58 protein-coding genes, 1 pseudogene and 1 riboswitch (2 of these 60 running past the window's edge) are annotated in these 57,671 nt (G+C 44.9%); of the genes and pseudogenes, 11 read left to right on the top strand and 48 right to left on the bottom strand.

Features of this window, described 5'->3' with window-relative positions:
* From KH180_RS03005 to KH180_RS03040, 8 genes are all read right to left on the bottom strand, one after another.
* Nucleotides 1–69, bottom strand: partial view of an ATP synthase subunit C gene (locus KH180_RS03005; protein ID WP_290756228.1) — the 5' portion only. 357 nt of this gene lie to the left of the window's left edge; only the first 69 of its 426 coding nucleotides appear in the window; its start codon is at nt 67–69; its stop codon lies beyond the left edge, outside the window.
* Nucleotides 66–2,027: a V-type ATP synthase subunit I gene (locus KH180_RS03010; RefSeq protein WP_290756230.1), complete on the bottom strand. Its 1,962-nt coding sequence runs from the start codon at nt 2,025–2,027 to the stop codon at nt 66–68. The genes KH180_RS03005 and KH180_RS03010 overlap by 4 nt, the downstream gene beginning before the upstream one ends.
* Nucleotides 2,024–3,073 carry a V0D/AC39 family V-type ATPase subunit gene (locus tag KH180_RS03015; protein WP_290756231.1) on the bottom strand — a complete coding sequence of 350 codons (1,050 nt, stop codon included), beginning with the start codon at nt 3,071–3,073 and terminating at the stop codon, nt 2,024–2,026. Before KH180_RS03015 ends, KH180_RS03010 begins: the two co-directional genes overlap by 4 nt.
* A 3-nt stretch (nt 3,074–3,076) precedes the next feature.
* Nucleotides 3,077–3,388: a hypothetical protein gene (locus KH180_RS03020; RefSeq protein ID WP_290756233.1), complete on the bottom strand. Its 312-nt coding sequence runs from the start codon at nt 3,386–3,388 to the stop codon at nt 3,077–3,079.
* A gap of 111 nt (nt 3,389–3,499) precedes the next feature.
* A complete protein-coding gene (locus KH180_RS03025) occupies nt 3,500–4,162 on the bottom strand; it encodes an HAD family hydrolase (RefSeq protein ID WP_290756235.1) in 663 nt (220 codons plus the stop codon).
* 23 nt (nt 4,163–4,185) lie between these two features.
* A complete protein-coding gene (locus KH180_RS03030) occupies nt 4,186–4,830 on the bottom strand; it encodes a ribonuclease H family protein (protein ID WP_290756237.1) in 645 nt (214 codons plus the stop codon).
* A gap of 112 nt (nt 4,831–4,942) precedes the next feature.
* The gene (locus KH180_RS03035; protein WP_290756239.1) at nt 4,943–5,197 is read right to left on the bottom strand and encodes a hypothetical protein; all 255 of its coding nucleotides are present in this window, start codon (nt 5,195–5,197) and stop codon (nt 4,943–4,945) included.
* A gap of 110 nt (nt 5,198–5,307) precedes the next feature.
* Nucleotides 5,308–5,646, bottom strand: a complete 339-nt coding sequence (locus tag KH180_RS03040) for a helix-turn-helix domain-containing protein (protein ID WP_290756241.1) — start codon at nt 5,644–5,646, stop codon at nt 5,308–5,310.
* A gap of 258 nt (nt 5,647–5,904) precedes the next feature.
* On the opposite strand from KH180_RS03040, the gene KH180_RS03045 reads away from it, so the two are divergent.
* Nucleotides 5,905–6,573: a DUF305 domain-containing protein gene (locus KH180_RS03045; protein WP_290756243.1), complete on the top strand. Its 669-nt coding sequence runs from the start codon at nt 5,905–5,907 to the stop codon at nt 6,571–6,573.
* Here KH180_RS03045 and KH180_RS03050 read toward each other — a convergent pair.
* Both KH180_RS03050 and cobA read right to left on the bottom strand, forming a co-directional pair.
* Entirely contained in the window at nt 6,567–6,842 is a 276-nt protein-coding gene (locus KH180_RS03050; RefSeq protein ID WP_290756245.1) for a cysteine-rich small domain-containing protein, read from the bottom strand. The two genes, KH180_RS03045 and KH180_RS03050, sit on opposite strands and share 7 nt — an antisense overlap.
* Nucleotides 6,835–8,352, bottom strand: coding sequence for a uroporphyrinogen-III C-methyltransferase (gene cobA, locus KH180_RS03055; protein WP_290756247.1), 1,518 nt, complete (start codon nt 8,350–8,352; stop codon nt 6,835–6,837). The genes KH180_RS03050 and cobA overlap by 8 nt, the downstream gene beginning before the upstream one ends.
* Nucleotides 8,353–8,418: 66 nt before the next feature.
* A riboswitch (cobalamin riboswitch) is annotated at nt 8,419–8,602 on the top strand.
* Between the two features lie 231 nt (nt 8,603–8,833).
* On the opposite strand from cobA, the gene KH180_RS03060 reads away from it, so the two are divergent.
* Genes KH180_RS03060 through KH180_RS03080 form a run of 5 tightly spaced genes read left to right on the top strand, consistent with a single transcriptional unit; the run spans nt 8,834 to nt 12,341 of the window.
* On the top strand, nt 8,834–9,595 hold the full coding sequence (locus KH180_RS03060) for an energy-coupling factor ABC transporter permease (RefSeq protein WP_290756249.1): 762 nt from the start codon (nt 8,834–8,836) through the stop codon (nt 9,593–9,595).
* Nucleotides 9,585–9,917, top strand: a complete 333-nt coding sequence (locus KH180_RS03065) for an energy-coupling factor ABC transporter substrate-binding protein (protein WP_290756251.1) — start codon at nt 9,585–9,587, stop codon at nt 9,915–9,917. Before KH180_RS03060 ends, KH180_RS03065 begins: the two co-directional genes overlap by 11 nt.
* Complete coding sequence (gene cbiQ / locus KH180_RS03070) at nt 9,907–10,668, top strand: cobalt ECF transporter T component CbiQ (RefSeq protein ID WP_290756253.1); 762 nt, start codon at nt 9,907–9,909, stop codon at nt 10,666–10,668. The genes KH180_RS03065 and cbiQ overlap by 11 nt, the downstream gene beginning before the upstream one ends.
* Nucleotides 10,669–10,684: 16 nt before the next feature.
* Nucleotides 10,685–11,530 carry an energy-coupling factor ABC transporter ATP-binding protein gene (locus KH180_RS03075; RefSeq protein ID WP_290756255.1) on the top strand — a complete coding sequence of 282 codons (846 nt, stop codon included), beginning with the start codon at nt 10,685–10,687 and terminating at the stop codon, nt 11,528–11,530.
* A gap of 22 nt (nt 11,531–11,552) precedes the next feature.
* Complete coding sequence (locus tag KH180_RS03080) at nt 11,553–12,341, top strand: sirohydrochlorin cobaltochelatase (RefSeq protein ID WP_290756257.1); 789 nt, start codon at nt 11,553–11,555, stop codon at nt 12,339–12,341.
* Nucleotides 12,342–12,405: 64 nt separating this feature from the next.
* Here KH180_RS03080 and KH180_RS03085 read toward each other — a convergent pair whose 3' ends face one another.
* The 8 genes and pseudogenes from KH180_RS03085 to KH180_RS03120 all read right to left on the bottom strand — a co-directional run bounded on the left by KH180_RS03085 (nt 12,406) and on the right by KH180_RS03120 (nt 22,882).
* Entirely contained in the window at nt 12,406–14,664 is a 2,259-nt protein-coding gene (locus tag KH180_RS03085) for an ABC transporter permease (RefSeq protein ID WP_290756260.1), read from the bottom strand.
* A complete protein-coding gene (locus KH180_RS03090; protein ID WP_290756262.1) occupies nt 14,664–15,365 on the bottom strand; it encodes an ABC transporter ATP-binding protein in 702 nt (233 codons plus the stop codon). Before KH180_RS03090 ends, KH180_RS03085 begins: the two co-directional genes overlap by 1 nt.
* Entirely contained in the window at nt 15,362–15,964 is a 603-nt protein-coding gene (locus tag KH180_RS03095) for a TetR/AcrR family transcriptional regulator (protein ID WP_290756264.1), read from the bottom strand. The genes KH180_RS03090 and KH180_RS03095 overlap by 4 nt, the downstream gene beginning before the upstream one ends.
* Before the next feature lie 214 nt (nt 15,965–16,178).
* Nucleotides 16,179–18,542, bottom strand: a complete 2,364-nt coding sequence (locus KH180_RS03100) for an ABC transporter permease (RefSeq protein ID WP_290756266.1) — start codon at nt 18,540–18,542, stop codon at nt 16,179–16,181.
* A gap of 1 nt (nt 18,543) precedes the next feature.
* Nucleotides 18,544–19,302: an ABC transporter ATP-binding protein gene (locus tag KH180_RS03105; protein ID WP_290756268.1), complete on the bottom strand. Its 759-nt coding sequence runs from the start codon at nt 19,300–19,302 to the stop codon at nt 18,544–18,546.
* 52 nt (nt 19,303–19,354) lie between these two features.
* On the bottom strand, nt 19,355–20,482 hold the full coding sequence (locus KH180_RS03110; protein WP_290756270.1) for a sensor histidine kinase: 1,128 nt from the start codon (nt 20,480–20,482) through the stop codon (nt 19,355–19,357).
* Nucleotides 20,483–20,485: 3 nt separating this feature from the next.
* The gene (locus KH180_RS03115) at nt 20,486–21,166 is read right to left on the bottom strand and encodes a response regulator transcription factor (RefSeq protein ID WP_290756272.1); all 681 of its coding nucleotides are present in this window, start codon (nt 21,164–21,166) and stop codon (nt 20,486–20,488) included.
* A 60-nt stretch (nt 21,167–21,226) separates the two neighbouring features.
* Nucleotides 21,227–22,882, bottom strand: a pseudogene (locus KH180_RS03120) (DUF2075 domain-containing protein).
* A 390-nt stretch (nt 22,883–23,272) separates the two neighbouring features.
* Here KH180_RS03120 and KH180_RS03125 point away from each other — a divergent pair.
* The 3 genes from KH180_RS03125 (at nt 23,273) to KH180_RS03135 (ending at nt 25,803) form a co-directional block, all read left to right on the top strand.
* Nucleotides 23,273–23,860 carry an HD domain-containing protein gene (locus KH180_RS03125; protein WP_290756274.1) on the top strand — a complete coding sequence of 196 codons (588 nt, stop codon included), beginning with the start codon at nt 23,273–23,275 and terminating at the stop codon, nt 23,858–23,860.
* Nucleotides 23,861–24,023: 163 nt separating this feature from the next.
* Nucleotides 24,024–24,287, top strand: coding sequence for a CD3324 family protein (locus tag KH180_RS03130; protein WP_290756276.1), 264 nt, complete (start codon nt 24,024–24,026; stop codon nt 24,285–24,287).
* Nucleotides 24,288–24,474: 187 nt separating this feature from the next.
* The gene (locus tag KH180_RS03135) at nt 24,475–25,803 is read left to right on the top strand and encodes a hypothetical protein (protein ID WP_290756278.1); all 1,329 of its coding nucleotides are present in this window, start codon (nt 24,475–24,477) and stop codon (nt 25,801–25,803) included.
* 15 nt (nt 25,804–25,818) lie between these two features.
* Here KH180_RS03135 and KH180_RS03140 read toward each other — a convergent pair whose 3' ends face one another.
* The 5 genes from KH180_RS03140 to KH180_RS03160 all read right to left on the bottom strand — a co-directional run bounded on the left by KH180_RS03140 (nt 25,819) and on the right by KH180_RS03160 (nt 31,527).
* The gene (locus KH180_RS03140) at nt 25,819–27,933 is read right to left on the bottom strand and encodes a sensor domain-containing phosphodiesterase (protein ID WP_290756280.1); all 2,115 of its coding nucleotides are present in this window, start codon (nt 27,931–27,933) and stop codon (nt 25,819–25,821) included.
* 106 nt (nt 27,934–28,039) lie between these two features.
* On the bottom strand, nt 28,040–29,413 hold the full coding sequence (locus tag KH180_RS03145; protein WP_290756282.1) for an MATE family efflux transporter: 1,374 nt from the start codon (nt 29,411–29,413) through the stop codon (nt 28,040–28,042).
* 109 nt (nt 29,414–29,522) lie between these two features.
* Nucleotides 29,523–30,083, bottom strand: coding sequence for a TetR/AcrR family transcriptional regulator (locus tag KH180_RS03150; protein ID WP_290756284.1), 561 nt, complete (start codon nt 30,081–30,083; stop codon nt 29,523–29,525).
* A gap of 59 nt (nt 30,084–30,142) precedes the next feature.
* A complete protein-coding gene (locus tag KH180_RS03155; RefSeq protein WP_290756286.1) occupies nt 30,143–30,886 on the bottom strand; it encodes an SDR family NAD(P)-dependent oxidoreductase in 744 nt (247 codons plus the stop codon).
* 50 nt (nt 30,887–30,936) lie between these two features.
* On the bottom strand, nt 30,937–31,527 hold the full coding sequence (locus KH180_RS03160) for a Crp/Fnr family transcriptional regulator (protein ID WP_290756288.1): 591 nt from the start codon (nt 31,525–31,527) through the stop codon (nt 30,937–30,939).
* 123 nt (nt 31,528–31,650) lie between these two features.
* Between KH180_RS03160 and KH180_RS03165 the strand changes: the two genes are divergently transcribed.
* Both KH180_RS03165 and KH180_RS03170 read left to right on the top strand, forming a co-directional pair.
* A complete protein-coding gene (locus KH180_RS03165; RefSeq protein WP_290756290.1) occupies nt 31,651–32,097 on the top strand; it encodes a MarR family winged helix-turn-helix transcriptional regulator in 447 nt (148 codons plus the stop codon).
* 10 nt (nt 32,098–32,107) lie between these two features.
* A complete protein-coding gene (locus KH180_RS03170; protein ID WP_290756291.1) occupies nt 32,108–32,875 on the top strand; it encodes a sulfite exporter TauE/SafE family protein in 768 nt (255 codons plus the stop codon).
* 69 nt (nt 32,876–32,944) lie between these two features.
* Here KH180_RS03170 and KH180_RS03175 read toward each other — a convergent pair whose 3' ends face one another.
* From KH180_RS03175 to KH180_RS03295, 25 genes are all read right to left on the bottom strand, one after another.
* Nucleotides 32,945–34,309, bottom strand: a complete 1,365-nt coding sequence (locus KH180_RS03175) for an MATE family efflux transporter (protein ID WP_330624378.1) — start codon at nt 34,307–34,309, stop codon at nt 32,945–32,947.
* Nucleotides 34,281–34,484, bottom strand: coding sequence for a hypothetical protein (locus KH180_RS03180; RefSeq protein WP_290756293.1), 204 nt, complete (start codon nt 34,482–34,484; stop codon nt 34,281–34,283). Before KH180_RS03180 ends, KH180_RS03175 begins: the two co-directional genes overlap by 29 nt.
* A gap of 1,150 nt (nt 34,485–35,634) precedes the next feature.
* Nucleotides 35,635–36,306, bottom strand: coding sequence for an NPCBM/NEW2 domain-containing protein (locus KH180_RS03185; RefSeq protein WP_290756295.1), 672 nt, complete (start codon nt 36,304–36,306; stop codon nt 35,635–35,637).
* A 500-nt stretch (nt 36,307–36,806) separates the two neighbouring features.
* Nucleotides 36,807–37,439, bottom strand: a complete 633-nt coding sequence (locus KH180_RS03190; RefSeq protein ID WP_290756296.1) for a precorrin-8X methylmutase — start codon at nt 37,437–37,439, stop codon at nt 36,807–36,809.
* A complete protein-coding gene (locus KH180_RS03195; protein ID WP_290756298.1) occupies nt 37,439–38,953 on the bottom strand; it encodes a cobyric acid synthase in 1,515 nt (504 codons plus the stop codon). Before KH180_RS03195 ends, KH180_RS03190 begins: the two co-directional genes overlap by 1 nt.
* Complete coding sequence (locus KH180_RS03200; RefSeq protein ID WP_290756299.1) at nt 38,938–40,002, bottom strand: pyridoxal phosphate-dependent aminotransferase; 1,065 nt, start codon at nt 40,000–40,002, stop codon at nt 38,938–38,940. Before KH180_RS03200 ends, KH180_RS03195 begins: the two co-directional genes overlap by 16 nt.
* Before the next feature lie 17 nt (nt 40,003–40,019).
* Nucleotides 40,020–40,988: an adenosylcobinamide-phosphate synthase CbiB gene (gene cbiB, locus KH180_RS03205; RefSeq protein ID WP_290756301.1), complete on the bottom strand. Its 969-nt coding sequence runs from the start codon at nt 40,986–40,988 to the stop codon at nt 40,020–40,022.
* Entirely contained in the window at nt 40,979–41,614 is a 636-nt protein-coding gene (locus tag KH180_RS03210) for a histidine phosphatase family protein (protein WP_290756303.1), read from the bottom strand. The genes cbiB and KH180_RS03210 overlap by 10 nt, the downstream gene beginning before the upstream one ends.
* The gene (locus tag KH180_RS03215) at nt 41,584–41,967 is read right to left on the bottom strand and encodes a bifunctional adenosylcobinamide kinase/adenosylcobinamide-phosphate guanylyltransferase (protein ID WP_290756305.1); all 384 of its coding nucleotides are present in this window, start codon (nt 41,965–41,967) and stop codon (nt 41,584–41,586) included. The genes KH180_RS03210 and KH180_RS03215 overlap by 31 nt, the downstream gene beginning before the upstream one ends.
* Before the next feature lie 11 nt (nt 41,968–41,978).
* Entirely contained in the window at nt 41,979–42,743 is a 765-nt protein-coding gene (locus KH180_RS03220) for an adenosylcobinamide-GDP ribazoletransferase (protein WP_290756307.1), read from the bottom strand.
* A gap of 6 nt (nt 42,744–42,749) precedes the next feature.
* Nucleotides 42,750–43,262: a bifunctional adenosylcobinamide kinase/adenosylcobinamide-phosphate guanylyltransferase gene (locus tag KH180_RS03225; protein ID WP_290756309.1), complete on the bottom strand. Its 513-nt coding sequence runs from the start codon at nt 43,260–43,262 to the stop codon at nt 42,750–42,752.
* Between the two features lie 12 nt (nt 43,263–43,274).
* Nucleotides 43,275–44,324: a nicotinate-nucleotide--dimethylbenzimidazole phosphoribosyltransferase gene (gene cobT, locus KH180_RS03230; protein ID WP_290756311.1), complete on the bottom strand. Its 1,050-nt coding sequence runs from the start codon at nt 44,322–44,324 to the stop codon at nt 43,275–43,277.
* Nucleotides 44,299–45,714, bottom strand: coding sequence for a cobyrinate a,c-diamide synthase (locus KH180_RS03235; RefSeq protein WP_290756313.1), 1,416 nt, complete (start codon nt 45,712–45,714; stop codon nt 44,299–44,301). The genes cobT and KH180_RS03235 overlap by 26 nt, the downstream gene beginning before the upstream one ends.
* Nucleotides 45,704–47,716 (bottom strand): precorrin-6A reductase, encoded by a 2,013-nt coding sequence (cobK, locus tag KH180_RS03240; RefSeq protein ID WP_290756315.1) that lies wholly within the window; start codon nt 47,714–47,716, stop codon nt 45,704–45,706. Before cobK ends, KH180_RS03235 begins: the two co-directional genes overlap by 11 nt.
* Nucleotides 47,709–48,443 (bottom strand): precorrin-3B C(17)-methyltransferase, encoded by a 735-nt coding sequence (gene cobJ, locus KH180_RS03245; RefSeq protein ID WP_290756317.1) that lies wholly within the window; start codon nt 48,441–48,443, stop codon nt 47,709–47,711. Before cobJ ends, cobK begins: the two co-directional genes overlap by 8 nt.
* Nucleotides 48,433–49,479 carry a cobalt-precorrin 5A hydrolase gene (locus tag KH180_RS03250; RefSeq protein ID WP_290756319.1) on the bottom strand — a complete coding sequence of 349 codons (1,047 nt, stop codon included), beginning with the start codon at nt 49,477–49,479 and terminating at the stop codon, nt 48,433–48,435. Before KH180_RS03250 ends, cobJ begins: the two co-directional genes overlap by 11 nt.
* Nucleotides 49,476–50,237, bottom strand: coding sequence for a precorrin-4 C(11)-methyltransferase (gene cobM, locus KH180_RS03255; RefSeq protein WP_290756321.1), 762 nt, complete (start codon nt 50,235–50,237; stop codon nt 49,476–49,478). The genes KH180_RS03250 and cobM overlap by 4 nt, the downstream gene beginning before the upstream one ends.
* On the bottom strand, nt 50,234–50,929 hold the full coding sequence (cobI, locus tag KH180_RS03260) for a precorrin-2 C(20)-methyltransferase (RefSeq protein ID WP_290756323.1): 696 nt from the start codon (nt 50,927–50,929) through the stop codon (nt 50,234–50,236). Before cobI ends, cobM begins: the two co-directional genes overlap by 4 nt.
* Nucleotides 50,926–52,074, bottom strand: coding sequence for a cobalt-precorrin-5B (C(1))-methyltransferase CbiD (cbiD, locus tag KH180_RS03265; RefSeq protein ID WP_290756324.1), 1,149 nt, complete (start codon nt 52,072–52,074; stop codon nt 50,926–50,928). The genes cobI and cbiD overlap by 4 nt, the downstream gene beginning before the upstream one ends.
* Nucleotides 52,075–52,089: 15 nt before the next feature.
* Entirely contained in the window at nt 52,090–53,367 is a 1,278-nt protein-coding gene (gene hemL / locus KH180_RS03270; protein ID WP_290756440.1) for a glutamate-1-semialdehyde 2,1-aminomutase, read from the bottom strand.
* The gene (gene hemB / locus KH180_RS03275; RefSeq protein ID WP_290756326.1) at nt 53,367–54,350 is read right to left on the bottom strand and encodes a porphobilinogen synthase; all 984 of its coding nucleotides are present in this window, start codon (nt 54,348–54,350) and stop codon (nt 53,367–53,369) included. Before hemB ends, hemL begins: the two co-directional genes overlap by 1 nt.
* 24 nt (nt 54,351–54,374) lie before the next feature.
* A complete protein-coding gene (gene hemC / locus KH180_RS03280; RefSeq protein WP_290756328.1) occupies nt 54,375–55,256 on the bottom strand; it encodes a hydroxymethylbilane synthase in 882 nt (293 codons plus the stop codon).
* A complete protein-coding gene (locus KH180_RS03285) occupies nt 55,238–55,696 on the bottom strand; it encodes a precorrin-2 dehydrogenase/sirohydrochlorin ferrochelatase family protein (RefSeq protein WP_290756330.1) in 459 nt (152 codons plus the stop codon). The genes hemC and KH180_RS03285 overlap by 19 nt, the downstream gene beginning before the upstream one ends.
* Nucleotides 55,697–55,706: 10 nt before the next feature.
* Nucleotides 55,707–56,936 (bottom strand): glutamyl-tRNA reductase, encoded by a 1,230-nt coding sequence (hemA, locus tag KH180_RS03290; protein WP_290756332.1) that lies wholly within the window; start codon nt 56,934–56,936, stop codon nt 55,707–55,709.
* Between the two features lie 140 nt (nt 56,937–57,076).
* Nucleotides 57,077–57,671, bottom strand: partial view of a sensor domain-containing phosphodiesterase gene (locus KH180_RS03295; protein WP_290756334.1) — the end only. 1,514 nt of this gene lie beyond the right edge of the window; only the last 595 of its 2,109 coding nucleotides appear in the window; the start codon falls outside the window, past its right edge; its stop codon occupies nt 57,077–57,079.

Consider the following 57,671-nt stretch of genomic DNA (forward strand, 5'->3'; position numbering starts at 1 on the left):
ATAGCCGAACGGAATGATAACGCTCAAAACCAAAGCTGCGACCAATACTAATTTTGTCAGTGTATTCATAATGATGACCTCCTTTGATCTGTGATGTCCTGTTTTTTCTTATGTCTGTAAGGCTTGAATTCCTTTCCGCCTCCCTGATAAAAACGGCTGAATATCTCATAATATTCAAGCCTCAGTACCTGGATGCCTACGATCAGCCCTTCCATAAGGCAGACAAATGCATTGCCGAAGACGATCACGGCCCAGTTGATATGTCCTGCCTCAGCTCCGGAGAGCATCATAACCACACCCATCATTGCCCCGTGGCTGACAGCAAACGCACCGATCCGCACAAAAGACAATGTATTGGAAAAGTAGCTGAGCAAAGTCTCAAATAATTCAAAAAATGCCTGTACCAAAAACATCAGCTTCCCTTCCTTCATCTCCGGCTTATGCTTCTTTGCCAGCTCAGAAAGCGGTTCTTTTAAAGCAATCAGCAGCAGGGGTATGCCGAACATAATCGTCAGTACGGCAGTACCCGGCATCGTGCGGCCTGTAACGAACAGAAAGACTGCCAGGACAGCAGATCCATAAAACACAAGCCCTGCAGCTCCGCTGGCCCCAAATAGCGACTCTCCTAAATTTCCTGAACGAATGGAAAAAACTATATGCAAAACCATAGTCAATAAAATCAAAAACATTCCAAAAACAATCGCGGCTACAAATACTGTGTTCATGTTCCCGATGCCCGGTACATGCATCATTGCTTCCTGAGGCTTCAGCCACCTGGACTGTATCACATTTTCAAAACCGAAGAAGCTGCCGTACATCCAGCCGAAAAAGGCAGAACAGACACCGGCTACAGCAATGATCCCCGCCAGATCGGCCTTTTTCGTCAGATACAGCAAAAGACCTCCGGCAAACAGGCATAATCCCTGTCCAAGATCGCCAAACATGATTCCAAAGATCAGCGGGTATGTCAATGCAATAAAAATCGTTGGATCAATCTCATTGTGAGACGGCAGGCCGTACATTTTTACAAACATCTCAAAAGGCTTTAGAACCTTTGGATTATGAAGCTTCGTCGGCGGTTCTCCGAAGTAATCTTCGTGCTCATCCTCCACCATCAAAAACAGCCTGCGGTCATTTTTGATATCTTCAGAGAAATTTTTCACATCCTCCTCCGACATCCAGCCGCAAATAATATAAAAATTTTCGTGCTTGTCTTCCACACAGGCGGCCATCTTCCTTACATCAAAGTTAGCCGATAATGCGGCAATCAGTTCTCTGGCTGCATAAATTTTATCCGCATATTCATTCAAAGCCGCGGTCATCTTCCCGTCCAGCTTTTCCTTTTCTGCTTTCAGAATATCCAGCTTCTTTTTCAGATCACTGCAGGCTTCCTCCGGGGTTCCCACATATTCATCAGGGATAAAAATCCTCTCAAAGTGAAGGGATTTAAATATAGCGTCAATCTGTTCCGACATGGAACGTGATGTAAAATATACCCCATATCCATAGCTGTTGTTCTGGATTCCTTCAACAAAGATCACATCCGGATTCTGTCTGATAAATTCCAGCATCTTTTCAAAATATTCCAGAGGCACCCGTCCAAACCGGAACTTAATAAACTGATAATGGAAGACTTCTCTGAGGACAAACTGCATGGGCTTAAACGGTTCGATCATCTTAAGCCTCTCTGTAATATTTTTTTCCTCCAGTTCAAGAGCTTCTTTTCTTGCCTTAAAATCTTCAAAGATCTTTCCCGCCTGGCTTATTGTCCTGAGTGCCTGGTCCGGGGACAGTTCCGGGAGGTTGTCTTCCTTCTCATGAGTCAAAAGCCCTGCAAAGCTGTCCGCATCCTCCAATGCCTTTTTATAAGGATTTGCGTCCGTAAAAGGCTGTAGATTGTCAACTGTTTTTAGTTCTGACAGGGCATTTTCCAGCTGGATCTCATATTTGGAAAGATAATCATTGGTGACCCGGTCAATATCGTGTTTTGGCCCTGTAATCGTTATAAATTTCATTTTCACAATCATATGCCGATCACTCCTTTCACATAACCTGCCGCAGGTTCAGGGGGCAGGCCGTACCGGACACGTTCCATAATGGTGATCAGCCTCTGTATTTCTTCCTCTTTATAAAAAAGATATGCAGTGAGGCTTGCAATTGAGTAAGGGTCTCTGCGCCGCTCTGTCAGATACAGACGGCGGAGGCACTCTCTGTACATCTGCTCAATCGAATCCACATCTTCCATGCGGTATCGTTTTCCATAATACCCGCCGAGCACCCGGGCATTGAACTCTTTGATCCCGGACACTTCCGTCAGGTTTTTCAGTTCCTCCGGCGGAATATGAAAGTGTATAGGAATCAGCAGTGCATAAATGTCAGCAGGCTGCATGTCATAATATTTTTTGGAACGGCAGATCCACTGCAGATTTAAAAGATCAATCTGGGTACCGGCTTCTTTTGTAAATATTTCAAGTTCCTTCTTTTTAAGAATCTTTTTCTTTTCTTTCCAGACCGATGAAAAATAATACAGGTTCAGTGCCAGATCAAAGTCAAACAGATCTGCAGCTCCCGCATCTAAAAGCTTGGAGAGAGGAAGATAGTACTCTGTATTTCTAAGTCCTTCTGTCAGCTCCCTGATGTTTTTCGCCTCAATCAAACGGTCAATGGAAATTTGAGAATACCGATTAAAAAACTGCTTCTTGTAATCCAGGTCAAAGGGCTTTTGATAATGGTTAAAAATGATTCGGAAACAATAATTCACCAGCTCTACTTCATATCTTTTCAGATACAGTTTCAAAAACTTCCGCTGTTCCAGCCCTGAAAACCGGTAAAGCTTAGTATAATCCTCATACAGAGGCTGGATCAGTACCTTTTCAATCTTCCCGCGGTGTAAATCCGTATCATCCAGAAGAGACAGGATATCACGGTATGCCGGAAATTCTTTCAGATGGCTGACGACTTCGGGAACACTTTGAAATTCAGACAAAGCCTTAAAATCTTCTTCTTTCAGCAGCTTTGCACTCATAGCCCGGATTTTTGTGACCAGGGCACTGTATTTTATCATGCTTCCCATAGACTATACCCCGCTGATCCTTTCTGCGATCTCTCTGGCGTACTGTTCCCCTTTTTGTTCATACTCTGCCGCAAGTCTGTGAAGTTTTGCCTCCTGATTTTTTCTCAGACGTGCTTTTTCCTCTGAAAGCTGCTGTTTCCCTTCATTTGAGGTACCCGAAAGCCGCTGTTCTGTCTCAGAAGCCAGTGCTTCATCAAACTGCTTTTGTCTCTGTCTCATTTCCTGTTCCAGTTCTTTTTTCTGCTCATCTGCATGTTTGACAATGGCGGCAGCGGCATTTTCAATCTCCGTCAGTTTATTTACAATGGAATCCATCTTTACGCCCCCCTTTTTCCAGTCCTCATGTTTTTCTTCATTATACACCTTCTATATAAAAAAAGCATCTGAAAAGGCAGGGATGATTTTTGTCCTTTTCAGATGCTTTTTTCACTTGGAACACTCTGTTTCCAGTATGTTCAGTAACTGCCGCTCTTCCGCCACTGTATAATCCGGATGCTTTTGTTTATCGGGCAGCTGATCCTGTCTCCGGTTAAGCCAGATGCTCTTCCAGCCGGCTTTGACGGCACCGGAAATATCTGTGGCGTAAGTGTCACCGATAAACCATGTATCCCTCGGATTCAGCCCGAATCTCTTCTCAGCCAGTTTAAAAATTTCCGGATCCGGCTTTCTGACTCCCTCATCTCCTGACACAATGATCCTCTCTATTGGAATCCACTCTTCCAGCCGGAGCTGCTTTATTTTGTTCCACTGAGCCTGTGAAAATCCGTTTGTGATCACTCCTGTAAAAATACCTTTTTCCCGGCAAAACCCAAGGATCTCTTTCATCCCTGCTGTTAATTCGATCTTTTTCTGCTCGATACGGTAAACATCGTGAAACGCCGTCACCTCCGGCTCAGAAATCTCAATGCCGAATGACAGGAATGCTTTGCGGATTCTTTCCACGACCGGAATATCATGTTTTCTTCCGGACAGGAACAGGTCCATGGAAGATATCTCATATTTCTCTTTAAAAACCTTGTCACAGGCAGCACAAAACGGAATGGACACATCATATAGTGTGTCATCCACATCAAACATGATTGCAAGCATCTTCTACCTCTCCTTTATCTGATCTATTTGTGTTTCACCCATTGGCCGTCTGAAACAGGAACAAAGCTTCCGTCTCCGATCCCAAGGGCAGATTTGGCAAGCATATCTGCCATATCATTGTATTCGTCATTTGAATGCCCCTTTACTTTTACAAATCTGACCTGGAGCCGGTCTTTGATCCCGTCATAAAATCTCTTGTATGCGGCAGTGCCCTCTTTTTTTGTCTTCCACTCTCCGGTGCACCATTTTGCAATGCCCTCGTAATCATAATAGACTGCAAGCTTTTTATAACCGCTGTCAGCTGCATATCTCATAGCTTTTTCTGCACCCTTAATCTCACCGGCCACATTCCGCATGGAAGCTAAATCCGGATCCGAATATTTTTCCGCAAAATACAGCTCTCCCTCTTTCTCCCTCAGGACCATTCCGTACGAATATTCTTTCTTTCGATGGTCATAACTCCCGTCAACATAGGCGGTCAGGGTGTTTTCATCAATTTCCATCGTCTGTCCCGCTGAAGAGTCAAGAAATGCCTGTGCTTCAGCCAGAGTTGGGAAACTCTTGAATTGGGCGCAGGCAAACCCGGAAGTCTGTGCCTGACACTCTTTCCATGTGCGGTAAATCCCGGGGATTCGTCCTTGTTTTACTGCATAATATTTATTTGCCACGTCAAAGTCCTCCAAATTTTCTTTGGTTTTTATTATAACAGAAACAGGAGACATCTGAAAGTACAGATGCCTCCTGTCTGATTGTCGATATTTAATAGTAAAAGATGAAGTTTCAGTTATTCGACAAATTTACAGAAAAACTATATGTAGCGTTCGCTTTGGACAAAACTTTCTGCTTCACAGAGCAGTCATCGATCAAATAGGAAAACTCTTTCATAACATCCCAAAGATCCCGTGCTTCCTGCCCGCTCAGCTCCGTTGTCCTGTCGTTAAGTAATTTCCCAACGGCTGCCGCTGTCTCCTTCACGTTTTCTGTGCTAAAATCATTTCCAAGCAACTCTAAAAAAACTTCAGACATATATTTCATATTTGCTCCTTTTAGTATCTAAAAAGTAACACAGTTCATACTATAAGATTATAGCAAAATTCTGAAAAAGTCTATTCTTTTCGACAGACATAAAAGGAAGGAATCCGTCTCTATTCGACAGAATCTCCCTTCATGCTTTTACTGAAAGTGTCCAGTAAATCTGATAAAATACGTTTTTGTTTCGGCGTCAAACTCTCCACTTTCAAAAGAAGTTTGTTCTCACTCTCAATAATTTCCGGTTCAAATTGATCTTTCAAAATCTCATTTGGTGCCGTTTTTAATGCCTGGCACATTTTGATGAACAGAGGCAGACTAGGCAGCCTGATCCCTGATTCTATCTGCCTGATGTGCCCTGCGTTGACATCACAAATTTCTGAAAGAGCTTCGGAAGTTAGCCCTCTTTCTTTCCGAATCTGGTTGATCCTCTTACCCAACAATCTGCGTTCCATATACATGGCTCCAATCGGTGTTATTTTCTCTCTCTCATATCCTTTCACAGCCTGATTACAGTAGTTTTAAGTACATGTATTTTATTATATACAAAAGAGTTCCTATTCCACTAGGTGCTGAAATATATGTTCCCAAATCTTTTAGCACATATTCAGTTGGAGAAGATGATAATTCTTCTTATTGTGTCGAATTTTGTCATACATATTTCACTTTTTATGCGTCATACTAAACACGATTATGAATGAAAGGATCGGTATATGAAAAAGAAAATAAACATTTGGGTCATTGGGATTGCGGTCTTCGCTGTCATCATTGCAGCGTGGGCTGCAGCCTTCAGCTATAAAAATTCGAAAAATGTTTCCGAAGAAAACCTGTCTTTATATAAAAAAGATCAGGATATGATCATGGAAAAAATGATGAAGGATATGTTGGATATACCAACATCAGAAAATGCTGCTGTTGATTTTCTGGAGGGAATGATCCCGCATCATGAATCTGCTGCAGCCATGGCTCAAAGCTATATAAAACATGGCGGAAACCAAACATCATTAAAACCGATGGCAGATGAGATCATCACTGTACAGAGGGATGAGATCAAACAGATGAAAACTCTGATCAAAAAACTGAACACCCGCGGTCATCGTACTAACGGCAGAACATCGTCTTATATGAAGGAATACCGGAAGATGTTTCATCAGGCGCATTCCGGACATACAGCATCTGACAATCCGTCATGTATTGATGAGGCGTTTGCAGAGGGTATGATCCAGCACCATCAGATGGCGGTGGATATGTCAAAACTGGTTCTTAAATACACCAGACAGAAAGATACTGTCAAATTGGCCCAAAAGATTATCAGAACACAGCAGGATGAAATCAGCAGAATGAGCAAAGTATTAAAAGAACAGTCTCCTTCCCATCACTGATGCCTTTCAGGACTCATTGCTGCCGATATATCAGAAAATTTCCCGGTCAAATAGCCATAGTTTTCTCTTTTATGAGGCAGCAGACACTGACTGCAGTCTTTCAGGCCGTTTTTATAGCTGAAATTACCGCCGCAGTCCTTTCCTAGCATATACAGCGGACAGTAGCAAAACAGACAATTAAAATTATCCGGGTCAGATGTCCTGTGGCAGGGAAAAAACTCACAGTCTTTATGGCAGAAAAACTGATAGTTCTTTGATTTCTTATCCATGAATGCCTCCCTTCTGATGCTCCGTGACAAGACGCACCAGGCTTTCCATGTCCGCCTTGTCTGATGTGTATACATCCATGCCAAGAGATTTGGCCGCTTTAGCTGTCTGTTCTCCGATACATGCCGCTTTGATGTCCTGGATGTTAGTGTCCGGCAGGGCTGCTGCAAAGCCCCTCACCGTTGAAGCACTTGTAAAGACTGCCCAGTGGATTTCTCCTGTCTCTATCATTTCTTTCACAGGAACCAGCTTCCAGCTTTCATGGCAGGTCTCATAAATTGCCACATCATCAATCTGGACTCCGGGTTTTTCCTGCAGAATCTTGATCAATTCCCGGTTTCCGGAAGCCGCCCGGGGAATTAAAATGTGTTCGCCTCCTGAAAGGAGTTTACAAAGTGCCCTGCCCAGAGAAACTCCGTCATATATTTCCGGCATCAGGTCACAGAACAGCCCCCTCTCCTTAAGCGCATTTTTTGTTCCCTTCCCGATGGCAGCCACTTTGCAGCTGCCGAGGATGCGGATATCCTTTTTTTGTTTTTTCATTTCTTCAAAAAAGATCCTGACGCCATTGGAACTTGTGAACACGATCCAATCATAGGAGCCTATGTTTTCCAGTGACTGGGAGAGCCGTCTCTGGTCCTCTTTCGGCTTAATCAAAATCGACGGCATTTCCAGTACCTCCGCTCCTTTTTCCCGGAACATAGCGGCAGTCTTTGAAATGAGATCTCTTGGACGGGTCAGCAGAATGCGGCACCCTGCCAGAGGCAGATCTTCATACCACGCAAATTCTTCTGAAAGGCTGCATACCCTGCCTACAACAATAACGGCCGGAGTTTCAAGCCGGCTTCTGCGTACCGCTTCCTCCAATTCTGAAAGGGGTGACAAAACTCTTTTCTGTCCTGCCGTCGTTCCCTTTGAGAGAACTGCAGCCGGCATCTGAGGGTCCATTCCTGCCGAGATCAGTGATCTTACAATGTCCGGAAGTGATGAGATGCCCATGAGAAATACCAGTGTTCCTTTCATTCTTACCAGGGCTTCAAAATCAATATCATATTCTGCACCGGCTTTTTTATGTCCTGTGATAATATGCAGAGAAGAACTGAGATTCCGGTGGGTCACCGGAATTCCGTTATATTCAGGCACTGCAACCGGAGATGTAATCCCCGGAATAACCTCAAACGGAATGTTATGCTGTCTGAGAAGTTCCAGTTCCTCTCCCCCTCTGCCGAACATAAACGGATCTCCTCCTTTGAGCCGGACTACAGAATATCCGTTTTCAGCCTCCCGGACCAGCACCTGACTGATCTCTTCCTGGGGCATTGTATGGCATCCGGCACGTTTCCCTACATAAATATATCTTGCCCGTCCGGGAAGTACCGACAAAACCTCGGGGCCCACCAAACTGTCATAAACAATCACATCTGCTGTCTTTAATACCTGCGCTGCTTTTATGGTCAGCAAACCAACTGCTCCCGGCCCTGCGCCGGCAAGCCATACTTTTCCCGTCTTCATCCGTCATTACTCCTTTTTATTTCCATCATAGCATATTGACAAGGTTCTAACAACTCGGTAGAATGGGAGAAATTGAATGTTTACAGGTGCCTTTATTTATAGAGGAGAATAGGAAAGCGGGTGTGAATCCCGCACGGTCCCGCCGCTGTATAGGAAGAGCTGCATTTCAATCATGTCACTGGGAAACCGGGAAGGCGGAATGCCGCAGTGAGGCCTGAGTCAGAAGACCTGCCGTAAGCATGCGATTTACACCGGTCCGCGAAAGACGGCTGGTGTAGAATATACCGTCGGAGGTTTCGCACCCTCCAGCGCTTATATTCGGTACGTCAGTTTATTTATTCCCTGCAGGATGCGCACAAGCCCCTCAAAGAGCGAGGGATTGGGGAGATGAGGTGGATCGTCCGCTTTGTTTATAAAAAACTGGCGTTTTTGGCGGGATGTTTTTCCGCTGAAACACATTTGTGAATCGAAAGGAGCAGACATGAAAAACAAACAACGAATCATTGTAACCGCTGCATTGGCGGCAGCTGTCATCTTCGGCTTCGGCCGCACAGCCAGTGCCATGCATATTATGGAAGGATATCTTCCTCCGAAATTCTGCATTGCCTGGGGAGCATTATGCCTTCCCTTCCTGGCCGCAGGATTCTTCTCCATCAAACAAACGGTCAGCAAAGACCGGCGGCTGATGACAATACTTGCTATGGCAGGAGCGTTCATCTTCGTTATTTCTTCCTTAAAAATCCCTTCTGTAACCGGAAGCTGTTCCCATATGACAGGAACCGGACTTGGAGCCATTCTTTTCGGGCCTGCAGCCGTCAGCATTCTGGGCATCATCGTACTGATCTTCCAGGCAGTCCTTTTAGCCCACGGGGGACTGACCACTCTCGGTGCAAATACTTTTTCCATGGCTGTTGCAGGGCCGTTTTTATCATTTGCAATCTATAAGATTTGTAATAAATGCGGGATAAACCGCAGGTTCAGCGTCTTTTTAGCTGCTATGCTGGGGGATATTTTTACATACTGCATTACCAGTATCCAGTTAGCACTTGCATATCCGTCAGAGCAAGGCGGATTCCTGGCTTCTGCACTGAAATTTCTCGGAGTTTTTGCTCCGACCCAGCTTCCTCTTGCCATTGTGGAAGGATTACTGACAGTTGCAATTATAATTGCACTGGAGTCCTATGCCCGCCCTGAACTTAAACTGCTCAGTTTTATTAAGGAGGGACATGCGTATGAAAAGTGATAAGACGAAAGTCATCATCCTGCTTCTGCTGGCCGCCTTCATCACTGCAGTTCCTCTGTTTGCCCTGAAAGGTGCTGAATTCGGAGGCTCAGATGATGCCGGAAGCGTCATGATATCAGAGATTGAAGGAAAGGAATATAAACCCTGGTTCACACCCGTCCTGGAAACATTCATTGACGGAGAACTTCCCGGAGAAGTGGAAAGTCTCCTGTTCTGTGTGCAGACCGGGATCGGAGTCGGGATTATTGCATATAATCTGGGGCGCTTAAGGGAGAGGAAGCGGCTCATTTCTGCAGCTGAGGCAGAAAACAATGCTGATTGACCAATTCTGCTATCGGTCCGGACTCAGAAATGTCAACGTCATGGAAAAGTTTATCTTTTCCATGACAACACTTCTGCTCTGTATCCTCAGCAGATCCGCTTCTGTTTCTATCCTGGTCCTGATCTGCTTCGGATGGCTGACTGTTAAGAAAGGCGGGCTTTCGCTCCGCCGGTATATGAAACTGATGCGGCTTCCCGCAGCCTTTCTCGTCTTAAGCACAGCGGCAGTCCTCGTAAATATCTCCAAAACCCCATTGGACGCTTATGCAGTGCCGGCGGGTTCTTACTATATTACAGGAAGTACAGAGTCATTGATTTTCGGTTTCAGGCTGATTCTTTCTGCCTTTGCTTCGGTATCATGCCTGTATTTTCTCTCCCTCAGCACCCCGGTCACAGACTTGATCAGTATCTTACAGAAATTTCACTGCCCATCTCTGCTGATAGAACTGTTCATGCTGATTTACAGGTTCATTTTTATATTGATGGCCGAAGCCTCATCCATAAGAACCGCTCAGGAAGCCAGGCTGTCCAGCCGGAATTTTAAGACTGCAGTCCATTCGTTCGGAGGTATGGCATCTGCCTTGCTCATACGGGCAATGAAGCGGTCCGGCAGATTGTACGATGCTATGGAATCCAGGTGCTATGACGGGACCATTCGGCTCCTTCTGGAGGAATCTCCGCCTAAAAAGAAAGAAATCGTGTATATTATAATCTTTGAACTTGTTCTGCTGTTTCTCATTACAGGAAGATAGGAAGGAAAATTTACGGATGAAAATTGAATCTATTATACAGGCAGACCATCTGAATTATACATATGACGGAGAGGATGCTCCTGCTTTAAACGGGCTTTCCCTGAACATCAAACAAGGGAAAAAAACTGCCGTCATGGGAGCCAACGGTTCCGGAAAGTCTACCTTCTTTCTCTGTCTGAACGGAATCTTAAGGCCTCAGAAAGGGACCCTGTCTTTTAGAGGAACTCCATATTCTTATGATAAGAAAAGCCTGCTAAATTTAAGAAGCAAGGTCGGCATTGTATTTCAGGACCCTGATAACCAGTTGTTTTCAGCCAATGTCCGGCAGGAAATCTCCTTCGGCATTTTAAATCTCGGGGTTGACAGTGAAACTGCACTGAAGGAAACAGAAAAGATCATGGATGCCCTTGACATCACAGAGTTTCAGGACCGTCCGACTCATGCTTTGAGCGGAGGCCAGAAAAAACAGGTTGCCATTGCCGATATTCTTGTCATGCATCCGGACATTGTGATTTTGGATGAGCCGTCTGCGGCCCTGGATTCCAGGCACACCGCTCTTGTGAACAAAACCATAAACCAAATGACGAAAGCCGGCATCACCGTTCTTCTGTCAACTCATGACTCTGATTATGCATTTGCATGGGCAGATGAGGTGATCCTGTTTCATCAGGGAAAAGTTCTAAAATCAGGATCTCCGGCGGAGGTATTTGCTGACCGGCCAGCCCTTGAGGCGGCAAATCTTTCCCGGCCCGCTGTACTCACCATATTTGAAAGTCTGTACAGAAAAGGGATCATAAAAGCAGACACGCCGGTTCCCAGAAATCTTTCAGAACTGGAACATATAATTGATGGAATTCGATGAATTCTATTCAGGGAGGAACATCATGCATCAGATAAAAAAGAAAGCAATTTTAGCCGTCAGTTTCGGCACAAGCTATGAAGACACAAGAAAAAAAACAATCGAGGCCATAGAACATACACTGGATACACATTTTCCTGAACATAAAATATACCGTGCATGGACCAGCCGCATGATTATTGAAAAGATGAAAAGAAGAGACGGCCTGCATATTGATACCGTTTCCGAAGCCATGGAACGGATGAAAAATGACGGTATCACAGATGTAGCCGTTCAGCCTACCCATGTCATCAACGGAGTGGAAAACGACCAGATGAAAGAGGATGTCCGGCGCTGTAAAGATTCCTTTCATTCTATATCCTTCGGAAACCCTCTGCTCACATCTGAGTCAGATAATAAGGCAATAGTAAAGGCTGTGGCATCTGAATTTTCCTGGATGTCTGACCGGGATGCACTGGTGCTCATGGGACATGGAACAACCCATTATGCAAACACGGTCTATGCAGCTTTGGATTACAGGTTCAAAGATATGGGATATAAAAACATTTTTCTGGGTACAGTGGAAGCTTTCCCCAGTATGCAGTCCCTTATGCGGATGGTAAAAGAATTCCAGCCGGAAAGAGTAATCCTCGCACCTTTTATGATTGTGGCCGGAGACCATGCCAGACACGATATGGCCGGAGATGACCCTGATTCCTGGTACAGCCAGTTTTTGTCCGAGGGCTTAAAGACAGAATGCGTCATGAAAGGGCTCGGAGAATATCCGGGAGTCAGGGAACTGTTTGTGGCCCATGCGGAGCAGGCAGTTCTGTAACACCAACATATAAACCGGCACAGCTTTTCTGCTGTGCCGGTTTTCTAATCTGCACGGATATCTGTTATTCTTTTGACTTCAATGCCTCTGCCATTTGAATCCCTGGTATTTTCCCCGATACCACACGGCTGATAAACCAAGATAAAACCATGGTTCCCACAGCACTAATCAGCCAGGAAGTCCACCGGATATAAACCGGGATATCCATTGACTCCTGGACTGTAGAGAGCATATAACAGAGCAGTCCGTACCCCGCCGGAAGCCCCAGAAGTATTCCGGCCGCACAGATCCATATATTCTGCTGAATCATGATGGTCCGGATCTGGCTGTCCTGAAATCCAAGTACTTTTAAGGTGGCAAACTCCCGGTATCTTTCCAGATAGGAGAGAACGCCCAGATTGTACAGCATGACACTGCCGAGAAGCACGGCGCCAAACACCAGGATACCGATCATCATTACCATGCCCGCCATCAGGTCATCCATACTTTTTGTTAAATCCTTCTGCCGGGAGACTGTACATTGCTTTTCATAGTTTCCAAATCCGTTCTTCGGTATTTTCCCAATGACTGCCGTCGGTCTAAAGACCATGCCGCATTTCTGGAAATCAGATCTCATTACCGTGATACCCTGACTGGATGGTGTCCGTATAACTGCCCGTACTTTGGAGCGGATCTCTCTTTTCTCTCCGGATACCTTCCACACAACAGTATCCCCCTTTTTGATCTTTAATTGATCCGCAGTCTTTTTTGACACAGCGATCCCATCCCTGATCTCTGTAAACTGATCAAGCTTCACTGCCAGTCTGAGATACTTGGCTGACTCCTGGACAGTTAAGCTCACCTCTTTCTGTTTTCCGCTTTTTTTGACAGCGGCCGTCCCCTCCATCAGATATTCTCCGTCCGTCTTTTGCAGCAGATCCTTCTGCCCTTTTTTATCCGGCAGATCAGTGATTTTACACTGGTAGGACTGCTGTTTGTGAAAGGTCCAGTCTGAAAGATTTGTAAAGGTATCATACAGAGAAAAAGCGCAGAACAAGAGAGCCGTACATCCGAGGATTCCGCATACAGTCATAAAACCCCTGAGACGGTTCCTGCTGATATCCCTTAGATTCCACCGGCTGGAAAAAGACAGTATCCTGGAAAGCTTCACAGGATTTCTGCTGCTCTTAGGCGGTACCTCCCCTCCAAGACTTTCCGCCGCTGTTCCCCTTAAATAGTTCCGGCAGACAAACAGGCTGATGCCCAGACAGAGACCGATACATCCCAAAGGCAGCACTGCAAATGCTGACGGAAGGCTTCCCTGCCAGCGGGGCAGTATATACATCTCTTTTAAAAACCGATAAATCATCCCTGGAAGCATCCTGTATCCCAAAATATAACCCAGTCCAACACCGGCAGCACAAATCAGCAAACTGTGAGTCAGATAGTGGAGTGTAAGCTTTTGCTTTGAGAATCCAAGCGCTTTCAAAATGCCAATCTGCGTTCTCTGATTTTTCAGCATTCTGTGCATGGTAGTCACCGTGATCATTAAGGCCATGAGAAGAAAAGCCCCGGAAAAAATATCTCCGATGGACTGGTGCTGTCTGATCTCATCTGTGATCATGGAGACTGCCGGGTGATCTTTTTTTAAAACTTCCGTCATTCCGTAATCTCCGAGAATCTTTCCGGCCAGCTTCTGCTCTTTATGAGATTTGTAAGCTTTCAGCGCGATCTGATTATAGGGAAGCGGTCCGGATACAGGGAACAGCTTTGGGCTGATCCATGCAAATCCGCTGTTTTTGTGGTCAGGTGCCATGGTATCATTTCCTGCGCTGTAGATATATTCAGGACTTAAAACCAGACCAAGAATCTTTCCGGACACCTTTCTGTTTCCCTGGACAATGGTAATCATATCCCCTGTTTTACAGCTGTTTTCTTTGGCAAACAGTTCATCCAGCCAGATTCCCTTTTTTGAGCTGTCAAATGCTTCCCCTGATTTTACATAAAGCCTGGATATCTCATTTGTCTCCGCAAAATAGCAGTCTAAAGATGTTTTATCCTTTCCTTCCAGATTCATCGGAAGAAAAAGGCGGCCTTCCGCTTTTTCCACCCGCTTGTCGCTTTTTAGCTTCTCTATCTCTGCTTTGGAGAAAACCTTTTTGTAAGCCCACTGGTCCGCCAGCTCCTGCCGGTCTATGTACGACTTCCAGCTGTTTTGAAGGCCGTTCCACTCCCCTGTGATACCGGAAAATAGAAAACAGCCAAAAAACATCATAAGAAAAATAGCCAGAAACTGCACTTTATTTTTCCTGATATCACGAAATGTCTTTTTGATCAAAAGCATTACCACTCCACCTCACTTATCTTAAGAGGGGACGGATTCGTCTTGATGCCTGTGATCTCTCCGTTTTTAACGCAGATGACCTTATCTGCCGCTTGTGCTATGCCTGCATTATGAGTGACGATCAGTGTTGTTTTTTTCTCCGCCCTGCACAGCTTCCACAGCTGCTCCAGCACCAGGCAGCCTGTCTCACTGTCCAAAGCCCCGGTGGGCTCATCACAGAGAAGGATATCCGGATTCTTGGCGATCGCCCTGGCGATGGAAACTCTCTGCTGCTCTCCCCCTGACAGCTGGTCCGGGAATTTATGTTCATGCCCCCGGAGTCCCACTCTCTCCAATGCTTCTTTTGCAGGGATGGCCCCCTTTTTGAGTTCTCCCATTAAAGCTACATTTTCACTGACAGTCAGAGTGGGAATCAGATTATAAAACTGGAAAACAAATCCGACCTTCTCTGCCCGGTATCTGGACAGTTCCTTCTCTCCCATGCCGGTGATCTCCTGCCCTGACACCGTGACGTTCCCGCCGTCTGCAGTATCAATCCCTCCAAGAATGTTCAGGATGGTTGACTTTCCGGCTCCGCTGGGCCCTAGAATCACTGTAAACTCCCCCTGCCGGACGGAAAAAGAGACATCTTTCAGCGCGTAAGTTTCACTGATTCCTGTATGATAAATTTTATTCACATGACAAAACTCTAATATTTTCATGGCTTATTCTCCTGATTAATTACCAGTCCCGCACAGAGCATACGGAATACTTTGATAAATTCTTTCTGGGCCTCTATGGAATCCTGATGCTGCAAAAGTACATGCCGGATGCAGGCAATAAACATTTCAGTGATAATATCCACATACGGCGAATCGCTGTCCTCAAGTCCCAGATGCCATGCCATATGTTCCTTAAACTGCCCTATAAAATATTCTTTGACTTTTAAAAAACGTGTTGTTTTCAGGTCAAACAAAATAAGAAGCCGTCTGTCCATCATATACTGAAGCTCCGTCTCCTCCATTACTTTAAAGACATCCTCCATCTGTGTAAATGCTTCTTTGAGTTCTTCCAAAGTATAAACCCGCTGTTCTTTTTCAAAATGCTGCTTCACAAGCTTGTGAAGCCCTTCTATGGGCTCCTTCAGCAATTCTTCCAGGATGCCTTCCTTGCTGTCATAATAATGATAGATATTGCCTATCGTTGTATTTGCTTTTTTTGCAATCACTCTCATGGAGGCCCCTTCGTAGCCATGGATCAGAAATTCTTCCTGTGCCTTCTCTAGTATTGTTTCTCTGATTTCCTCTTTTTTAATCTGCATCGTTCTACCTCCCAGGTCCATCATATCCAGTTTTTCTGCTCCTTACAACTCGATTCTGCTTATAAAAATCAAAACTTATCAAGCGCTCATTATTGACGTATCATCAAAATGGAATGAAGAAGAAACCCCATAAAAATTAAGCAGGGATCATAAGTATCCCTGCTTAGTTTAATATTCTTACTGTCATTAAATAATCATTTTTTTCTTAAGCTTATTACACATCCTCTGACAGCTGTCTGACTCCATATTTTTTTATTACCCTGGATATTGAATAGGAGAAAGCGATTAAAAATACCGTCAGAATAACCACAGGAGTTACAACACCCGCTGCTGTGATCTCCGCATGAAATCTTGTAATACCTATGCTGCCAAATAAAGCACCAAACATACGGTTCATGAACAGCCGTACAGACAGAACCCCCAACAGAGCCCCCGACAAACCAATGATTCCAAAGCCCAAGGCAAACTGAAGCCTCAGCTGCCGGACCTGATATCCAAGACTTCTCTGGACAGCCAGATCCCTTTTCTGCTGTTTTAAAAATGTCATAGAGAGAAGAAATGTGATGAATCCCGACATACAGAGACATAAAACATAAAACAGGACAACCAAAGCCAAAATTCCATTCTGGATATCTGACATCATCCCTTCCATCTGGTCTCTGACACTTTCTGTCTTCAGATCAAGCCCGGCATTCTTTCCTATCTGTCCAATCCTTTTTATCACTTTTTGTTCTTTTGACTGATCTTTCAGAAGGATTTCACAGGAATGGTATCTGTAGCCAGAAGCAATCTTACGGAATCCTTCAAATGTCATACATCCGATTTTTCCCCCATCGTTGCTAGACTGATACAATCCGACCACCAGGTACTTCTTCTCTTTTCCCTCATAAGTGATTTGTACCGTATCCCCAATATTTTTTGAGAGATATTTTGAAGATATTTCTGTCAGCATCATCTCATTGTCATACTTCGGTATCCGCCCATCAAGCGGCTCCTGATAATTTCCGTCAGAAAACCTGCTGATTACGGACAGGAGCATCTTCTGCCCGTCCATATCCACGTATTCATGTTCTGACGAATAAACAGACCGGACATCCTTTTCCTGCTCCATGGCCCTCATAAATTTCTCAAAACTGTCGTTTTCCTCTGTACCCGGCGTAAGCGTCTCGGACACGGAAATATCAGAGTCTGTGTTTCCGAACAGTGCCGCTGTTTTTTTAATGTCCTTCATATTTTCGTTCAGTGCAGAAATGCTGACCAAAGAAAAAACCATAAAACCGCACACAATAATCAAAAGCATATATTGAGACAGACGGACGGATACATTTTTCACTGCCATTCTAAACGGCAGCGGCAGAAATGCTAAACGCTCCAAAGGAACCTGATATCTCTTTTTAAAATAAATATCTTCCTTTCCATTGCGGATCGCCTGTATGGTAGAAAGTTTATAAATTCTTTTAAGGCTGAGCCAGGAAACCAGCAGCACAAATGCTGCCATAACAGTCACAGAGGCCAGGATTAGTGCCGGGCGGACACCGCCGTGCCATAAGATCCCTGAACCGTCCATGGCATACCTCGCCAGCGGGGATACGGTAAATACCGATCCGGTACATCCGCCTGCACTGCCAAGAATAAATAAAAGTATCATATACAGCATCTTCCCCGATACCAGTGTCCTCTTTGAGTAACCAAGTGCATTCAGAACACCGATTTCCTTATAATCGTCCTCCAGAGACGAGGCAATCAGATACCGGATGGTAATGAGCATGATAACCAGTAATAGAAGGCTGAACAGAAAGATCAGTCCCATAAAAATGTCTGTAAGGATCATTGATGACATCTTCATCATAGAGCTTTCCATATACAGAGAACCGCTTCTGGAAAACCCTGTCTTTTCATTCAAAGTTTTCATCCGGGCAGTAAAATTTGTGCCGGCATCCGCTTTCGTCCAAAGGCTGACTAAAGCAGCCTGATAGTGCTGGGCTCCCGGTGATTTCATCAGTTCACGGAAGGTCTCCTGATCCAGAAAAAGCTGCTTATATCCGGTCATGGCTCCTCCCAAAAAGGGATCCTCAAAAAATCCTGCAATGGGATACTTCTTTTTCTGCCCTGACATCTGCAGTGTGACGGTATCCTGCAGCTTTAACTGTTCTGAGGACTGCAAGGATACAGGGACATATATTCCTTTTGTGTGCAGGCTCCCTTCTGTCAAGGTATACTTCTTAGGAACTGTCCGGATAATAATCCCGTTTGAAAACCATTGGTTCCCGCCGAATCTGACACTGTTGTCTTCTCCCAGCAAAAAAATATCTTCCTTCTGGACATCTTCCGTTTCTGTTTGTTTTTTAAGACTCTGACAGACTTTTTCCGCCTCTGGCTTTTGCTGTTTTGTAAAAATATTGATGACTTCCGGGGCATTTACCTTTTGTGCCATGAGGTCATACTGTTCCCTGCTCTGCCACAGAACGGATACTGCAGTGGTCATCAAAAGGGTGATCAGCAGGCTTAATAGAATTAAGATCACCGTCTGGCTTTTCCTCTTCCGGATATCATTTTTTATGACCATAAAGATTCCCATGCTACCACCCCATTCCTGACAGCCAGCCGATCAGCTGTTTCTCCCGGATAGGGGCGCCTGCCTCCTCATAAGGCGGCAGACTTAATTCTCCCTCGATCTTCCCGTCTTTTAAGTACAAAATGCGGTCAGCTCTTAAAGCTGCCTTTAAATCATGGGTCACAACCAGAATATTCTGGCCTGCCCGGCACAGAGAATAAAGCAGATCTAAAATTTCTTTGCCGGAAGCTGAATTAAGAGCACCCGTGGGCTCATCCGCAAACAGGATCTTAGGGCAGTTGATCAAAGCCCTTGCGATGGCACATCTCTGCTGCTGGCCCCCGGACATCTGCGACGGCAGCCTCCGGGAAAGATCCGGGATACCGGTTCTCTCCATAAGCTCCTGTGCCTCCTGATGTGTTTCCTTTTTACTCCGTCCTTTCTTTAAATAACCCGCCGTGCAAATGTTTTCAAAGCAGGTTAAATGAGACAGGAGATTCATCTGCTGAAAAATAAAACCGGCCGTCTCCTGGCGGAACCGGGCAGTATCCCGGTCCTTCTTTTTGTGTACTGGTTCTCCGCAGACAGAAACTGTCCCGCTGGTAGCTGGATCCATACCGCTCAGCATATAAAGCAAAGTCGACTTTCCCGAACCGCTGGGGCCCATAATAACCGTAAATTGTCCGTCATAAATTTTCAGGTCAATATTTCTTAAGACGTGAAGCTGCTGTCCTTCGCTGGCATAGCTTTTACATAGGTTTGATGTCTCGATGATTGTTTTCATGTATTACTCCTCCTTATGCTGCTATCCTAACAAGAGAAATATTAAAAAGTCTTTAAATAGCCTGCTTCTCTTTCAGAAGATACAGAGAAACCTGGAGCCCTGCTTTATTTTCCAGTTCCAGTTTCCCTTCCATCTGTCTCATCAGTACATCACTTAAATACAGTCCAAGCCCCGCTCCCTGCTGATCCAGGGCATTCCTCCCCCGGTAAAATTTCTGCTTCGCATATAAGAAATCCTGCTCAGGTATTCCAGGGCCTGAATCTTTGATACAGATGATGACATACTCTTTTTGTTCTTCAACTTTGATCTCTGCCGGAAACCCTTCTGCATATTTTCTGGCATTTCCAAGAATATTGTCAATCACTTGGATGAGACGCCTCTCATCTGCAAAAACTGTCCCCCGCACATCGCATGGAAATACCGCTGTCCCTGCCTCACCAAGCGGACACAGCACTCTTTCATAAATATCTTGTAAGTCCGTTGGTACAGGCACCACTTCCAGCCTGTCCATATCATTCAGGGAATGCAAAAACAGATCATCTGTCAGCGCACTGACTTCATCACATTTTCTCATGATTGTTTCAAGATACCGTTCCCGCTTCTCTGGAGAAGAGTCCAGATTCATGGAAAGTCCTTCACAATAGTTTCGGATATTGGCAACCGGTGTCTTTATATCGTGGGAGATTCCTGCAATCATTGTTTTGTTCTGCTCCTTGGCTGCTTCTTCTTTCTTTCTGGCTTCTCTGATTTCAGTTCTCATACAGTCAAAGGCCCAGGTAAATGCCCCAAAAGTCTTAGAACGTTCCGCTGCTAAAGGAAAATCCAAGTTTCCTTTAGCAATCTCCCCGGCAAAGTGTTCCATTCTGGAAATCGGACGTATATCATGAAAATAAAAGTACAGAAAAAAACACGACATACCTGCAAACAGTATGCCGCAGACTGTACCGTACACTCTTACTAATGACAGATTTCCTGTTCCGGCGGATAAACTCACTGCCTTTTTTAATAAAGCTTCTTGCTGGGCTTTTGTGAGAGATTGGTCGTGGAACATCTCATTCCATACAGGGAGCATCTTATTGGAAGGATTTGAATTCTTTTTTATGTACAATCCCCCTATACATATAAGGACAAGGAACAAGATATAGGACACAAGGACAACTCTTAAAAAATGCTTTTTCATTTCCTACTCCTCAAAACGGTAACCCTTACCGTAAACGGTCAGGATATGCTTCGGATCCGAGGGATCTTTTTCGATCTTCTCCCTCAGCCACCGGATATGGACTGCCAGCACGGAGGGCGTGGATTCCGATCCATACCCCCATATTTCTGTAAACAACCGCTCTTTTGTCAGGATCTCCCCCGGATGGGCCGCGAGATAAACAAGCAGCTCATACATCTTTAAGGTCAGTTCCAATGGTCTGCCCGCTTTCTTTACTGTCTGCCTTTTCTGGTCAATGATGATGTCGGAAAAACTGAGCGGCTGTAAAACGGAATATCCATAGGTTCTCCGGAGCAGTGCCAGAACTCTGGAATGCAGTTCTGCCAGTGAATATGGTTTGGAGAGGTAATCATCTCCGCCGAGCATCAGCCCTTTTACCTTATCTGTATCACTGGTTCTTGCAGAGATGAAAATAACCGGGACCTGTGTTTCTTTTCTGAGTTTTTCTATAAATTGAAAACCGTTCATTCCCGGCAGATTGATGTCCAGGATAATCAGCCTGATTGGATGCAGGTACAAAGCTTCAAATGCCTCTTCTGCACTGCCTGCACGGAGACATCCAAGTTTCTTTTGTTCCATGTAATCTATGGCGATCTCTGCAAGATCCTTGTCGTCTTCTACGATCAATATTTCTGGTTGGAGCATATGTTTCCCTCCTGTTTGTTTACTCATTATATCATAACTTTGGAGGGGAGTTGGTTCCACTCAATGATCCTGCCTTGAAGCCTCTTCCAAAGCTTTCCTCAACTCTTTATCATAAGCATAAATATACAATCCATTAACTCCCCGAGTCATCAAAACCCTCACTTCATGCTGGATCAATGTATCTCCGAATTTCTTTTTAGTCCCATCTGATAATTTACGATTTTGTTTTGCTTTTTGGTTAAAACTTTTGTTTGAATCAAAAACAATTTTTCCGTCACGATATTTTACGGACGGCCCAAGAATCAAACCTGCATAATTCAGATCGAATCCCTGAATTGTAAATGTGGATCCCACCTCATCAATGGTCTGCGGCTGCTCTGCCCAGGAAAGTGTTTTGTTTTTCCGCTTTTGTTTTCTTTCCATGTCTTTTGACAACTCACGGTTCCATGGTTTATGCCAATCACCAATCACTACCTCCCAATATTTCTGCATTCTCTTTTCCATTGATGAATTCTGGCTGTATTCCCAATCATAAGTTGCAATGAGCCTGGATAATTTATGCTCCTGTTCTCCCGCTTTTTTCTTAATTGCTGCCTCAAGCTCCGATGGCTGAGCAAAAACTTTTATTTCATATCCGGTCTTATCCATTGGAATTTCTGACAGACTTTTATTCTTTGTAAAATTATCGATCCAAGAAATTGTTTCATCCGATGCATTCATTCTCATCTGTTTTGTCAATTCAAAATAGTTTCCGCTCTTTTTTGCTTTCTTCCGATATTTATCTAAGATCTGTTCTTCCCAATATTGCTCTGTAGTTAATATTTGATTTTCGTCAAACATAATCACCGTAACCCTGGCCCTTTTTATAATATCCTCAAGCTGGTTTTTTCCTCGGTATGACTATTTCCCACGTGTTAGCAATAAATGAGCCTCATCAATAAATGCTACATCAACTGGCTCATCCTCTGAATGGTTGTTGATAAATGACGTTGGTTTGCATACAACTTCTTTTCCTTCTTTATTCTTCAGACCCAGTTTCCCGGCAATTTGTTTATAGACATTAATCTGCTCATCATGATTTACGAGTAGATAACATTGCAGATTTTCTTTTTTTCGTTCTTCTGCCTTCAGAAATACTTCATAAAAAGTGCTGCTGCTGAGAACAGTTTTGCCTGTCCCGGCTTCTCCGTCAATAAAAATAAACTGCCCCCGTTTGTTCTTATCAAATGCGGTAAAAACCTTCTCAATTATTTTTTCTTTTATTTCTTCCTGCTCCTGCGTCAGCTTATGTAATGGTGATGCTTTAAAAAAGGCTGAATCTTTTATAGAACTTTCTGCTGGAAATAAAACTTCATCTCTTTTTCTTAAATCATTCCAGATTTTTCGGAAGATGGCATCTGCCTCACAATCCGGATAATACCTGTTTTGGGGATTTGTCCTTTTATTGTGCATCCTTTTGACAGATTCTGCTCCCATCATGTAATGCATTAAACGATTTTCAATATCCAGAGTAAAAGATTTATTAAAATGATCATATCCGATGATATATAACCTGGCTGATTTCTTTTTAAGTTGATACTGCCATTTTGTTTTATCTCCTGACTGGTCGAAATGTTGTTTTGTCCTCTGCAGCACGTTGTTTGATTCTCCAACATATACCTCATAGCCTTCTCCATTTTTCCAATTATGAATGTAAACTGTCGGATAATCTAGCATAACAGACCGTTCCTTTTTAGAAGATTTATTTTCTAACTTTCCATGAAAAGATTGTAAACTTTCTATATCATCTTTTATTTCATTGACTATAATCTCCACATCCGTTCCTTGTATGATGCTTATGAAAATATAAGCTTCTACGTTTCCTTTCTAATAAAAATATTTATGTCTCATAAAATACCTATACTGTCTTACATTTTTCGTCTTAAATCTGCAAATTGGAATTATTCCTTCTTAAATTCTAATATCTCCCTCTGTAAATGTCAAACTTAGATCTGCCCAATCATACCGCTATAAACTTCCATTCCACACTGTTTTACTTTCCCTATCTCAAGTGCTAAAATAAAACCAGAACAACTGACAAAAATCATAACAGCAAAGGAGGATTCAATGGAAACGGCATTAACTCGGGATGAAGCTTTAGAACTTCTAAAGAAATATAATAAAGAGCCCTTCCACATCCAGCACGCACTGACAGTGGAAGGTGTCATGAGATGGTATGCCAATGAACTTGGTTATGGTCAGGAGGAAGAGTACTGGGGAATTGCAGGTCTCCTCCACGACATTGATTTTGAACTTTATCCGGAAGAACACTGCCAAAAGGCCCCGGAACTTTTGCGGGAAGTCGGTGCAGGAGAGGATATCATACATTCTGTCTGTTCCCATGGCTATGGGATTTGTTCCGATATCAGTCCGGACCACCAAATGGAAAAAGTTTTGTTTGCTGCAGATGAACTGACCGGTCTCATCGGGGCTGCTGCGCTGATGAGGCCTTCTAAAAGTGTACAGGATATGAAGGTATCCAGCATCCGCAAAAAGTTTAAGGATAAAAAGTTTGCCGCAGGATGCTCCCGGGACATCATTTCACAGGGTGCCCAAAATCTCGGATGGGAGCTGAGTGAACTTTTTGAGAAAACCATCCTCGCTATGCGTTCCTGTGAAGATTCCATCCTGCAGGAAATGCAGAGCTATAAATAACAGGGGGTGATCGTTATGTGTATCAACAAAAAAAGAAAGACAGATGACAGTCTCCATGCAGGGCCTGCTGAAAGAAGCGCCGGCTGTATGGAGTAAAAAGGCGCTGTCTTATTTTCACAGCCTTGCATCCAGAAACAACAATGTTTAAGGAGTGAGGCTAATTATGAAATATCAAAACGCAGCTTCTGTTCTTCCCGCATCCCTTTTAGAACAGCTTCAGGATTATGTACAGGGAGATTATCTGTATATTCCGAAAAAAGAAGACCAGTACAAAAAATGGGGCGACAGGACTGGAAGCCGGATCAGGACTGCTCAGCGCAATCAATGCATCCGTGAAGATTTTTATTCTGGAAAATCTATAGAAGAATTATCTGACATGTACTTTCTTTCCGTACACACCATACGGAAAATCGTATATGGCAGATAAATGAACTGAAATAAACTCAGAAAGCAGTGAATCATCCATATCTTGGTATTCACTGCTTTCTTTGATTGACTGCTGTTATAGGTGATATTAAACTATCTGTTTCATAAGTATAAAACAATTCTGTATGATCTGAGATATAGATGATTCCTCACACTTCTGCTATCTTTTGATACAGGAGGTGTCAATTATGAAACAACATCAAAACACAGCTTCTTTCGGATTTTCAGAAGCTGATATTACCCCTGAAAGGCCGGCAGAATTAGTGGGATTTCCCAGAACCGATAATAGTTCCCGCGGTATCCTTCATCCTTTGAAATCCCAGATTCTCATCATTCAGGCTCCCGGAGAAACCGTTTGTCTGACAACAGTGGACAGCCTGGGCTTTACAGTGGAGCTGACTCTCAGCTTAAGAAAGCAGCTGGCCAAAGTACTGAAGATTCCCACGGAGAAGATTATGATTTGTTTTTCTCACACTCATTCTGCACCCAATGCGGCAGCGGAACCCGCCTACTTTTCCTTTGTTTGCAGTCAGATCTGCGCTGCGGCAAAGCAGGCGGCAATAAATATGAATCCGTTCTTTGCCGCCTGGGGGATTGGGGATCATTTGATCGGCATAAACAGAAGATCAGAAACGTCCCCTGAAGAATCCAGACTTGGGATTTTAAAACTGTCAGATCCGGACGGAGTTCCTTCCTTTCTTCTTCTCAGAGTGTCCGCCCATGCTAATGTGCTCACCAGTGATAATTACAAAATTTCTTCTGATTATTTTTCTCTTACAAGGCAAAAGCTTTCGGAAGCCTTCGGATGTCCTGTTATGATGGTTCAGGGAGCATCCGGGAATCTCCGGCCAAGATTCCAACAGGAGAATGCAGCTTTTATGGAGATTCAGGGCGTGGATGCCTTAGAAAAGCCTTACACTGATTTTGAAAAACAGTTATATTTTCAGCAGAGTATGGATGCATTGGAGAACATGGCTGCCTCTGTTTTTCACTCCGCAGCTCCTGTCATTGCTGGATTAAAAACAGAGCCGGTCCGCCGTCTGTCTATGTTCTCTGTAACCCACCAGTTTGATGCTGATGTCCCCTCGCTGGAATATGCAGATCAAATAGCAAATGAAGCAAAAGCCAAGGCCGGCATAGACGGAAGCGGATGGCTTACAGAAATCCGGAAACTTCACCGCCGGCAGATCCAAGTTCAGACAGCAGATGTAGAATTTCAGTATTTTATATTAAACAGCGGCTGTTTCTGCGGAGTTCCCAATGAAATCATGTGTGAAATTGCACTGGACGTATGGCATCAGTCAGCAGAATCTCTATTTTTCCTGAACGGATACACCAACGGGATTGACAGCTATCTGCCGACTGCGGAAGAATATGACAAAGGCGGGTATGAGGTTCTCTGGTCCAATCTGATATACTATCCATATTACGGAAGAGTTATGGCGCTGAATCGGGAATCTGCCGGGCAGATGGCTTCCTTTGCAGTGACAGACTTCTTACACCGGCTTAAGAGTTAGGCTTCCTATTTCATTTTATTTCTTTAAATTTTTACTTAAGAGCTCATTAAACTGCTCTAAAGATACAGGTTTAGAAAAGAAAAATCCCTGGCCGAATTCACAGGAATAATCGGATAGAAGACGCAGCTGTCCCATAGTCTCAATTCCTTCTGCCAATGTATGTGTGCTGTCAAGTTCCTGACACATTTGAATTGCATTTTTTAATATAACACGGCTTTTACAGTTGCTTTCCAATCCTTCTACCAGCGTTTTATCCATTTTTACTATATCAAAATTCAAATCATTTAATATTGACAAATTGGAATATTGGGATCCAAAATCATCCAGTGAAATCGTAAACCCTTTTTTGATCAGATCATCAATCAGTGTTTGAAGCCTGCCATGATCCATCTTGCTGATACTTTCTGTAACTTCAATCGTTAAATTATCAGGTGAAACATGATATCTGCTGCAGATGTCCATAATTTCATCAACGATATCCGGCTCCATTAATGTGACTCTGGAGAAGTTCACAGAAATTTTCAGTGTAATCCCCTGTCTCTTCCACTTTTTCATTGTCCTGCAGACATCTTCCAGTACAAATAAATCTACATGCCGTATAACTCCTTCCATTTCATAATAAGAGATAAATTTATCAGGCGAAATCAATGTATCTTCTTTCCCTTTTTTTCGCACAAGTGCTTCCGCACCAATGACCTCACCCGTTTTAATATTAATCTGCGGCTGGTAAAATACGACAAATCTATTTTGTGCTATTTCTTCAAGAACCTCACTTGCAATGCCGACTCTGACAGCCTGTCCATTGCTCAGCACCTGTTTATAATAGGACTGTTTTTCAGCGTACATCATTTCATCGGCTTTGGTAACCTGACTGCTGACATCTGTATCTCCTTTCTCCCATGTACACCCTAAAGATACGTCACAGTCCTCTTCTTGAAATTTTTTTCTCAGATCAATTACTTTCTCATAAAATTCATCTTTATCAAAATTTTCAAACAGCAGTACAAACTCATCTCCGCCTATTCGATAAAGATGTGACTCCCCGACTTCCTTCAAAATAGAAGCCACCTTAACAAGCAGACTGTCCCCGTATTTGTGTCCGTAAATATCATTGATCATTTTCAGCCCGTTTACGTCAGCAAAGATAACCCCCAAACATCCGGGCGGATCATTTTCATATCTCTTCAGGACCTCCATATACTTATTGCGGTTTTGTAACCCGGTCAGCATATCTGTATATGATGCAAATTCTAAACTTTTAATCAGATGGCGTTTTTTTAATTCTTCTTTCACAAAATCCGACGATGCCCGCAACAGTGTCAAATCATCCGTAGATCTTGTAGGATCATCAACCCCTATAAACCCAATGATTACTCCATTGTCAAAAAGAGGTGCGGCCAGAAGGCTCTCGATTCCCTGATCCTTTAAAATACGTGATTCTTCTGACTCTGCATCAATCTCTTTACCGACTGAAGTAATAAAAAACTCGCCTTTTTCCTGAAACTGCTTTATCCAGTCCTCAATATATTCCATAGGAATTTCCTGCAGATTGTCAATCTCTGCAGACACATTCGGTGCACACCACTCATAAGTGTTTTTAATTATCTGGCGTTCGAAATCAAACTCAAAAATGTAAGCTCGGCTGGCACGGTAAAAACGGCCTAACTGCTCTAAAAAACTATGAAAAGAGCTGTCATAATCATCACTTGAAGCTAATGTATGGATACACTTGACAAGAATCTGGTCCAGTGTCAGCTGATCTGACATGCGCTGCATTTTTTCTTTTTGGTCCGTAATGTCAACGGCATGTTCCATTCGGCATAAACGGCCGTCAACTTCAATTAAAGTATCATCAACAGCCAGCCAGCAATTCAGCATCTCATTAAAATGTTCCCACTGGTAATGTTTGCCTAATACCAGCTTGTCATTCGTACAGAATGAACATGGTGCATCAAGATTTTGTATTAACTTATAGCATTTTTTCTCCTTATACTCCTCCGGGGAATTTATTCCCAGCATTTTCATTGCAGCCCGCGTCAGATGGATTACCCCATAAGTTTTAACATCTGCTATATAACAAATGCTTTGTTCATGGCCAATGATTAAGGAATCATATTCTTCATAAGTCAAACCAAACCTCCTCTGCTCTTGACCTTTCATCCAGTCAAACATTATTTTTCGAATCATAAAGCTTACATATTATTCTAGTAAATTTCTATAATAAAAGCAATATAATTCAGCTCAATTCGACAGTTTCTCTGTCTTCAGGACCAATTCCCAATATTTCATTCATTTTCCATGCAAACCGAACCGTCACCAGGGCAGCACATATATCTGCTGCCGGCTGTGCCCACAGTATCCCTGAAAGCCCGAACAGCTTCGGGAGAATGAGGATCAGAGGAAAGAAAAAAATCCCCTGCCTTCCAAGGCTTAAAACACTCCCTGCTCCGCCTTTTCCCGCTGAAAGATAAAGGGATGCATATACCATCTGGAATCCGAACGTCAGCAGCAAGACTGCATTCAAACGCAGGGCCTGGCTGCCCAGCAGGATCATTTCAGGATCGGATCCAAACAATCCGACAAGCTGTCCGGAGAAAATGAAACAGATAAACGACATAACAATACAAAAACCGGTGGACCAGAAAATACAGAGCTTTACTGCCTTTCTCAGACGCCTGTACTGTCCGGCTCCGTAATTAAAACCGGCAAATGGCTGAAAACCTTTCATAAAACCAAAAACCACATAAACTCCTACCGTTGTGATTCTGCTGACTGCACCCATAGCTGCCACTGCATAATCCCCATATTCTTTTGCTGCTGTATTGGTCAATCCTAACGCTATACTGGCAAACAGCTGAAATGTAAGTACAGGAATCCCAATTTTTAAAACCTCACGGTAAATTTCCACTTTCGGTGTAATGTTTCGGACAGACAGATGAAGCACTCCTTTTCCTTTGATGATATAGAGTACATACATAAAAGAATTAACACACAGAGAAATCACTGTGGCTTGTGCTGCTCCCTGTATGCCCATGTGCAGTCCGTAGATCAGCAAAGGGTCCAAAATAATATTGAGAACACTTCCGGTTACCATGGCTGCCATTGTAAAACGGGCTGCTCCCTGGGCGGTCAGCAGGTTATTCATCGTCACATTAAATACATTGAGAATTGAACCTGTCACATAGATGACAGCATAGTCTCTGGCATAGGGAAGAATAGTTTCCGTGGCACCAAGCCCGGATAATACCGGTGTCAGGAAAAACAAAATTCCGGCAATAACGCCTGCTCCAGTCAAAAGCCCTGTAAACAGAGCCGTTGATGCAGTCCGGTCAGCCAGTTCATACTCTTTTGCCCCAAGCAGTCTGGATATATAAGAGGAAGCCCCTGCCCCAAACATCATCCCAAGTCCGATCACCAGCTGGACAATGGGGAAAACCACTGAGACAGCCCCCATTTGGCTGGTTCCCAGCCCTCCTACAAAATAAGCGTCTGCCGCATTGTACAGAGCTGAGATCAGCATGCCGATCATAGTTGGAATACCAAGCTTCAGCAATGCTTTTGCTGTCTTCTCCTCACCCAGCAAATTTTTGTTTTTGTTCATTTCTTTCATCTTTCTTACCTCCAAAATTTATTTATCTGAACGGAACTGTTTTCCGGTCAAATCATAGCATTTAATATTGAATATAGATTCAATATTGTTCAATAAAAAAGGAACCGGTTCAAAAACCGATTCCCTGTAAATACATATTTGATATCTTATTTAGTAATTCCATCGCCCATTCCTCACTCTCATAGTGGTATGCGGTCTGCAGCAGTGCGTCTACAAAATTATTGGCTATGATATGCACAAACACCGGATCATAATGGCTTAACAAATCCCGGTGTGAGTTTAGATGATGTTCGATCTCGCTGACCAAACGTTCCTTCTCACCCTCATATTTTGTCTTTGTACTCTTATCCATCATGATGATAAACTGCTTCCGGTGTCTGAAAAGACTGCGGATACAGTCTTCCTCCATCTGGCTCAAATACTGATATCCCCGATGATCCGAAGATCTTTCATCCTTCATGACCCGTTTCCAGTCAAAGCACACTGGTCTTAAAATCTCATCAAACAAGGCTTCTTTATTTTTATAATAGGAGTAAAGAAGACCGGCAGGAATCCCTGCCCTGTCAGCAATGCCGCGGATTGTAGCACGGACGTACCCATGGACATAAAACTCTTCCAGTCCGGCATTGAGTATATTCTCCCTGATTTGATCTTTTAAGACTTGTGCCATAGCCCCTCCCTAATATTGAATACTAGTTCAATATTATAAGAAGTCCGGGATTTTGTCAACTACTGTTTCATCGCTGCTATGAATTTCATCTTTATCGAACCCGGAGGAAGACGAAGCAGCCTGTTTCTCCATCCCGGAACAGAAACACTTTTATTTTTCATGAGGCGCCGATATGCGTACTTAGCTACAGACTCCGGCTCCATGGCTCCGGCAGGGATTTTGGCTCCTTCTCTTTGAAAGAAATCTGTTCTTACTGCACCGGGACATAGAGTGCAGACTTGTATCCCATACTTTCTGGCTTCGTATCTTACTGCCCTGCTGTAGCTTAAGACAAACGCTTTGCTTGCAAAATAAGTCGAAGTATAAGGACCGGGCTGAAAAGCTCCTGAGGATGATATATTAAGCACTTTTCCGCTCTTTTCTTTGTATCGGTCTTTGAGAAAAAGCTTTGTCAGTTCCACAACTGCTCCAACATTTAATGCCAGCATTTTCTGATCTTCTTTCATATCAATGGACTGCGTCTCTCCCTTTAGACCAAACCCGGCATTATTTACAAGTACAGTAATATTCCGTTCTTTTTTTAAAACTTCCCTGTACATTTCTCCTGCCGCACCTGTTTTTGATAAATCCTTTTCATAGACTTCTATTTCAGAATCAAATTCTTCCTTCAGCTTTTCTTTTGCTTTCCAAAGTTTCTCTCTATCAGAAGAAACAAGTATCACTCCAAACTTATTTTGGGCAAAAATCCTTGCAAGCTCAAATCCGATGCCGCCGGACCCGCCCGTTATCAATACATATTCCATAAGAATCGCTCCTTTCTTCCTATGTATTGTAAAACGGCAGAAGACGTCTGTCATTCACATAGGTGAAGATCTGCCAGCTGATTTTTAATGCGGCATAAGGATCCCGGCCGGATACCCAGATAAGATGCCAGATGCTTTTGGCTCAGCCGCCTTGCAAGATTTGGCTTATTGAACTGGAAGTCCAGATATCGTTTGGATGCACTTTTCGTCAAAAGTGCTTCTTCCCTTGCTTCTGCTGCCTTCAATGCCTTTTGTGTAAACCGGTGGATCACTTCAAGGATCACACTGTCTGTCTTCAAATCTTCGCTGAGAAATGCGTATGGAATCCTTATACATTGACACGCTTCCATAGTCTCTACGGAAAATGTTGCCTCTCCCGGTGTTCTCAGCCCTTCAGAACAGGCAAATTCTCCTTCCTCTGCAAAACATTTTGTTATATCATTTCCCTCTTCATCTATGTAGTATCCTCTCATCAGGCCTTCACAGACAAAGTAAATGAAGACAGGCTGTTCTCCCTGATACAGCACCGTACTCCCTTTTTTCAGATGCACTATTTGAGCTGTCTCATCAATCCTATTACATAAATCATTTGAAAATCTGAGAATTAATTTCTGCTCTAAATATTTACTTGGTTTATCCATATGCTTCACCTGCCTTTTTCTTATTATATCACACCTCCCGTATCTTCTTGACAGCTTTATCATATATAGTTATAATTATAACTGTTATTAAAATAACTAACCAAAAAGAAGGGAATGTGTTTCATGCAGAATCATATTTTGACCTATGCCAACCATTTTAAACATTTATACCGCCAGTCATTTCAGCCGCTGTCGGAACAGTATGGCCTGTCCCAGCTGGAAATTGATATTTTATTATTTCTTCGGAATAATCCGGAGCACAACACTGCCAAAGATATCTCCTCCATGAGGGGATTCGCAAAGTCCAATGTATCAAAAGCTGTCGAATCGCTTAGAGTACAAGGTTATCTCTCATCCTTCCAGGATCCTGACAATCGAAAGGTACACCGGCTGACCCTTTGTTCTGATATGGAGGACCGGATTATCTCTCTTTCCGTCTGCCAGGAGCAATGCTTTGCTCTCCTTCTCGATGGATTTACGGCTGAGGAACGCTGCATGCTTCAAAGGTTTTTTGACAGAATTGATGCAAATATTACCAAATCACTAAATCATAAAAAATACGAATTATGAGGAAACCGCTATGTTATATAAATTAATCATTTGTTTTTTAGCCGGCATCGGGGCCGGTCTCGGAACTGGCTTTGCAGGCATGAGTGCAGCTGCAGTCATAAGCCCTATGCTCATCACTTTTCTTGGGATGGAGCCTTATATGGCAGTGGGCATTGCGCTGGCCAGCGATGTCTTTGCCAGCGCCGTATCTGCCTATACATATGGAAAACACAAAAATCTGGATATTAAAAACGGACTTGTCATGATGATTTCTGTGCTTTGTTTCACACTGGTTGGAAGCTATATTTCCAGTCTTGTACCAAGCACAGCGATGGGCGGATTCTCCACCTTCATGACTTTAATGCTCGGAATCAAGTTCCTTGTCCGCCCTGTCATGACAACAAGAAGCAGTATGGAATCTGTGAACAGCAAAAAGAGATTTCTTCAGTCAGTGCTCTGCGGATCTTTGGTCGGCTTTATCTGCGGTTTTGTAGGTGCCGGGGGAGGTATGATGATGCTTCTTCTCCTTACAAGTGTCTTAGGTTATGAACTGAAGACAGCTGTAGGCACCAGTGTCTTTATCATGACCTTTACAGCTCTTACCGGTTCCTTAAGTCATTTTGCCATAGGAGGACGGCCGGACATGGCAAGTCTTTTGTTCTGTGTCCTCAATACATTTCTCTGGGCCAGAATTGCAGCTAAATTTGCCAATAAAGCTTCTGCCGTCGTATTAAACCGTGCAACCGGAGTTGTTCTTACTGTTCTCGGTCTGGCCATTGTGGCTGTAAATTACCTTTAATACTTAAAACAAAAGCAGCCCGGATTGATTAAGATCCGAACTGCTTTTGTTTTACATAAAAACGTTTCTTCATGGCTGGCTTTCTTCTTTGTCTTCCGGCAGCTTCCTGAAAAATTGTACTACAAATGGAATAGTTATAACAAACGTCAGAAAATCTGCCACTGTCTGAGATGTCTCCACACCAGTGAGCCCGATCAGCCTTGGGAGTATAAAGATCACCGGTATAAAACAAATCCCGCTTCTCAGCATAGCTAAGAGAGCTGCGGTTCCATTTTTCCCAATACTCTGGAACATCATATTGGCACATACGGCCATAGGCTGTAAAAACAAAGTGAGAAGCTGGGCCCTCAGAGCAAATGTTCCGATGAGAATTACCTCGGGATCATTTCTGAACCACCCCACCAGCTGTGATGACAAGAAAAATCCTGCGGCGGCCAGGGTTCCCAGACATATTTCCCCTGCCCCTAAAGTAAAATAGAAAGCTTTCCGCACTCTTGAATATTTCCTGGCCCCATAGTTAAAGGCTGAGACCGGCTGGAACCCCTGTCCGATTCCAAGGCCAACCGCAAACAAAAAGAAACAGATCCGGTTTACAATCGCCATCGCTGCCACTGCCGCATCTCCATAAAATCCCGCCTGGCCGTTTAGAACCATGGTGGATATACTGGTCAGGCCCTGACGGATTAAGCTCGGAAACCCGGTTTTTATGATAGCGGATAATATCTGCCGGTCCCTGGAAAAGAAACACAGCGAAAGCCTGCTCTGGGTCTTTTTTGCAAAAAACATGCTGAACAGAATGAGAAAGCTTACAACCTGGGATACTGCCGTAGATAATCCTGCCCCCAGTATGCCCATATGGAATTTTGTCATCAGAATCCAGTCACCAAATATATTCAGGAAACCGCCCGCTGTTAAACCGATCATAGCTAAGGATGCCTTGCCCTCATATCTTAAAATGTTATTCAACACAAAGCTGCTTGTCATTAACGGTGCAGAGACGAGAATACATGCAGCATAGGTTCTTGCATACGGAAGGATCGTATCTGTACTTCCGAGCAGGCGCATCAAAGGATCCAGAAAAACCAGACCGGCAGCACCAAGGAGGATTCCCAGGAGGATGGACCATATAAAACTGGTGGACGCAAAGGATGATGCACTCTCGGCATCTTTGGCTCCCAGCTTTCTGGAAATATTGCTTCCCGCCCCGTGTCCCAGCATAAAACCCACTGCCTGTATAATAGACATCAGGCCAAATACGATGCCGACTGCTCCGCTGGCGCTGGTTCCTATCTGTCCCACAAAATAGGTATCTGCCATATTGTAGATGTTTGTTACCAGCATACTGATGATCGTTGGTATCCCCAGAGAAATAACCAGCTTCGAAACAGGTGTTTCTGTCATCTTTTTATAATGCTCTGCGGCTTTGTCTTCCACTGTCCTCACCTTCTTTTTTAATAGAATTTATAAAGTGTTCTAACATGAAATCAAAACTTTCATCCTGACCGATCTCCAGATGATTCCGTAGAGAAAAGTAATCGGATCCATTTTCTTCTGTCAGGGTAACTGCTGTTTTTATAATCGTTTCATATAACAGACCTTTTCTGACCATAACATTACTTCCTTTACTAGGGTAGAGGAATAATTGCTCTGAATTAATCCCCTCTCATTGAACCGTACGTATGGGTCTCGAATATGACTCTACAATTTATATTCCAACTTTTCTTAGATAGCAATTAAAGAATTAAGCAATCCAACTCCGCCCTTTATTTTCTAGTAATTCTGGACTAATAATAAAATTTACTACGTTCTTTCTACTTCTTTTGTTCCAACCTAATCTTAAGTTTGCAATATTGTAGAGTGCTTCATGGTCAAATCCATTTTTTTATTTCTAATTTAGATAAGCTAAATTCTGTATATTGTCTTAGCATGTTTCCATTGCTTTATCACAATCATTCTTATTTTATACCTAGCCATGCCCCTAACTTTTCTATAAACTGTTTTTCATTCCAATTCTGAAATAATTTATCCATCCTCTTGTGTTTTCCTGTTCAGATCTATTGTATAACATTCCAAATTAAAGCGATAAAAAAAGTAATTCTGTTAAAAACACAGAAATTGATGTTTGTTCGATGTCTTTCCGAGGCGATTTATTAAAACAAAAGTGTTTTATCATACTAATAATGATAGGAATATTTGAGATAAAACAAGTCTTGCTTTATATATGGATTTTACCTTGTCCCAAATCATTCATATTTATAGGGAAACATTATATAAAAACCAATTGTAGAAAAAAGTACATACTTTTTTCATAAAATGAAAGGAGAGAACATGGAAGATTTATTTAATTTTTTTATCAAAAACTTAATCCATTCTTTGAAACACAGTAAACATTTGACAAGAGAGTACTCTACATTAATCTACATAATTTTCCTGTTACTTGGTATGCTGATTGTAGCGATTCCTGAACTTCTGTTACTGTTGCGTTGGATTACAAATTAATTCTCATTAAGACTAAGCAGGGGATCTTACTGCCCCTGCTTGTTATAGTATCCTTACTGCTAATGCTCTTTACGAAAGTACCCTTCTTGTTTTTAAAATTTCAATGACTGTTTTTATATTTTATTAAAAAGTCTTTGATAATTAAAAATGAACTCACAAATACAGTAGAGGATTTTATTAAAAAAAGAAATCAACATTGTAAATTTAGAGAAATTAACTTTTGGTCAGTTTCGAAAAATTTATACTGATCAAAATAATCCTTATTGTACTTTTACGTTGGCCATTCCAAATGTAGTAAATCCGTCAATGCTTTCCCATGATATTTTTATAATTTCTGCTTCATTAATATTAACATCATAATGTTTTACAGGATCCTCAGGTTTCATAGAAATCACTTTGCATAAGTTCCCATCAGAATAAAAAGAAACAGAGAATTTCCCTTGTTTATCAGTATCATCCACATGTCCTAAATCAAAACTAATAGTATTATATTTTTTCTTTAAATTAAACTCAACTCCGTCTTCTCCACCATTACCCATAATAAATCCATTCGAATATGTTCTTCCTCTCAAAGACATAGTTTCACCCCGCCTTTCCTCATATGCGTAACATGAATTTATGGCTTTAGTTACATCAAGCAGATAAAGTTGTTTGTTATTGCTAGTTTTACTAATAGGAATCTTGTTAGCATCATTTCTTTGAATTTTATTGGATGCCTTTTTCAATTCATTATTTTCTTGCTCTAATTTGGCATTCTCTTTAACTAGTTTCTTGATTTCCTCTACATAATTTTTAGAATCCATATCAATATTAACTTCCTGTTGAATTTTTTGAATTGCTTTATCTTTTCCAAAAGTATTTCCACCATATACTCCAATTACCGCAGTAATAATAGGCACCCCGACTTTTATAATCCATTTTGATTTTTCCATATTAGTTCCTCCCCAGATATTCTTTTAAATAACATTAATATAATATCATAACTCTACAAATATCTCTATAAAAACCAGAATTAAACGGAAACATAAAACACAGCGACATTTAAAAATGCAGATGTTTGCATTTAGTATAACAAATTTTGTATCCTCCTGTCGTGTCTGGAAATACGTTTGAAAACACATTTATCATTTAGAAGACATGATCACAAACTCACAAATGCTTTCACAACAGTGTTCCTTTAAACAGACTAATTTCATTTCTTGTTCTCTTTGACATAATAATACCTCCAACCTATTGTGATTATCTTACATCAGATTGGAGATTTAATTAATCTTTGGATACCCTCTCCAAAGATTACCTTGATATTACTCGCAACCATAGCTATTACAGTGGTAAGTTGTTTTATTAAGCTTTTGACGTCACTTCTATTTTTAAAATATATGTCCCCTGTTTGTCAGCATAATATACAACTTACACTCGAACTCTTACTTCTCTATTTTTCCACCATATACAAAAGTGCATTTACAATACAGGCTGCAATGCTGCTTCCGCCTTTTCTACCCCGTGCCACAATATACGGCACTCCGGCTCCCATAATTAATTCTTTGGACTGCACCACATTGACAAATCCCACCGGCACCCCAATCACCAGGTGGGGATCCAGCTTTCCTTCTTTTATGAGTTCATACAGCCTGATCAGTGCCGTAGGGGCATTTCCCACCGCAAAAATAAACCGTTCTCCCAGCTCTGCCGCCTTGTCCATACTGGCCACAGCCCTTGTAGTCCCGTTTTCTTCCGCCTTTTTGGCCACGTCTTCATCTGACATAAAGCAGTGGACAGAGCCTCCATACTCAGCCAGCTTCTTTTTGTTGATTCCTGCCTTCCCCATCTGCGTATCTGTCACAATAGACGCACCGTCTCGGATAGCATTCAGTGCTTTTTCTGCCGCATGTTCGGAAAAACAAAGATTTTTGGCATAGTCAAAATCCGCACTGGTATGAATACACCGCTTCACAATGGGTTCTGTCCCGGGAATCAGCTGTATTTCTCCCAATTCCTCTGTTATAATCTCAAAGCTTCTGGCTTCGATCTGTGCAGGCTTTATATTTTCGATTTCTGTTCTCATCAGTCTTCCGCCCCTTCTCTCAAGATTTCATATATTTTGTTCATATCCAGATGTTTTCTAAGTTCATCCGCCAGCTGGTCATATTGGCTTTCTTTCAGCTGCCTGACATCTGTCACCGGAAGTTCTGAAAGGTCAATCCCTTTCTTTTTACCGATAGCCCGGACAACTTTCTCCGCCGTGTCTCCCAAGTCAAAGATTCCGTGAAGATAAGTGCCGTAAACATTTCCTTCCCAAGTCCCGCACAGCTTTGTAATGCCGTTGACCTTATCTTCAAAGAAGGTCAGCGGCCTGGCCTCTCCATGCTGAATTGAACTGCCCATATGTATCTCATATCCTTCAATGGCTGTGCCTGAAAGCAAAGACAAGTCCCCTTCAAGTGACAGAAAATTTCCTTTCACTCTGCTCCTTGTCTTTGTTTTGGAAAATACAGTGTCTATGGGGAGCAGACCCATCCCCTGGATCATTCCTCCTGTCTCCACATGGCAGGGATCGGACAGAACCTCCCCGAGCATTTGATAACCGCCACAGATGCCGAAAATTATGGTTCCCTGGGCAGCCTGCCTCAAAATCGTATTTTCGAAACCAGATTGGCGCAGCCATAAAAGATCCTCAATCGTATTTTTGCTGCCGGGAAGCAGAATCATATCCGGGCTGCCTAACTCTCTGGGATTTTTGACATAGCGCAGGGAAACATTCGGGATCAGTTCAAATACATTAAAGTCCGTAAAGTTTGAGATCCGCGGCAGCCGGATCACGGCGATATCCACCAGTCCCTTTTCTTTTACCTGTTCAAATCTATCTGTCAGGCTGTCCTCGTCGTCAAGTTCCAGGTCCATGTAAGGTGTCACGCCGACTACAGGAATCTGAGCCTTTTCCTCCAGCATGGAAACTCCCGGGTCCAGGATGGTTTTATCTCCGCGGAACTTATTAATGACAAGTCCTTTAATCCTTTTCTGTTCTTCCTCAGACAGAAGCATAACCGTTCCGATCAGCTGGGCAAAGACGCCGCCCCGGTCAATATCCCCTACCAAGAGAACCGGCGCACTGGCAAGCTTCGCCATACCCATGTTGACAATATCATCCTGCTTTAAATTGATCTCGGCAGGACTTCCCGCACCTTCAATGACAACAATGTCATTCTCTTGGCTCAGAGTATCAAAAGCCTTTTGTATTTCGGGAACCAATGTCTTTTTATATGCAAAGTAATCCCTTGCACTCATATTCCCAAGAACCCTGCCGTTGACAATAACCTGGGAACCAATGTCACTGGATGGTTTTAAAAGAATCGGATTCATATAAACGGACGGCTCAATTCCAGCTGCTTCCGCCTGCATGACCTGGGCCCGTCCCATTTCAAGTCCGTCTGTGGTTATATAAGAATTCAGCGACATATTCTGTGATTTAAACGGTGCAGTTTTATATCCGTCCTGTTTAAAAATTCTGCAGAGCCCTGCGGTGATAAGGCTTTTCCCTACATTTGACATTGTTCCCTGGATCATTATTGTCTTAGCCATGATGCTTCTCCTTTCGTAAACGTCAAAAGCATTTGAATAAACCGGCGGTTTTCTTCCTGTGTCCGGACAGCGATCCGAAACCACCCTGGGCAGAGCCCCCGGTAGTTGCTGCAGTCTCTGATCAAGAATCCTCTCTTTAGACAGTAGTCATAAAAATCCGGTCTTCCCTTAAAAAACAAATAATTAGCTCTGGAGCCGTACACTTGGAATCCCGCATCTGTAAGTGCAATTCTCAAAAGACCTTTTTGTTCTTCCACAAAGCGGACCGACTTCTCTGCATAAACTGTTTCCAAAAGCGCCGCTCTCCCTGCGGCCTGTGCGGGAGCCGACACTCTCCACGGCTGAGTTACCTCCTCCATTTTTTTAATAATACCCTCATCGGAACACATCCCGTATCCAAGACGGATGCCTGGCATAGCATAACGTTTTGTAAACGCTTTCAGCAAAAACAAATTTGCATATTCTTCCATACAGCCTGAAAGTTCATAAGCTTTGCCGTCCGGCACAAAGTCTAGAAAACACTCATCCACTGCCAGCAAAACATGATATTTTCTGCATACTTCCAGCATCCTGACCAGAAATCCCTTGTGTATCAGCTCTCCTGTGGGATTGTTTGGATTACATAAAAAAATCATATCTAAAGAAGGTGTGATCTGCGAAAGAATCCTTTCTGTCACCTGGAACCCTTCCGTCTCTTCCAGGTAAAAATAGTCTGTCTTACAGCCCACACTGTCCAGTGCCTGTTCATATTCTGCAAAGGTAGGTGCCAAAACAAGCGCATGTCTCGGCTTGACAGCCAGCGTCAGGGCAAAGATCAGATCCGCTGCTCCGTTTCCGCAGATCAGCCGGGATTTGGGCACCTGCTCATAGGAAGATAAAGCTTTCTTCAGTTCCCCGCACCGTACATCCGGATAATGCTCCACATAGTCTGCCGACTTTCTGACCGCTTCTCTGACACTTTCCGGGGTTCCGAGCGGATTTACGTTAGCTGAAAAATCAATGACATCCCCATGCAGATAAATATCTCCTCCGTGTTTGTGCTGCTTCATGTCCATACTCCTTCCAGTCAAAAATTTAAACCAATCATGATGAGAATAAATCCAAAAACGACTGCTGCCAAAAGGCTGCATCCATACATCAGTTCATTAGCTCTCTGTATGTCTTCCGGCTCCGGTTTTCTTAAATCATCGCCGATAGACGGCTTTTCATACAGTCTGCCGAAATACCATGCATTGCCGGCAAGCTGGATATGAAGAGCCCCTGCTGTCACTGCCTCTGTATGGGCAGCATTGGGACTCTTGTGGTTTCTGCGGTCCCTGATGTAAATCTTTTTTGCCATAGATACGTCTTTTTTTGTAAAAAAACACGCCGCGATCATGAACCATGCAGAAATCCTGGCGGGCAGGAAATTTGCCAGATCATCCAGCTTTGCCGGATATCTTCCGAAGTTCAAATACTTTTCATTTCGGTACCCGACCATAGAATCCATCGTATTGATTCCCTTATAAAGAAACATAAGGGGTGCCCCGCCCAATGCCATATAAAAGAGCGGCGCTACAACCCCGTCCGAGGTATTTTCTGCTACCGTCTCTACTGCCGCTTTAATAACGCCTGTTTCATTCAGCCTCTGGGTATCTCTTCCCACAATCATGGAAACTTCTCTTCTTGCCCCGGAGAGGGACCCCTTTTTCAGTTCTGCAAAAACTTTCATGCTCTCATCCTTTAAAGCTTTTGCGGCAATCATCTGATAGCAAAACAAAGATTCCAAGAGAAAACCGGCAGTTCTGTTCCATCCGTAACACAGCTTTAACAGAAAAAAAGGAATACAAAAGCATCCCGCTCCAATCAAAAGGATCAAAAGGATTCCGCCCGCCCGCTCTCCCCTGTCTGTTTCAGGCAGAACCGAGCGGATTCCTCTGCTTAGGACCGATATTGCCGATCCGATCAGACGAACAGGATGGTAAAGCCAGTGAGGATCTCCTATCAGGAAATCCAGAAAAAATCCAAGAAATAATGCTGCCGCTCTCAGTTCCATAGTTCTGTATCCTTTCCTGCCACACAGACACGACGGCTGCCGGCAGTCCAATGTTCTTCTTCTATCCGGATCTCATATCCCTCCAGGTTATTTACCTGCCATTCAAAATAATCCCGGGACGGGACTGCCAGCGCATCTAAAATGCTCATGATGGTTCCTCCATGGGCTACCATAACAAAGCTGTGATAATGATTTTGCATACAGTGCTCCATACAGAGAAAAAAACCTTTCAGACACCTGGACTGAAACTGAGCTCTGCTTTCCCCTCCGGGAAAAGGAAGGGTGCCGCCGCTGTCAATCCATTGCTGGTATCGTGGTTCTCCCGATAATTCTTTATAATTCTTTCCTTCAAATATGCCGAAATCACACTCAGAAAGCAGCTCCTGAATGACTGCATCTCTGTCAGGATAAAGCAACGAAGCTGTCTGTACGCACCTTTTCATGGGACTTGTATAAATCACATCCGCCTGCAGACAAATCCTTCTTTTGCACAACGCTTTTCCTTCCGGGCTCAAATTTTCATCTGTTCTTCTGCCCACATAACGTCCGTCAAGATTTCCCCCTGTCATTCCATGACGGATCAGATACCCTTTGATCATCCTTTGATCACCGTCCCTATACCGCATACCACCCTGTGCACTTCCCTGCTTTCTTTTGCCAGGCAGGTCAGAAGCCTTCCTTCCATCTCGCGGAACTTCCGGTCGGCTGCATCCGCCGGAACGATTCCGCAACCCAGCTCATCAGCGATGAGAACCACATCAGGATTCGCCTGAACAATACGTTCTGCTTCTCTCTCCCAATCTTCTGTCTCCGGCATTCTGCGCCTTACCCAATCCTGAAAATGAAACATACAGCGGCAGGTATCAATTTCTCCTTCACCGCATACAGCTCCGTCAGCCATTTGTTCAGGCAAAATACCCAGTATCTCTTCTGCATATCTTTTTTTTCCCTGAAAAGCTCCTCCAATGATTAATATCATTTTTTTCTCCTTTAGATAATGCTGCCTGCGGCAGCCAGACATACTGCAGTGGACAGTTCGCACACCTGCAGAAACCATCCGGCAAGATCGCCGGTGATGCCTCCAAACTGTTTTTTTGACATCCTGTAATACAAAACAAAAGTTATAAGCGCGGCAAAAGTACACAGAATACCGGCAGGAAAATGAAACAGGCACATCAGCACTGCCGAACCTGCAGTCCAGACAGCGGATGACACACAGACAGTCTGCTTATGGGCAGCCCCCGAAAAAGAGGCCGCAAGCCCTGTTTCCTTTGCCATAGGAAAGGAGGCTATGGACCATGCACTCAGTGCCCGTGACATTACAAACCCACAGGCCAGCAGCGGAAGCATAGACGGACTGATCTCGCTGGCTGCCGCTCCGTAAGCTGTAAAATAGCAGACACAGGCAATGACTGCGAATGCCCCGCAGTGAGGGTCCTTCAGAATCTCAAGCTTTTTCCCCCGATCCTGATAAGAGGCCAGTGCATCTGCTGTATCCATGAATCCGTCCAGATGAATTCCTCCCGTAACAATGACTGGAATCAGGACGATACCTGCCGTATAGGCAGGTGTCCCTAACTGAAGAAAAGCTCCGGCCTTTGCCCACAGCATTACAAAAATGCCTGCGGCTGCTCCAACCACAGGAAAAAAGCAAAGCGTATACTTCATATTCCTGTCTGTCCATTCACTTTTGGGCACAGGTATTCTGGAATACATAGAAACTGCAATTTTAAAGCTGTTCCACAGCTGTTTCATTTTAGGTCATCCTTTCTGTATCAGCGGAATGCCGTATACGACCTCCACCACCCGGTCTGCCATCTGTGCCATCCGGCAGTTAAGAAACCCCAGATACTCCTGATACTGCACCGTTTCCGGAGGATACTTTATCCCATCGGAAAAAATCTCGTTGGTGACGATACAAATATCCTCTGCTTCTTTAAGAAGCTTCTCTATCCCGGCCAGGATTTCCTCTGGTGTTCCTGTACCTGCCCCTTCTTCCATAAACATCTCGTTGGCTGCCAGATTTGACATACAGTCTAAGAGTACATGTGCCCCCTCCGGCAGTCTGACCGCAGACAGGCCGGTGAAGCACTCCAGGGTTACAAATCCTCTATCCCGGCGCATTTCCCGGTGTCTTTGAATCTTCTTTTCGGTTTCTTCATCATAAGGAAACATGGTAGCTATATAGATTTTTGGCTCTTTCCAGGAATCTGTGAATCCTTCGGCATATTCTGACTTTCCGCTGCCGCTGCCTCCGGTAATTAACGTAAACATCAGGCTCTCCTTTCACACAAGCGGGACATACTGCTCTATGTCAACTTCCTCAAACGTACTCATCTCATGATAAACTGCCAGTGCCAGGTCCAACAGCGGAAACAGCGCCAGTGCCCCCGTGCCTTCCCCAAGGCTCATGGAACAGTCCAGGCAGGGCTCCAGCCCAAGAGCATCTAACAAAATTCCTGCAGCGGGCTCCTTTGATCTGTGAGACGGAAGGATATAGTGGACAGTGTCCGGACATATGCGGACCGCTGCCAGCGCCGCGGTGCCGGAAATAAAACCATCCATCACGATGGGAAGCTTTGCCGCGGCTCCCCCGAGGAACAGTCCGGTCAAAGCAGCCAGGTCAAATCCTCCCACCTTTGAAAGCACATCCAAAGGATCTTGTTTGTCTGGTTTATGCAGCCTTACTGCCTGTTCAATCACCCGGATCTTCCGGCAGAGTCCATCGCTGTCCAAACCGGCCCCGCGTCCGGTCATCTCACCTGCCGGACGGTCCAGAAGAACTGAGGCAGCGGCACTGCTTGTAGTTGTATTACCGATTCCCATCTCCCCTGTAGCAGCAATCCGGTATCCCTTGCTGTGCAGGTCATATGCCATGGATATTCCGGCATTGACGGCGCTGAGAGTTTCCTCTTTGGTCATAGCCGGCTCTTTTGCCATATTCCTTGTCCCGTAAGCAGTCTTTTTCTGAATGAGCTGGGTTTCACAGGCAATTCCCACATCCACGGCAAACAGATCCACACCCAGATGCCTGCACATAACGCTGGATGTCGCTTTTCCCCTGAGCAGATTTTCTGACACCACAGCAGTGACGTCCTGTCCGGACTGGGATATTCCTTCCTCCACCACACCGTTGTCAGCGCACATGCAGACCAGCGCTTTTTTTGAAAGGTTCAGGTTCTTCTCTCCGGTAATCCCGGCAAGCTTTACCGTCAGGTCCTCCAGCTTTCCAAGGCTGTTCAGCGGTTTCGCTATATTGTTCCACCGCTTTCTGCATTGTTCCATTGCTGTCTCATCAGGCAAAGTAATCTTACCGCATAGTTCCCTGATATCCATCTTGTTTCCTCTTTTCCGTCTGATATTCATGGCACTTCATTAAAAATGCCTTCGGCACTTCCTGGTTTCCATAATAATAAAAATGAGGAAACCCTGCAAATAAAGTACTGCTCCCGTGGATACACTCCCATTCCTGCCTTCCCACAGGCTTTTTGGCACAAAACCCTTTTCCGCAGCTGTCTGAGTCATAATAGTGAAATTCATGGGCTGTCAGTTCTGGGCTGTCAGTTCCGAACAAAGTTCCCGCCTTTTGATGCAGGGTAATGTATCCAAATCTTGAAAGCTTGTCTTTTTTCAATGCTTTTCCGGGGATCACCCCGGCCATCTTTCTGAGAATTCCGGCCTGGTCTTCCATCTCTCTGTGCAGATACAGAAATCCCCCGCATTCTGCCATACAGGGAAGTCCGGAAGAGACAGCCGAAAAGATTTCACGTCTCATGGAGACGTTTTTCTCCAGTTCCCTGCCATATAGCTCAGGATAGCCTCCGTAAAGAATCAGCCCGTCCAGATTTTCAGGCAGACAGCTGTCATGAAGCGGTGAAAAAGGAACTATTTCCGCTCCCATTTTCTGAAGCAGCTCTAAATTCTCTCTGTATATAAAGCAAAATGCTTCATCCCGGGCCACCCCGATCTTGACCGTCTTATATCCGGACCTTTCAAGTGAAAATTGCGGCGCTGAAACGCACTCATCCTCCAGTTTCGGAGCATTTTCTGCGATCCGAAGCAGGGTTTCCCATTCTATGGTTTCCTTCATAATGTCGGCAAGCTGCATAAGCTTTTCCCGGATATCTCTAATCTCATCCGGCAGCACCAGACCAAGATGACGGCTTTTAAACGTACATCCGCAGACCTCCGGTACGTATCCGGCAACCGGGATATGCAGTTCTTCCTCGATAAGTTTTTTCAACCGCGGATACATCATGGGAGAAATGCGGTTCAGCAAAATCCCTTTGATCTGGCTGTCCTTTTTCCATGACAAAAAACCATGGATCTGAGCAAGAAGGGATGTACTCATGCCTTTGGCATTGACTGCCAGCACCGCCGGTGTTTTTGTAATCCTGCAAAGTTCATAGGCACTGGCTTTTGCCGTCGTGCCCCCTAGGCCGTCATAATATCCCATGACACCCTCCATCACAGCCAGACCGGCATTCTCTGCATGTGCAGCCAGGAAAGCTCTGATCTGCTCAGGAGAAGAAAAAAAGGGATCCAGATTCCATGATTCTGTTCCGATGGCTTTTCGGTGAAACATAGGGTCAATATAATCCGGCCCGCATTTAAAAGAAACAGGATTTTTCCCCATTTCAGAAAGAGCTGCAAGGATACCGCAGGTAATCATGGTTTTGCCTCCTGCACTTGCCGGGGCTGTAATCATAAGTCTGTCAATCTTCACGGTTTACCTCCCCATTTCCCGTGCATGAAAGGATAAAAACCGGATTTTCCCCCATCATCAGATGATAGTTTCCCGCTTTTTTTGCCTTCCCTACGGACACATTCACCACATCAAGGTCTGTTACCGCAAGCTTTTGAAAGGCTTTGACCGCCTCGGAAAGTGTCTCCAGAGTAATGCAGTTTATAACGATCCTGACCTTCGGATTTTTGTAAAGAACCGTTTCCAGTATTCTGTAAAGATTCCCTGAAGAACCGCCGATAAATACATGCGTAGGCGCTTCCAGGCCGCTTAAAGCTTCCGGTGCCGTCCCCTCAATGATCTGTATAGAGTCTGCATAGAATTTTCTTCGGTTTTCATATAAAAGTTCTGCTGCCTCCGGATTTTTTTCCACCGCATACACCCGTCCTCCGGATGCCCTCAATGCCATTTCTACCGACACAGAACCCGTTCCTGCCCCGATATCATAACAAACCGCATCCTCTGTAAGACAAAGCTTAGACAGGGTGATGCTCCTGACTTCCTCCTTGGTCATCGGCACCTTTCCCCGCAGAAACAGGTCATCTCTCATCCCATGAGTGACATCGGGTTTTTCTGCTCTATCATTTACCGCACAAAGTACACTTAAGGCATCCGTTTTGCAGTTCAGAAACTCTGAAGGCTTCCCGGATCTTATGTTCTCATCCGGATATGAAAGCCGTTCCCCTACATAAAGAGTTACATCATCCATGCCATACTCTAAAAGCTCCTCTGCCAGCTCACTGGTTTCAGTTCCTGTGCCCAGAACAGCAAAAACTTTCCGGTTTGACGCAATTGTATGGATGAATCCGGCCTTTTGGCTGTGGCTGTTTACAACAACAGCATCCTCCCAGGACAGATGGATCCGGGACATAAAATACGACAAAGAAGAGATGCCGCAGACGGCCTTCAGGCTCCATTCCTTCTCTGCCAAAAGAAGCTGATAAAGTTTTTTCGCTCCGCTGTAAAATCCAAGATCCCCGGACATGGCAATGACAATCTGTTCATAAAAAGGATGCTTTCGAATAAAGGATAAAATCTCTTCTGCCCTGTATTCCTGAAATGTATCTGCTCTGCTGCTTTCTCCGGCTGCCTTTCGGGCTGTCTCTAAAGGTCTCTTTGCTCCGATGAGAAGATCTGCCTTTCGGCAGGCACTGACAGCTTCCGCAGTCATCGTCTCTGTACCGCCCATGCCGATCCCTGCCAGACAGACGGCAGGATGAAACGGAATCCTGCAGCGTTTATAAAGCATCTGTCTGCACTCTTTTAAAGTCAGCCCAGATTCTTTAACCGGGCGGCCGATAACCAGGAGTCTTGCCCCCGCCTGCCTGGCTGCCTTCTGTTTTTCCAGAAACCCTCCTTCTTTTCCGGAATCCTTTGTCACCATCCATCTGCAGTTATACTGTCTGAGCATTGCTGTATTCAATTCTGCGGAAAACGGGCCCTGCATACAGATCAGATGGCTCCCCTGAAATCCCAGCTCTGCACAATCTTTGACAACCTCCGGCAGGGAAAGCACCCTGGCATAGATTCTTTTCCCGTAATCCGGAACTGCTGTATATAGGGCCAGATCTTTACTCCCGGTTGTCAGAAGAATATTTCCTTCGGTCCCGGAAAGAAACTCCGAGGCTTCCTGGGCTGAATCAGCATAAACTACATCTTCAGCATCCTTTTCTATTTCCTCTCTCACTAACCGCACATACTCTGTATGCGTATTGATACAGGCTGTACGAATATTTTCTGTAACCTGCTGCGCATAGGGATGTGTGGCATCCAAAACCAGATCCGGCTTCTCTCTGCGGATCTGAGCTTCCATCTCCTCAGCAGAAAGTCTCTCATGGGACAAAATCATGTTTTTCCCATGTTCCACAAGACTTTCTCCATATTCTGTAGCTGTAAAAACATACACTGCTGCCTCAGCCCGGTTTAAAAACTCTGACAGCTTCCGCCCTTCTGTAGTTCCTGCGAATAAAAATATTTTATACATCTTTATATCCCCTCGGAGTGACCATGGCGCCGGACACGATTTTAGTCTGAGAATTGCCGACAAACACGGTCGTAAACATATCCGCATGGGCGTTCCTCAGTTCATGCAGTGTAAGAATCTCTTTTTCCTCACCCTGCCTTCCGATATTCTTTACCATGCCGCACACGGTATCCGGAGATTTATACCGGAGCATCAGATCACATGCCTTCTTCAAGTGGTCCCTCCTTTTTTTGCTGGAAGGATTATAAAGACATACAGAAAAATCAGCCTTTGCCGCCGCAAGAAGCCGGTCCTCAATAAGGGGCCACGGAGTCAGCAGATCGCTTAAACTAATCACACAGAAGTCGTGGGTCAGCGGTGCCCCAAGCAATGCGGCTCCTGCAGTGGCGGCCGTAACTCCCGGCACAATCTCCACTTCTATGTCCGGATAATCTGCACCGATTTCATACATCAGCCCGGCCATTCCATATACACCGGCATCCCCGCTGCAGATCATTGATACCGTCCGGTTCTTTTCGGCTTCTTTATATGCCATGCGGCACCGTTCTGCCTCCTTTGTCATGGAAGTGGACAAAAACTCCCTGCCCGGCAGATGTTCTCTGACCAAGTCAATATACACAGTATACCCGATGATGACATCACTTTTTTTCAGAGTCTCTGCTGCCTTTACGGTCATCTGTTCAAAGTCTCCCGGACCAATGCCTACCACATAAACTTTATGACTCAAACCTAATCCTCCAATCTTTTAAAGCAAGAGCAGTTGTAACTCCATGTTCTGCCTGCTTCCCTGCAATCAGCCGTCCGCCGTCTCCGGCCGCAAGCACGGCACTTCTCTCACAGACATTATCTGCTCCTGTCACTCTGCTGACAAAGTCAGATGCAGAAAATCTTCCCCCGGCCTGCATCAGCTCCCCGGCAGAAAATGTTGTAAAGGAAAGATTCTGTTCCCTGCAGAAAGCAAGGATGCCCTGCTCTTCCCTTTTCAGATCAATGCTTGCTGCCTCCCCAACCGCACACAGTTCAATCTGTTCCTTTTTCAAAATCTCCATCACTGACTGCCGGATGATGTCTGCTTTTGTTTCTTTCCTGCATCCGATCCCCAGCACCACTGCCTTTGGTACAAGCCTCAGTGTACGCGGAAAAGGACGGCAGTTTTTTCTTACAGAGATACAAATGCCAAGCTCCGTATCCGTTCCTACCGCCAGTCCCCCGGGGAGTTCCCCTGATACAGGAAATTCACTGTAAAACCCAACCGGAATTCCTGCCAGAAGAGAAGCAGATATTTCTTTTGCCATTCCAAGATCGGTGATGTACAGATCATTTTCCTTTGCAAATAAATCGACTGCGAACAGCTGATGAACATCAGTTGCTGTGGTGATGACCGGGACAGCGCCGGTAACGGATGCTGCCTGTTCTGCCAGACGGTTGGCTCCCCCGAGATGTCCGGACAGCAGCGGCACGGCAAAAGTTCCTTTTTCATCAATGGCTGCCACAGCCGGATCTGTATCCTTGCTGCTGACACAGGGAGCAATCGCCCGCACTGCAATGCCGCAGGCTCCTATAAAAAGAAGGGCATCTTTTTCGGAAAACTGCCTTCTGGCCCAGTCTTTTAACGGCTCTTCAACGAAGAGTACCTCTTTCTCCTGAATATACCGGGATTTTACCGAAATCTCTGTCTCATGTCCGTACTTTTCCAGCCCATCCTTTAATGTATATGCAAGGGCCAGCCCCTGCCGGCTGAAACAGATAACAGCGGTCTTCATTCAGACCTTCCTTCTCTATATCCGGTTGTAAACTCCGGATGATAAAGTCTGGATCTTTTATAGTGGTGATGGGAAACAGCATCCCCTACAATAATCAGGGCTGTCTTTGTAATTCCGTACTTCCCTGCAGTCTCGGAGAGTGTCCCAACAGTGCACAGCAGGGTCTTTTCATCCTCCCAGGTTGCCTTATATACAATAGCCGCCGGTGTTTCCAGAGAATATCCTCCATCGGCCAGTCTCCCGGACAGTTCTTCCAACATACCTGTGCTTAAAAAGATGATCATTGTGGCCTGATGGGCTGCAAAGGATTCAATGCTTTCCTTTTCCGGAACCGGAGTCCTCCCTGCCATTCTTGTAATGACCACACTCTGGGATACATCCGGAAGGGTATATTCCAGATTCAGAGCAGACGCAGCTCCGCAGAATGAGCTGACACCGGGACAGGAATCATAGGCAATTCCTTTCTCATCCAAAAGGTCCATCTGCTCCCGGACAGCACCATAAAGGGACGGATCTCCGGTATGCAGCCGGACAGTGTCTTTTCCTGCTGCTTCCCCCTCCATCATTACCTGAAACACTTCCTCCAGAGTCATCCCGGCACTGTTATAAATCCTGCATTCCGGCTTTGTATAGGAGAGAAGCTCAGGATTCACCAGAGAGCCTGCGTAAATGACAATATCTGCTGTTTCCAAAAGCTGCTTTCCCCTCAGAGTAATTAAATCTGGCGCTCCAGGTCCCGCACCTACAAAATGAATCATCTTGCGTCCTCCTGTTCCTTTACGATAATCAAAGAATAATACCCTGCTTCCCGGGGAATTTCCGCCGTGCTTTCATAGAGTCTCTCATCCCCCATACCGCAGTTTTCCACCATTCTTCCGGCAAGGTTTTCCTGGACCAGTTTTTCCTTCAGCTTCGGCAGATTTTTCCCAGCCTTCATAAATACCTTTGTCCCCGAAAGCTTCAGACAGTTTTCAACTTCATAGGCTGCCGGAATAATATGAAGCGGCTGGTTTTTTTCCGCAAGTCCTGTGTCCATCCTGGCTGCCGCTGCACAAAAGGACGGTATCCCGTTTATAATCTCCGCTACAAATCCCTGTGTTTTCAGCATTCTGTGAAGATAAAGATAAGTAGAGTATACTGTAGGGTCCCCTAATGTTAAAAAAGCCACATCCTTTCCCTTGGAAAGACAGCTGCCCAAAACTCCGGCACCTGCCTCATGGCTTTCCCGGAGCCTGTCCTCATCTTTAGTCATAGGCATATGGATTCCCACTAATTCTTTCTCTCTGATCTCCGGGCATGCCTTTACCGCAATCTGAAACGCTGTGCTTTCCTCCGGCTGCCTGCCGGGAACTGCAATCACACTGCATTCCCTGATTTTGCGCACCGCTTTTAAGGTCATAAGCTCCGGATCTCCGGGCCCCACTCCGATTCCATATAATATTCCGCTCATTTTATCTCCTTCAGTCTCTTCCATAATGTATCTGTGTGTTCTGTCTGTCCAAGGAATCCGTAAATATCGGAAAACACCACCGCCCCGGTCATGATTCTTCCATAAGTCCGCCGGGAAAGGTTCTCTCCGATTCTCCCCAGCACATCGTCCATGGCCGGTTTCAAAAGCCCTTCTGAATGCAGATGGCCGAGAGCTTCCTCCGTTGTCTTTGTCCCAAGGATCTCCTTTACTGTTTGAAGTCCTGCGCCGCTCCTTACAGCCGCCGCTGCCAAAAGTTCCGCCCGGCAGTCTGCCTCTCTGGAATGGGTATTCATGATCCCTCCTGCCAGCTTGATAAACTTACCGATATGTGAGACAAACAACAGGCCTTCTGCCCGCAAATTTACTGCCATGTCAATGGATTCACCGACAAAGTTGCTGCACTTTAATATGCGGTCCTGTCTTATTCCATACTGAGCTTTCACAAAATCCGCTCCATAATTTCCTGGTGTCACCAAAAGGAAGCCGTTTCCCTCACAAAGGCGGATCCGCATCTCTGCTTCCATACTTTTTACTAACGCTTCCTCACTCATAGGTTCTACGATGCCGGTAGTTCCAAGAATTGAAATCCCGCCCTCAATTCCCAGACGGGGATTGAACGTCTTTTTTGCGGTTTCTTCCCCCTCCGGGGTCCACACAGTGACCAGCAGTCCCCCTTCATAATCCGATCGGTCAAGAACCTCCCGGACAGCTTCCGTAATCATCTCCCGGGGCACCCGGTTGATCGCTGCCTCCCCCGGCGCCTGAGAAAGCCCTTTTCTTGTAACTCTTCCGACCCCCATTCCCCCTTCAATCAAAATTTCAGGAGAAGGGATCTTCTTTACATCCGCATAAATATGAATGCCGTCTGTCACATCCGGATCATCTCCTGCATCTTTTACAACACAGCAGGACACTGAATCCTCCCATGCTGTGACATCCTCCAAGTCAAGAAAGAGCCTGATCCCCGCAGGAGTCATCAGAGAAACTTTCTGCTCCCTGCTGCCCAGAAGAAGGATTTCTGCTGCTCCCCTGGCCGCTGCTGCCGCACAGGATCCTGTCGTGTATCCGCACCTTAACTCCTTATTCTGTTTAATCACCACACAGCTTTCTAGTCCTTTTCCCATGAAAAATTCCCCTGCCTATGGCTGAAAATAAGAATCCATTGCCTGAAGGATCTGATCCACGTCTGACTGCTCCATGGCATTGTTAAAGAAAACAGCTTCAAACTGAGACGGGGCCAGATGAATTCCGCGGTCCAGCATATAATGAAAATAGTCTGCAAATGCCTTTACATCTGAGGTTTTTGCTTTTTCATAGTTGGTGACCGGCACATCTGTAAAAAACAGACAGCTCAAAGATCCGGTCCCTGTAATCTGGCATTCTGCACCATGTTTTTTCAGGATCTCCTTCACTCCGTTTCGGAAGGACACACCCAATTCATCCAGATGTCCATATATCTCGGGATTCTCCTTTAAGATTGTAAGTTCTTTCAGTCCAGCCGCCATGGCTACCGGATTGCCGCTCAGTGTTCCTGCCTGGTAGACACTTCCCAGAGGAGCGATCATCTCCATGATCTCCCGGCGCCCGCCGTAGCATCCCACCGGCATTCCGCCTCCGATGATCTTTCCGAAGGTGGCCAGATCCGGTATAACACCATAGGTCCCCTGTGCCCCCTGAAGGCCCAGCCGGAAGCCGGTGATTACTTCATCGAAAATCAGAAGGGTTCCGTTCTGCGTACAGATGTTTCTCAGTTCTGTTAAAAATCCTTCTTCCGGCAGCACCACTCCCATGTTGGCCGCCACCGGCTCTATGATCAATGCCGCGATCTGGCCCTTATTATCTTCAAACAATGTCCTCACGCTGTCCAAATCATTGTATACCGCAGTCAGGGTATCCTTGGCGCATCCCTTTGGCACGCCGGAACTGTCCGGAATTCCTGCAGTCATCACTCCGGACCCTGCCTTAACTAACAGTGCATCAAAATGCCCATGGTAACAGCCTTCAAACTTAATGATCTTATCTCTTCCGGTGAATCCCCTGGCAGCCCGGATGGCACTCATCACTGCCTCAGTTCCGGAATTGACCATGCGGACCATATCAAAGCAGGGAACCAGTTCACAGAGCAGTTCTCCCATCTCCACCTCAATTTCCGTGGCTGTGCCGAAACTCAGCCCATTTTGGGCAGCACTGACCACAGCTTCCTGAATCTCCGGATGATTATGTCCCAAAATCATCGGTCCCCACGAACCAATGCAGTCTATATAGCGTTTTTCATCTTCGTCATACACATAGGTGCCCTCCGCTTTTTTAATAAAGCGGGGACAGCCTCCCACAGACTGGTAGGCTCTGACCGGGCTGTTGACTCCTCCCGGCAGCACCCGCTTTGCGCGTTCAAACAGGCTTTCTGATCTGGTCATCATCCGATTCTCCCTTCCTTCATAAATCCGGCAATCTCCTTGGCAAAATAGGTCAGCAGAATATCACAGCCTGCCCGGTAGATTCCGGCTGCTGTTTCACAGATCATCTGATCCTCATCAATCCATCCTTTCGCAGCTGCCGCCTTAATCATTGCATATTCTCCGCTGACACTGTATGCAGCTACGGGCAGATCCACCGTATTCCGCACTTCCCTTACAATATCCAGATAAGAAAGCGCCGGTTTTACCATAATGATATCTGCTCCCTCCTGACAGTCCTGTTTCACTTCTTTTAAGGCTTCCAGACGGTTGTGATAATCCATCTGGTAACTTTTCCGGTCCCCGAAAGAAGGCGCGGACCCGGCAGCATCCCGGAACGGTCCATAAAACGCAGAGGCATATTTGGCCGCATAGGACATGATCGGCACATCCGTGCGGCCGTTTTTATCCAGCAGATGTCTGATCTCACGGACCCGGCCGTCCATCATATCGGAAGGGGCCACCATATCAGCTCCTGCCTGCACCTGGGACAGGGCAATCTGTGCAATGACCGGAAGTGTCTTATCGTTGTCCACCTGTTCTCCGTTCAGAATGCCGCAGTGGCCGTGCGAAGTATATTCACACATACAAACATCTGTAATGTAATAAAGATCCGGTACTTCCTTTTTCGCTTTCACAAGTGCTTTCTGAATAACGCCGTCTTCCGCCCATGCTCCGGTACCGCACTCATCTTTTTCTCCCGGTATCCCAAACAGCATGACACTCGGCACACCTGCATCTGCCATTTCTGTGAGAACTTCCGGCATACGGTCCAGGCTGTATCTGTACTGGCCGGGCATGGAAGGAATCTCTTCCTTTTTACCTTCCCCTTCCGTCACAAAAAGGGGATAAATAAGAGAAGATGCATCCATCCTTGTCTCCCGCACCATTTTCCTCAATACCGGCACGGACCGGAGTCTTCTTGATCGTACTGTCATATCCATTCTACTTCCTTCTTTCTATATCATTTATTCCGATTTGATCTGCTTTGCAAGGCAGCGGCCAAGTTCTTCCGCATTCTGAGGATTTCCCCCGATGCTTCTTTTCCGGTATGTCTCCGACGTCTCATCATAAAAAAGTCCGGTAAGAGAAAGCTTCTTTCCGGTCACTGACGCGTAGGCCGCAATCGGAGACGAACAGCCCCCGTCCAATGTCCGCACAAAACTCCGCTCTGCCAATGTAACAAGCTCCGTCTGCCTGTCATGAATACAGGAAAAAAAGGACCGGTCAAAATCTTTTCTCACCTGAATGCACAGGGTCCCCTGCCCTGCCGAAGGCAGCATCTCTTCCACTGAAAAATATCGGCTGATCCTATCCTGAAGCCCTGCCCTGCAAAGCCCTGCAGCTGCCATAATCAATGCCGAATACCGGCCTTCATCCAGCTTATTGAGCCTGGTATGGATGTTTCCCCGGATACTCTGAAAACTTGCATCCGGAAACAGCTTTTTCGCCTGCAGTACCCTTCTTGCACTGGAAGAACCGATTACCTGACCTTTGTCCGTTCCGGACTCTGTAACAGGCAGCACCAGAACATCTCTGGGATCCCCCCGTTTCGGAACCGCTGCAATGGGAAGCTCGGAAGAAATCTCCATAGGAAGGTCCTTCATACTGTGGACTGCCATATCAATCCTGCCGTCCAAAAGTGCCTGATCCAGTTCCTTAACAAAAAGCCCCTTTCCGCCAATCTGATCCAATGTTTTATTCAATATTTTATCGCCGGTGGTCTTCAGTGTCACCAGTTCTATTGTAAGCCCCGGATAATACTTTTTTAACTGCTTGATCACAAGCTCTGTCTGGGCCACGGCCAAAAGGCTTTCGCGGCTGCCGATCCTCAATCTTTTTGGTTCCATATCATACTCCTGATTCTGTCTGCTGTCTGCTTTGTTTTTTTGTGGTCCGTACCTCCCGATGTGACACCAATAACAATATCCCCGTCCTTTATGACAGAAGGAAAATAAAAACTGCACTCCTCCTTGCAGTCACTGATATTAACCGGAAGCTTTCTTTTTCCGGCCTCAGCAAAGACCGCATGATTGACTTCTCTGCTGTCGGTTGCCGCAAACACCATGTCAAACCCGTTCAGATCCCCGGGAGCATACGGCCTTTGTATCCACCGGACGAACCCGTTATGTATCATTTCCTCTATGCCGCTGCATACGGAAGGAGAGATGACCGTTACCTGATTATGAAACATCCGCAGGGTACTGAGCCTGCGCAGGGCTATGCTGCCCCCTCCCACCATGACAAGCTTTAAATCCTGAATGTCAATATATAACGGAAAATAGGCCATTTCATCCTCCTTAATAAATACTTACTTCCTCTGCAGAAGCTTCCAGAGACTTTAAAACCTGCTGCCATTCTTCTCTTGGAAGGATGTCCTTGAGCCCAAAGAGAATCCTCTCTACCGCCGATGATGATGCTCTCTCAACCTCCTGCTTTAACGCACAGACATCTGCTCCCTCTTTGCGAAGCTTCTTATAAGATTTCTTCAGTTTGGCGCTTGTCAGGTCTGCAGCTGCACTGCCGACTGCACGGACCAAAGGAATATAGCTTCTGAAGTAATACCAGTTAATAAATTCACCGGTCTGTTCCCGCAGAATCTCCCGGGCTTTTTTCATCTCTTCGCCGTTTACCGATGTCTGAATCCCCAGATCGTCCATACTAAGCAGCCGGCAGCCCGGAAGTTGGGCCAGTTTTGGATCCAGATCCCTGGGCACTGCCAGATCCGCAAACACATAAGAACGCTGTTTTTGAAATACCTCTGCAGCCTGCTGTGCCTGAACTGTATAGTGAGGGCTTCTCGTAGCACTGAAAATAAAATCCATAGATCCCATAGCTTCATAGCGTGCTTTATAAGGAATAACCCCGCAGCCTGCCGGAATCAGTACATCTTGTTTTCTATACTGTCTCAAAGTCATGGAAACCTGGGCTTTTTTATGTACAAGCCATGAAGCCAGCAGACGGCCCATCTCTCCATTGCCTATGACCAGACACTGCTTCTCCCTAAAACTCCCATATCGTTCTTCCAGGATTGACACTGCTCTCTCCGGGACAGAGGTGTCTCTGCTGCCGATCCGCGTGTCTGTCTTGACTTTTTTTGCCGCAGTCACAGCCATTCTGAACAGCGTGTCCAGCACCGGGTCCGGCTTACAGCATTCCCTTGCCCGCTCCAGGGCGTCCCGGACCTGGGAGATGATCTGGTCTTCCCCAAGGATCTGGGAATGGATCCCGCTGGCCAGTTCCATAAGATAAAATACTGCCTCTTCATCTTCCCTGCAGACAAACAGGCTGCGTTTGGAATCCTCCGTTATGGAAAGCTGTGAAAACAGGTAATCCAGAGGATCTCTGTCCAGATGATAAAACCACAGTTCAGTCCGATTGCATGTTGACAAAACAATACAGGAGGCCTCAGGGTCTGCTTCCTTCACAGACTGCATAAAACGGACTGCTCCCGAATCTGTAAACGCAAAGGGTTCCCGCTCGTCCACCGATGCCGTATGATAATCAATTCCTATCATCGAAAGTTTCATAAATAACTCCTTTTTATATCTGAAAGAATTTTAGCACGTTTTGTGGAAAGTCCGCAACTTTATTGCTCAATATCTCTTACAAAACATCTATAGGGAAAGAAAAAGGAAGGCTGTCCCGTTTGGCAGGACAGAGCTTCCCTCTATTTTACATATTCTTTTATAAAGGTTTCTGTATCAACCGGTCTGGAAAAATAATATCCCTGTCCGCAGTCACACTGAAACTCCCGGAGAAACTCCATCTGCTCCTCTGTCTCAATTCCTTCTGCCGTGGTTTTGGTGTTCCCGAATCCTCTGCACATATAAATAGTAGAACGGACAATAGCTCTGGCCCTTTCATTGGTCATAATCTCCGAAATAATGCTTTTATCCAGCTTAACCTCATCAAACTTAATGTTGGAGAGCAGCGTGATATTAGAGTATTTCGCACCATAATCATCTAAAGAAAGATAGAATCCGGCGTCCTTGATTTTCTGGGCAAGGACTACCAATTCTGTCGTCTTAAGTTTTGAGACAGACTCCGTCACTTCAATACAGATCTGGCCTGCATCCACATCATATTTTTTGCAGACTGCCAGGATCCGGTTTACAATATCATACTCTAACAGAGTGACCCTGGAAAAATTCACTGAAATCTTTCCTATATCATGTCCTTCATCATGCATCTGCCTGATAAGCCTGCAGACACATTCCAGTGCATAGAAGTCAATGTGCCGGATCACTCCCTCTGCCTCATAC

This window comes from Anaerostipes sp. (assembly GCF_018381315.1).
In the GTDB taxonomy this organism is placed as follows: domain Bacteria; phylum Bacillota; class Clostridia; order Lachnospirales; family Lachnospiraceae; genus Anaerostipes.

Bases quoted from the DNA above. Each gene is read 5' to 3' on its own strand.
- KH180_RS03010 (WP_290756230.1), bottom strand. From the start codon at position 2,027: ATGATTGTGAAAATGAAATTTATAACGATTACAGGGCCAAAACACGAT.
- KH180_RS03015 (WP_290756231.1), bottom strand. From the start codon at position 3,073: ATGGGAAGCATGATAAAATACAGTGCCCTGGTCACAAAAATCCGGGCT.
- KH180_RS03020 (WP_290756233.1), bottom strand. From the start codon at position 3,388: ATGGATTCCATTGTAAATAAACTGACGGAGATTGAAAATGCCGCTGCC.
- KH180_RS03025 (WP_290756235.1), bottom strand. From the start codon at position 4,162: ATGCTTGCAATCATGTTTGATGTGGATGACACACTATATGATGTGTCC.
- KH180_RS03035 (WP_290756239.1), bottom strand. From the start codon at position 5,197: ATGAAATATATGTCTGAAGTTTTTTTAGAGTTGCTTGGAAATGATTTT.
- KH180_RS03040 (WP_290756241.1), bottom strand. From the start codon at position 5,646: ATGGAACGCAGATTGTTGGGTAAGAGGATCAACCAGATTCGGAAAGAA.
- KH180_RS03045 (WP_290756243.1), top strand. From the start codon at position 5,905: ATGAAAAAGAAAATAAACATTTGGGTCATTGGGATTGCGGTCTTCGCT.
- KH180_RS03050 (WP_290756245.1), bottom strand. From the start codon at position 6,842: ATGGATAAGAAATCAAAGAACTATCAGTTTTTCTGCCATAAAGACTGT.
- cobA (WP_290756247.1), bottom strand. From the start codon at position 8,352: ATGAAGACGGGAAAAGTATGGCTTGCCGGCGCAGGGCCGGGAGCAGTT.
- KH180_RS03060 (WP_290756249.1), top strand. From the start codon at position 8,834: ATGAAAAACAAACAACGAATCATTGTAACCGCTGCATTGGCGGCAGCT.
- KH180_RS03065 (WP_290756251.1), top strand. From the start codon at position 9,585: ATGAAAAGTGATAAGACGAAAGTCATCATCCTGCTTCTGCTGGCCGCC.
- cbiQ (WP_290756253.1), top strand. From the start codon at position 9,907: ATGCTGATTGACCAATTCTGCTATCGGTCCGGACTCAGAAATGTCAAC.
- KH180_RS03075 (WP_290756255.1), top strand. From the start codon at position 10,685: ATGAAAATTGAATCTATTATACAGGCAGACCATCTGAATTATACATAT.
- KH180_RS03080 (WP_290756257.1), top strand. From the start codon at position 11,553: ATGCATCAGATAAAAAAGAAAGCAATTTTAGCCGTCAGTTTCGGCACA.
- KH180_RS03085 (WP_290756260.1), bottom strand. From the start codon at position 14,664: ATGCTTTTGATCAAAAAGACATTTCGTGATATCAGGAAAAATAAAGTG.
- KH180_RS03090 (WP_290756262.1), bottom strand. From the start codon at position 15,365: ATGAAAATATTAGAGTTTTGTCATGTGAATAAAATTTATCATACAGGA.
- KH180_RS03095 (WP_290756264.1), bottom strand. From the start codon at position 15,964: ATGCAGATTAAAAAAGAGGAAATCAGAGAAACAATACTAGAGAAGGCA.
- KH180_RS03100 (WP_290756266.1), bottom strand. From the start codon at position 18,542: ATGGGAATCTTTATGGTCATAAAAAATGATATCCGGAAGAGGAAAAGC.
- KH180_RS03105 (WP_290756268.1), bottom strand. From the start codon at position 19,302: ATGAAAACAATCATCGAGACATCAAACCTATGTAAAAGCTATGCCAGC.
- KH180_RS03110 (WP_290756270.1), bottom strand. From the start codon at position 20,482: ATGAAAAAGCATTTTTTAAGAGTTGTCCTTGTGTCCTATATCTTGTTC.
- KH180_RS03115 (WP_290756272.1), bottom strand. From the start codon at position 21,166: ATGCTCCAACCAGAAATATTGATCGTAGAAGACGACAAGGATCTTGCA.
- KH180_RS03125 (WP_290756274.1), top strand. From the start codon at position 23,273: ATGGAAACGGCATTAACTCGGGATGAAGCTTTAGAACTTCTAAAGAAA.
- KH180_RS03130 (WP_290756276.1), top strand. From the start codon at position 24,024: ATGAAATATCAAAACGCAGCTTCTGTTCTTCCCGCATCCCTTTTAGAA.
- KH180_RS03135 (WP_290756278.1), top strand. From the start codon at position 24,475: ATGAAACAACATCAAAACACAGCTTCTTTCGGATTTTCAGAAGCTGAT.
- KH180_RS03145 (WP_290756282.1), bottom strand. From the start codon at position 29,413: ATGAAAGAAATGAACAAAAACAAAAATTTGCTGGGTGAGGAGAAGACA.
- KH180_RS03150 (WP_290756284.1), bottom strand. From the start codon at position 30,083: ATGGCACAAGTCTTAAAAGATCAAATCAGGGAGAATATACTCAATGCC.
- KH180_RS03155 (WP_290756286.1), bottom strand. From the start codon at position 30,886: ATGGAATATGTATTGATAACGGGCGGGTCCGGCGGCATCGGATTTGAG.
- KH180_RS03160 (WP_290756288.1), bottom strand. From the start codon at position 31,527: ATGGATAAACCAAGTAAATATTTAGAGCAGAAATTAATTCTCAGATTT.
- KH180_RS03165 (WP_290756290.1), top strand. From the start codon at position 31,651: ATGCAGAATCATATTTTGACCTATGCCAACCATTTTAAACATTTATAC.
- KH180_RS03170 (WP_290756291.1), top strand. From the start codon at position 32,108: ATGTTATATAAATTAATCATTTGTTTTTTAGCCGGCATCGGGGCCGGT.
- KH180_RS03180 (WP_290756293.1), bottom strand. From the start codon at position 34,484: ATGGTCAGAAAAGGTCTGTTATATGAAACGATTATAAAAACAGCAGTT.
- KH180_RS03185 (WP_290756295.1), bottom strand. From the start codon at position 36,306: ATGGAAAAATCAAAATGGATTATAAAAGTCGGGGTGCCTATTATTACT.
- KH180_RS03190 (WP_290756296.1), bottom strand. From the start codon at position 37,439: ATGAGAACAGAAATCGAAAATATAAAGCCTGCACAGATCGAAGCCAGA.
- KH180_RS03195 (WP_290756298.1), bottom strand. From the start codon at position 38,953: ATGGCTAAGACAATAATGATCCAGGGAACAATGTCAAATGTAGGGAAA.
- KH180_RS03200 (WP_290756299.1), bottom strand. From the start codon at position 40,002: ATGAAGCAGCACAAACACGGAGGAGATATTTATCTGCATGGGGATGTC.
- cbiB (WP_290756301.1), bottom strand. From the start codon at position 40,988: ATGGAACTGAGAGCGGCAGCATTATTTCTTGGATTTTTTCTGGATTTC.
- KH180_RS03210 (WP_290756303.1), bottom strand. From the start codon at position 41,614: ATGCGGTATAGGGACGGTGATCAAAGGATGATCAAAGGGTATCTGATC.
- KH180_RS03215 (WP_290756305.1), bottom strand. From the start codon at position 41,967: ATGATATTAATCATTGGAGGAGCTTTTCAGGGAAAAAAAAGATATGCA.
- KH180_RS03220 (WP_290756307.1), bottom strand. From the start codon at position 42,743: ATGAAACAGCTGTGGAACAGCTTTAAAATTGCAGTTTCTATGTATTCC.
- KH180_RS03225 (WP_290756309.1), bottom strand. From the start codon at position 43,262: ATGTTTACGTTAATTACCGGAGGCAGCGGCAGCGGAAAGTCAGAATAT.
- cobT (WP_290756311.1), bottom strand. From the start codon at position 44,324: ATGGATATCAGGGAACTATGCGGTAAGATTACTTTGCCTGATGAGACA.
- cobK (WP_290756315.1), bottom strand. From the start codon at position 47,716: ATGTATAAAATATTTTTATTCGCAGGAACTACAGAAGGGCGGAAGCTG.
- KH180_RS03250 (WP_290756319.1), bottom strand. From the start codon at position 49,479: ATGAAGACCGCTGTTATCTGTTTCAGCCGGCAGGGGCTGGCCCTTGCA.
- cobM (WP_290756321.1), bottom strand. From the start codon at position 50,237: ATGATTCATTTTGTAGGTGCGGGACCTGGAGCGCCAGATTTAATTACT.
- cobI (WP_290756323.1), bottom strand. From the start codon at position 50,929: ATGAGCGGAATATTATATGGAATCGGAGTGGGGCCCGGAGATCCGGAG.
- cbiD (WP_290756324.1), bottom strand. From the start codon at position 52,074: ATGGGAAAAGGACTAGAAAGCTGTGTGGTGATTAAACAGAATAAGGAG.
- hemL (WP_290756440.1), bottom strand. From the start codon at position 53,367: ATGACCAGATCAGAAAGCCTGTTTGAACGCGCAAAGCGGGTGCTGCCG.
- hemB (WP_290756326.1), bottom strand. From the start codon at position 54,350: ATGGATATGACAGTACGATCAAGAAGACTCCGGTCCGTGCCGGTATTG.
- hemC (WP_290756328.1), bottom strand. From the start codon at position 55,256: ATGGAACCAAAAAGATTGAGGATCGGCAGCCGCGAAAGCCTTTTGGCC.
- KH180_RS03285 (WP_290756330.1), bottom strand. From the start codon at position 55,696: ATGGCCTATTTTCCGTTATATATTGACATTCAGGATTTAAAGCTTGTC.
- hemA (WP_290756332.1), bottom strand. From the start codon at position 56,936: ATGAAACTTTCGATGATAGGAATTGATTATCATACGGCATCGGTGGAC.